The organism is Microcoleus sp. Pol12A5 (genome assembly GCF_036701435.1).
GTDB lineage: Bacteria > Cyanobacteriota > Cyanobacteriia > Cyanobacteriales > Microcoleaceae > Microcoleus.
Genome location: NZ_JAUBQU010000014.1, coordinates 1 through 57,671 on the forward strand (window position 1 = coordinate 1; position 57,671 = coordinate 57,671).

Consider the following 57,671-nt stretch of genomic DNA (forward strand, 5'->3'; position numbering starts at 1 on the left):
GATTCTGGCTGGTAAAGGGAATGAAAGAGAATGCCCTGCTGCGCTGGGGAGAGGGGATAAAAATCTTCGATATTGCCATTGATCATATTAAAGCTCTCCCAAAATTGCGGTAATGTTGTCTAAATCGTCCTGGCCCCACTGGCTCCACTTAAACTCTGCAAAGTCAGAAGGAGTGTAGCCGCCGGCGTCGGGGGACTGACAGTATTGAATTAGCGCTCGCAGCGATTCTATAAAGCTCGTTGCCAAATTTTCAATGCTTTCTTGTCGGTGAATGTTTTCGCTGTACGTCCAATCTAATTGCAGCTTGCTGCTGGCAATAAATCCGTTAATTTCCAGCAGGTAACGCCGATTTCCGCGCGGGCTGCGAAGGGGGCCACTAGGCTCGGAATACAGCATTAATAAAGAAGATTTTGGCAGCACTTGGTCAAACTGTCCGAGATAATTAAAGCTTACCTCAGCTTGCGGCAATTTGTGCATTTTTTTAGAAATTTCTGGGTTTAAATATCGTAGAACACCGCACCCTATACCGCGATTTGGTACTGCACGTAACTGCTCTTTCACTGATTTGAGGGCAGACCCAAAATCGGAATGTTTTTCTAAATTTAACAAAACGGGGAATACTGCTGTGAACCAGCCGATTGTGCGCGACAAATCTACTCCTTCAAATAGATCTTCGCGCCCGTGACCTTCTAAGTCCAGTAAAAGTGAGTTATTGCCAATCCAGCGTTCAAATGCTTGAGCTAAAGCAGTTAGCAACACATCATTAATTTGCGTGCGGTAAGCGGCAGGTACTTCTTGTAAGAGCAGTTTTGTTTCTTCAACACTCAAAGCAACCGATACTGTTTTTTCAGATGCAACTAAATTGGCTGCTGTGGGGAAATCTATTGGCAAGCGAGAAGTTGGTTGGTGAGAAAGGGCGAACCAGTAATCCAACTCTCCCTGCAATTCGGGCGATCGCGCCCACTCATGCAAGCGTTCTGCCCACTGCTTAAATGAGGTTGTTTTGGGTGGTAGCGCGACTGTTTCGCCGCGGCTAATCTGCTCATAAGCTGTCTGGAAATCCTCAATTAAAATTCGCCACGAAATCCCATCAACCGCTAAGTGATGAATGGCCAATAACAAGCGATTTGGGTGATGTTTGCCCAAGTCAAATAGGGCAGCGCGAAGCAATGGCCCCTCTGACAAATTCAAACTGGCTTGCAACTGAGTGGCGGCGGTTTGGAAAGCGGCTTCTCGCTCCTCTGGAGGTAGCGACGACAAATCAATGCAGGTAAAGGGAGCAACTTCGTCGGGATTGGCGATCTCCTGCTGCCAGCCAGATTCTCCTCGCGCAAAACGCAGGCGCAGCGCGTCGTGGTGCTTCAGCAATTCCTGCAAAACTGACTCAATTAATGCAGGTTCGAGAGGTTGCTGCAACTCTAAAAGCACCGCCTGATTCCAGTGGTGCGGATCGGAGAGATTTTGCTCGAAAAACCAGTGCTGAATCGGCGTCAGAGGAACTTCGCCAATGATTAATCCCTGTTCCGATTGTTGGGTTCCAACTGTATCGGCGATGGCAGCTAACTGTGCAATGGTTTGGTGTTGAAACAGTTGTTTAGGAGTGAGGCGCAACCCCGCTTGATTGGCTTGAGAAATTACTTGAATGCTGAGGATAGAATCGCCGCCCAATTCAAAGAAATTGTCGTCAATTCCCACTTGTTCTAACCCCAATACTTGCGCCCAAATTTCTGCCAGGATTTTCTCAATAGCCGTGCTTGGCGCGGCGAATGCCTCTTCGAGTTCTGGCCGATCGCGATCCGGTGCAGGTAGTGCCTTGCGATCGACTTTGCCGTTGTTTGTTAAAGGCAGCGCCTCCAGCGTCACGAAAGCAGCAGGCACCATGTATTCCGGCAATTTTTGTTTCAGAAAGCAGCGGAGTTCGTGAATCAGTATTGAATGCTTATTTTGTGCTGCTGAGTTAGCAATGATATAAGCTACCAAGCGCTTATCGCCCGGTACATCTTCTCGCACTACAACCACAGCCTGGGTGACATCTGGATGCTGTCCTAGCGCTGCTTCAATTTCTCCTAACTCGATGCGGAAACCGCGCACTTTTACTTGGTGGTCAATTCGTCCCAAGTATTCAATATCGCCATTTGGCAGATAGCGAGCTAAGTCTCCCGATTTGTACAAGCGCGCTTTCAAACTGTCATTAAAAGGGTTCGGAATAAACCGATCGACCGTTAATTCTGGCTGATTGAGATAGCCCCGCGCGATGCCAGCACCACCAACGTAAATTTCCCCAGGGATGCCGATCGGAACGGGTTGGGAGTTGCGATCGAGCAGGTAAACTTGCAAGTCAGGAATTGGACGGCCAATAAGGCTGGCATTTTTACTTAAATCAGCGGCAGTCAGCGGCTGATAAGTGACGTGGACAGTTGTTTCTGTAATGCCATACATATTGACAAGTTGAGGGTGCCGATCGCCGTGCCGATCGAACCAAGGTTTTAAGCTTTGCAAGTCTAAAGCTTCCCCGCCAAAAATTACTAAGCGCAGGCTTAAATCTTCGCCAATTCCGACAGATTCTTCTGTTTTTATCAACTGGTAAAATGCAGAAGGAGTTTGGTTGAGAACTGTGACCTTTTCTTGGCATAGCAAGCTGTAAAAATCTTGGGGCGATCGGCTGACTGAATAAGGCACGATCGCAAGTCGCCCGCCGTATAGCAAAGCGCCCCAAATTTCCCACACTGAGAAGTCAAAAGCATAAGAGTGAAACAGCGTCCACACATCTTGCTCGTTGAAGTTGTACCGCGACTGGGTAGCAGTAAACAGGCGGACGACGTTTGAGTGAGGAACTAAAACGCCTTTGGGGATGCCAGTTGAGCCAGAAGTGTAGATGATATAGGCGAGATTTTCGGCAGTGGTGCCGCTGGCGGGATTTTCTTTGCTGTGTTGGGAGAAAGCACTTTTATCCCCATCGAGGCAAAGGATTTGGGCGCTACATTTGGGAAGGGTTTGCAACAACTTTTCCTCAGTCAGCAGCACATTTACCTGCGCGTCTTCGAGTATAAAAACGAGGCGATCGCGCGGGTTGGCTGGATCGAGCGGAACGTAAGCGCCCCCGGCTTTGAGAATGCCGAGAATGCCGACAATTGTATCGAGCGATCGCTCGACACAAATTCCCACCAAAACTTCTGGCTTGACGCCGAGTTTTTGGAGGTAATGCGCGAGTTGGTTGGCTCGTTCATTCAGCTCGCGGTATGTGAGTTGTTTGTCTTCAAATACGACTGCAATGGCATCGGGAGTTCGCTCGACCTGCGCTTCAAATAATTGATGAATGCAGCGATCGCTCGAATAATCGGCGCGGGTATCATTCCACTCTACTAATAACTGATGCCGCTCTTTTTCCCCCAGCAACGGTAGCTCTTCAATCCGCCGCTCTAGGTTGGCAGCTATGCCCTCCAGCAAGGTGAGAAAATGCCCCGCCATCCGCCTAATAGTGACCGCATCAAATAAATCCGTACTGTATTCAAACTGACCGCTAATTTCTTCCTGCTTTTCTTCTAAATACAGCGTTAAGTCAACTTTTGCTGTCTGATTCTCAACATCTAAAAGAGTGAGATTTAGTCCGGCGATTGACTCGGCAGCAACAGGTGGAGTTTGCAAAACAAAAGCGACTTGGAACAGTGGATTGTAGCTCAAATTTCGCTCGGGTTGCAACTCTTCAACCAGTTTCTCAAACGGCAAATCCTGGTGAGCGTAAGCTTCTAAACTCACCTCCCGAATGCGATCGAGCAACTGCCGAAAAGTGCGATCGCCTGACAAATCAGTTCGCAATACCAAAGTATTGACAAAAAACCCGATTAGCCCTTGAATTTCCGCTCGGTTGCGGTTGGCGATGGGAGAGCCAACGGGGATATCTGCCTGTCCTGTATAGCGATAGAGCAACGTTTTAAAGGCTGCTAGCAGCGTCATAAACAGGGTGACATTTTCCTGGCGGCTGAGCTTTTTGAGGGCTTCCGTTAGCGTTTTCGGGATGAGGAATGATTCTTTCGCGCCCCGATAGGTTTGCACCGGGGGACGGGGGCGATCGGCTGGCAATTCCAGCAAGGGGGGAGCGCCACTAAGCTGTTTTTTCCAGTAGTTAAGTTGAGTTTGCAAGCGATCGCCCGCAAGCCATTCCCGCTGCCAAATAGCAAAATCGGCGTACTGTATGGAAAGTTCGGGAAGTGGGGATGGTTTGCCAATAGAAAACGCTTCGTAAAGTGCTGCTAATTCTTGCAGAAATACTCCGATTGACCAGCCATCAAAAATAATGTGGTGTAGCGTCAGCAGCAAGACATATTCCTCAGCATCTAACTGTAGCAAACTAGCTCGCAACAGCGGCCCTTTGGTTAAATCAAAAGGTTTGCTAGCTTCTTCTGCCGCCAGTTGTTTTACTTTTTCTTCTCGCTCAGTTTTCGCCAATTTTTGCAACTCTAAAACTTGCAGCCCGAAATTAAATTTCTGACCAACCACCTGCACAGGTTGACCGTCTACAGTGGCAAATGTCGTCCGCAAAGCTTCGTGACGGCGCACAATTTCCTTCAAACTTAGCTCTAGCACTACTACATTTAGCCTGCCTTTTAGTAACACAGCCGCCGGAAGGTTGTAAAAAGGGTTTCCCGGTTCAAATTGGTCAATAAACCACAGTCTTTGCTGGGCAAAAGAGGTGGGAAATGCAAATACTTCTTCTTCCGCAGTATTTGCCGAATCGCGAGTATCTGTTGGAGGTTTTTCGGAAAAATGCACCGTCATTGGATTAGTAACTGATAATTGGTAATTGGGATTGCAGCCGATATTTAGGGATTGGTTATGAGTTATTGGCTGCTAACCTATGACTAATCACTGATTTGTGGTTAGCGCAAAGATGACAGTTTCATGCGGTACGCCGATCGCGAAACGGGCGCGATCGCGGGTTCTTCAACTGTCGCGTTTTTGTTTTTGGCTGCAGAAATATTTTCTGCAAGTACGGCGAGCGAGCGTCCTGCAAAAATATCGCACAAAGGCAATTCTATCTGACAAGATTCTCGTATCTTTGCTGCTAATTGAATTGCCAGCAGGGAATTTCCTCCTAGTTCAAAAAAGTTCTCGGCAATGCTTAACTGTTCGATGCCGAGAACCTCACAGCAAATTCTCGCTAACATTGCCTCAATAGGCGTGCGCGGTGCGACAAAAATCTTTGCTTCTGGAATTGCGGCATCCGGTTCGGGCAGTGCCTTGCGGTTAACTTTGCCGTTCGCCGAAAGCGGCAGCGCGTCCAGAACTATAAATGCAGACGGCACCATATAATCTGGCAGTTTTTCGCTCAGAAATTGTCGCAATTCTTCAACCGCAGGGGCCGCGTTTTGTTGTGGAACGATATATGCTACTAAGCGCTTTTGACTGTGATTTTCTCCGAATGCGGTGACAATGGATGCTTTGACTGCTGGGTGCTCGTTCAAAGCAGCTTCAATTTCTCCTGCTTCGATGCGGAATCCTCGAATTTTAAGGCGGAAATCTTCTCGTCCTAAAAATTCGATGTTGCCGTCAGGGAGGAAGCGCCCTAAATCTCCCGTTCGGTACAAGCGATCGCCCGTGACGGGGTGCGTGAGGCAACTGGCGCGAGTTTTTTCTTCATTGCGCCAGTATCCTTTTGTCAGCCCAACTCCGGCACAGCACATCTCGCCGGCAACCCAGACGGGACAGTCTTCCAGCCTTTCATTCAAAATGTAATAGCGTGTATTGGCGATCGGCGATCCGTAGGGAATGCTCTTCCAAGAAGGGTCAACAGTTTCTACCGGATACCAGATGTTCCAAAGGGTAGTTTCGGTTGGCCCGCCGACACTGACAACGCGACATTCTGTGACCATCGCCCTTAACCTCTGGGGCAGGGTTATCGGTATCCAGTCACCGCCGAGAAACGCCCAGCGCAAGCACTCCGGCAACACCTCAGAACGTCCGCCAGCGTAATCGAGCAGCATTTCCATCATCGGCGGAACCGAGTTCCAAATGGTGACGCGCTCTTTTACCATCAATTGAGTCCAGTGAGCGGGGTCTAGCCGTTGTGCGGCATCGGGAATGACGATCGCTCCCCCGGCCGCTAGGATGCCGAAGATATCGTAAACCGACATATCGTGGTGCAGTGCGGTGACTGCGATCGCGCGATCGCACTCGGCCACATTAAACACTTGGTTGGTCTGAGCGATCGCATTGACTGCACCGCGGTGCGCGATCGCCACGCCTTTCGGCAAGCCAGTTGAGCCGGATGTGTAAATCACATACGCTAAATCTTCTGCTTCCTGCACTGATTCCAAAGCTTCGCCGCTTTCTGTTGCTAATTCCTCAGTATCAAGACAAATTCGCCGCACATTTTCCGGCCATTCCAAGCGTTGATTTAACTGAGATTGCGTCAAAACAATCTCAACTTCGCCATTTTCCAACAAATACCAAAGCCGCTCTTTTGGCAGCGCCGCATCGATAGGTAAATAAGCGGCTCCAGAGGCTAGAATTCCCAGGACAGCGACTATTTGCTCCCATCCTTTTTCCATGACGACGGCAACCAACTGGTTAGGGCGAGTTCCCAGCTTCCGCAATCGGTGAGCGACTTGATTCGATCGCCAATAGAGTTCCTCGTAAGTGAGGGTACGATCGCGCGTAATGACGGCTGGTTCGTGCGATCGCGAGGCGACTTTCTCTGCAAACAATTCGTGCAGCAATCCATCAGGAATCGGTGCTTCAATGCTGTTAGCAAAAGCTGGCTGAAACGACACGGTTTCTTGCCAAGTTTCCTCTTCGTTAGCGAGGCGCTGCAACAGGCTGCAGTAGGCGTCAAACATCTCGTCAATCATCCCTGGCGGGAAGAGTTCTTCCACTGCATCCCAGCTAAAAGACAGCCCCTGAGCGGTTTCGGTAAATTGCGCGTCAATCCAAACTTGCGGAGTTTGACCGATAATGTGAATCAGTTCTCCCAATTCTTGAATCAGAGAAAAGATAGAGGAATCTTCCCCTGGCGCGTTTTGCGGATCGATCGTAAACACGACCGGCATCAGCGCTGCGGTTGTACCTTGCGCTTGGGCGAGTTCTCGCAAAATGCGCACGCCGCTGACGTACTGGTGCTCTAAATCTTGCCAAAGCTGTTCTTGCAGTCGCTTAGCCCGTACTTCAAAACTCTCTCGCTTGGAGTTATCTATTTCTAGCAAAGTAAACGAGGCAAATTCTCCGATAATTTCCTCAACTTGAGAATGCAAAGGCAACCGATTAAAGCGCGGCACGTTGAGGGTAAACCGAGGCGTTTTGCTCCACAGAGACAGAACCTCCGCATAGGCGGCGAGCAATAAACCCGTAGGAGTGAGGCTGGCACGAGCTGTGCACGTTTTGAGGCGCTGCCAGGTTTGCAAGTCTAAGCGATCGCTCCAGCGTTTAAATCGCGGCTGCGTTAAGGAATTCGGCTGTTTGGCGAGGGGCAATTCCGGCGCTGGTGGCAGGGTTTTGAGGCGATTGCGCCAGTAATCTAAGGATTGCTGGTAAAATGGGGAGTTTTCTAAGGCGATCGCAGCTAACACGCAATCGCGGAAAGACAGTTGCAAGGGCGCGATCGCAGTATGGGGATTGCGGTAAAACTTGACCAAATCGCCAAACAAAATTTGAAAACTCCAGCCGTCTATGCACAAGGCGTCAATGCTGATGTGGAGGCGGATGCGGCGCTTATTAATTTTGGAAGCGCAAATCTCGAACAGCGGCCAGCGATCGAGCGGCAGCACTTGGTGGGAAAGGCGATCGCGAATTGCTGCGAGTTTTTCACCCGCAACCTCTGGAGCGAGCGATCGCAAATCCAAAACCTCAATTTTATAAGCGGGTAAGTTTTCCAGAATTTGCTGCTGTCCGTTCGGAAGTACGATCGCCCGCAGCATATCGTGACGCTCTACAACTCGCTGCCACGCGAGGCTAAACCGCTCTAAATCTAACTCGTCGCTCTCAATTTCTACATAGCCGTGAATGGCAACATTGCCCATTTCAAAGAAGCTATTTCTCCCGATCCAGTACGCCTGCTGCATTTCGTTGAGCGGAAATGGTTGGTAGCGATTTTGAGGATCGGGGACGATCGCGGGCAGTGAAATCAGGGGTTCGGGCGACTGCTGGCTCTTAGCTTGTGCGATCGCAACTGCCAGACTGGCGACACTAGGGGATTGAAACAAGCAGCGCAATGATAGCTCGACGTGAAAGCGGTCGCGCACCTTGGCAATCAGTTGAGTTGCCAGCAAAGAGTGACCTCCCAACTCGAAGAAATTGTCATTGATTCCCACCTGTTTTAAACCCAGAACCTCCGCCCAAATCTCCGCTAATACTTGTTCTTCTAAAGTTTGAGGTGCGATAAAATCGGCGTTTGAGTTGTTGGTTTCCGGTGCGGGAAGTGCCTTAAAATCTACCTTGCCGTTTGGCGTTAATGGCATCGCTTCTAAAAACATGAAACTGGCAGGAACCATATAATCTGGCAGTTGTTCCCGGAGAAAAGAGCGCAGATTTTTAATCAGTGCAGAGTGCGTAGGGGCGGTGCCTCCGTGCCCGCCCGCGACTGCTGAGTTTAAAACGAGGTAAGCAACTAAGCGCTTACTGCCTGAATCTTCCTCATGCGCCAGAATGACTGCTTCTTGCACGTCTGGATGTTGGCTGAGTGTGGATTCGATTTCTCCTAACTCTATGCGGAAACCGCGAATTTTCACTTGGCGATCTGTGCGATCGATAAATTCTAAATTCCCGTCGGGAAGATAGCGGACTAAATCGCCTGTTTTGTAAAGGCGAGCGCCTTGCACGTTGCTAAAAATATCGGGAATAAATTTTTCTCGATTCAGATCCGAACGGTTGATATATCCTCTGGAAATGCCGGCACCTCCGATATATAATTCGCCGGGAATTCCGATGGGAACGGGTTGCAAGTTAGCATCGAGTACATAGGTGCGGGCATTTGGAATTGGACGACCAATCGGCAAGGTTTTTGGGGAGTTTTTAACCGCAGAGGGCGCAGAGGGCGCAGAGGGGAGAGAAGAAGAGAGAAAGTCGCACCACGTGGCGACAATGGTTGTTTCTGTGGGGCCGTAAGTATTGACGAGCCGCACTTTTTCTGATACGCACTTTTGCCACTGATTCAGGGATGCTGAAAGTGCGGTTTCTCCGCCAATAATTGTCAAGCGCACTGATGGGGGAAATTCTGTTTTTTCGGTGCTGAGTCTGGCGGTTAATTCGCGCCAGTAAGCGGTTGGTAAATCTAAGACGGTGATTTGCCATTCCCGGCATTTTTGCAGGAAGGAAGAAATGCTGTCTAACATGGAATTTCCGCGCAGTACCAAAGTTGCGCCTCGCGTTAAACAGGGATAGATTTCTTCGGCGCTGGCGTCGAAGCTGAGAGAAGCAAATTGAAGAACGCGATCGCCTGCTTTAATGCCATATTCAACACTTGCAGCCTGCGTATAATTCGCCAAAGATTGATGCTGCACCATCACTCCTTTTGGCTTGCCGGTAGACCCGGATGTATAGATGATATAAGCGAGGTTTTCTGGTTCAACGGCGCTATCAGGATTTGACTTATTTTGTTGAGCGATCGTCTGCCAATCTGCATCCAAGCAAATCACAGAAATATTATTGTGGGCTGGCGTTTCTGCTTTTAATTCTGTTTGCGTTAGCAATACCCTAACTCCCGCGTCTTCTAACATGAAGGCGAGGCGTTCTTTAGCATAGATGGGGTCGAGGGGCAAATAAGCGCCGCCTGCTTTTAATATGCCTAAAATTCCGACGATCGCATCGAGCGATCGCTCCATATAAACGCCGACTATCCCATCTGGTTTTACGCCGAAAGAGTGCAAATAATAGGCAAGTTGATTCGCGCGACTATTTAATTCTTGGTATGTCAAAGTTTGGCATTCAAATTGCACCGCAACCGCATCAGGGGTTTTCGCCACTTGCGCTTCAAATAAGCGATGAATACAGGCATTTTGAAAGTTATTTGTTTGAGTGTTATTCCACTCAAATAGAATTTGCTGGCGTTCGGCTTCTGCAAGCATGGGCAAATCAGACAGTCGTGCGGAAGAATTAGCAACGATGCCTTCTAATAAGTTCTGAAAGTGTCCTGCCATTCGCGCGATCGTAGCCGATTCAAATAAGTCTAATCTGTATTCAAACCACCCTCTAATACCTGTTCCTGTGGCTTCTAATTCCAATGTTAAATCGAAATTTGCTGTCCCGCTGTGAATCTGTTGGCAGTTCAGGCTCAAATCCGGTAATTCTAAGGCGAATTCGGAGGCATTTTGAAATGCAAACATCACCTGAAATAAAGGCGAGTGACTTAAATCTCGGTTCGGCTGCAATTCTTCTACCAACTTCTCAAACGGTACATCTTGATGCGCGTAAGCGCCTAATGCAACCTCTCGCACTCGATTCAGCAACTCTCGAAAAGTGGGATTTCCGGTTAAGTCAGATCGCAGGACTAAAGTATTGACAAAAAATCCAATTAATGATTCGGTTTCGCTGCTGTTGCGGCTGGCAATTGGTGAACCGACGAGGATATCTTCTTGTCCCGTGTAGCGGTAAAGCAGTGTATTGAATGCGGCCAGCAATGTCATAAATACAGTGGTTTTTTCCCTGCGACTCAATTGCCTAATTGCCTCGGTTAAGCGCTCTGGCAATTCAAATAATTGCCGACCTCCCTTGTAACTTTGAACAGCGGGACGAGAAAAGTCTGTTGGTAAATTTAGAACCGCTGCGCGGCCACTTAACTGCTGCTTCCAGTAAGTAAGTTGAGTTTCTAATATTTCTCCCTGCATTTGTTGGCGCTGCCAAGTTGCAAAGTCTGCATACTGGATTGGCAGCGGTGGAAGCGAGGCTAAATTCTTATTAGTAAATACTTCATAAAATGCCGCTAGTTCCCGTAAAAATACGCCCAGAGACCAACCATCAAAAATGATATGATGGGCGGATAAAAGCAGGGTATGTTCTGTTGGTGATAGACGCAGAAGCTTGGCACGAAGCAGATTTGGTTGAGTTAAATCAAAGGGCAAATCGGCTTCTTCCGCAGACATTTTTTGCGCTTCTTTCTCGCGTTCCTCAGGGGAGCAGTGGCTCAAATCTATCAGCGGTAATGGAAAAATTTTCGCATCAAAAATAACTTGTATCTGTTCTTTTTCCCCACCAGCAAACGCAGTTCTCAAAACCTCGTGTCGCTCGATAATTTTCTCAATACTTTGCCTGAGTGCTTCTGCATTAAGTTGCCCCGTCACCCGAACCGCACCGCAGAGGTTGTAGAAGGGGTTTCCCGGTTCCAATTGGTCGAAGAACCACAAGCGCTCTTGGGCAAAAGACAGGGGGATGTTTGGCAAGCGAGAAACTGGCTGGATAGACGCAGTTTTAGGCGCTTCTGCCAATTTTTCTAAAATTTTTGCTGCCCGTTGAGCAAGGCTTAGTTCCTGGAATAAGTCTTCTATTGATAACGCTATTTTTAGAGCGGTTTCGATCTGATTTTTAAATTCAAATACCGCCAATGAATCGAAACCCAAATTACTAAAAGCCTGTGCCGATTGGATTTGGGAAAGGCTGACTTTCAGCACCCTCGCTACCTGCTGTCGCAAATAGGTTTCTAACTGTGCCTGCCGTTCTTCTAACTCGGCTGACAGCAGCATTTCTCGCGTCAGGCGATTCTCTATTTCAACAACATCAGATATCTGTAAAATGCTACTGGCGACAACTTCCAAATTGTCAGCTAGAAAGTCAGCACAGGCGGCGCGACGTTGAATTTTACCGCTAGTCGTTTTCGGAATGCTTCCGGGCTTAATCAGCACTACTCCATAAACTTGTACTTCATATTCGATCGCAATGCGTTCGCGGATGGCGCTGATAATTTCCTCGGCATGATCCGGCGCTTTGCGAGATTGTAATTCTGGCACGATAACGAGCTGTTCTTCGCCTGCGACTTCCACCGAGAATGCCGCGATCGCCCCTGGCCGCAAACTGGGATGGCTGCGCTCTGCCGTTCTTTCTATATCTTGGGGGTAAAGATTGCGACCTCGGATGATAATCAAATCTTTGAGTCGCCCTGTAACAAACAGTTCTCGATCGCGTAAAAAGCCTAAATCTCCAGTTCGCAAAAAGGGTCCTTCGCTGGTATCTGAAAGATATGCTTGGAAAGTTTTTTCTGTTTCTTCTGGGCGATTCCAATAGCCTCGCGCCACAGTTTCGCCAGCTACCCAAATTTCTCCGACTTCCTGCGGCTGGCATTGTGTCAGAGATTCGGGATTGACGATCGCAACTTTAGTGCCAAATTCAGGGAAACCGCAGCCGACTAAAGTTCTCGCGCCCCCCTCGCCTTCGGCAACTTCTACAATGCGATCGTTTTCCAGCGCCCCAGCGTCAACAGGTAAGAAAGTCGGTGTTGTTCCGCTGCGAACCGTGGCAATTTTTAGCGTAGTTTCTGCCATTCCGTAAGCAGGACAAAAGGCATCCGCATGAAAACCGCAGGGCTCAAAAGCTTTGGTAAATCGCTCTAGGGTTTCTTTGTGGATGGGTTCTGCGCCGTTATAGGCCACGCGCCAACTGCTCAAATCCATGGTTTTTTGACCGTCGCGCGAGATTTTGCTAGCACACAACTCGTAAGCAAAATTTGGCCCGCCGCTGTGGGTAGCTTTGTAGCGCGAAATCGCTTCCAACCAGCACATCGGGTTCTGAATAAACGCCGCTGGCGGCATGAAGTAAGAGGGAATTCCCAGATACAAAGGTTTGAGCAATCCGTCAATTAACCCCATGTCGTGAAACGGGGGAAGCCACGTTACCGCAACGCTTTCGGAATCGTGAGCAAAGCCTCGGTGAATGTATTCGATGTTGTACAAAACGTTGGCGTGGCTCACCATTACGCCTTTGGGGGTGGAGGTTGAGCCGGAAGTGTACTGAAGATAAGCCACTTCGTCGGGATGGATGGATGGCTGCTGCCACTTTTCGCCGTCACCGGAAAGCTCCTCTGCACTCAGCCAGCGCATCGCTTTGAGTTCCGGCACTTGCTGGCATAGCTGTTCTAAATTTTTCAAGTGTCGCGCGGGAGCGATCGCAACTTTTGCTCCTGCATCTTTGGCGATCGCGCTAATTTTCGCTAAATTCCGTTTCAGCTTCGGCGGATAGAGGGGAACCGCGATCGTTTTGGCGTACAAGCATCCAAAAAAGGCGGCGAGATAGTCCAATCCAGGCGGGAAAAGCAGTAAGGCTCGTTCGCCAGTGACTCCCAATGTCTGAAGTCGCGCGGCGTGCGATCGGGCGATCGCGTCTAACTCTCGATAAGTCAAACTGGCGGTTTCAGTTTTTCCGTCTAACAGAAATGTATATTTCTGCTCTGGTTGGTGTAGCGCTCTGTTTTGTAGGAGTTCTACTAAATTGGTACAACTTTCGGTGAGTTGGTTTCCGTTAATGTTTGCGTCACTCATCGATTCTTTTTACCTAATAAATCTTGTTTGCAGTACGCCAACCAGTTCCGCCAAATTCTTTCCACATAGACTTTCTGTGAACAGTTGTCGGGCGTTACGAGTCTCCCATCAGCGCCTTTTAGTCTTCAATCCGGGTATTAGCGCTTCTTTTCATGTTTTGTTGTCGATCGGGCTGTTCGGCAATGGCTCCGGGGCGATTTCAGTCCGAGCCAGCTTCGATATCAGCTTCAGGGGCTTTACGACTATCGACTTTTAGCATAGTAGGCTAGATGATATTTATTGTCAAGAGTAGTTGAGATAATTTATTGACTACTCTCCGTGCCTATATGACAATCTTTTCTAACTTTTGCCCTAGCATTTTAGGCGATCGTTTGTCTAGCCCTGACAAGGAACCATAATAGGCAAGTCGTCCCTAACTAGATAGAGGGGTGATACCCCCTATCTTAAACTGCAATAAGTTTTCATTAGTTAACTCTTGACAGATGCAAGTGCTCTGTTATCTAATTAAGCTACTTTCTCAATAAGCGCCCAGGAACTACTTCCTTTAACCGAGGAAAGAGCTACCCGTGGTCGATCGTCCAGAGCGCCACCTGACTCAGGCTTTCGCCCTCACGCGCCTCCTGTATTCCCAGACCAATGCCACTAGCGACGGGAGAATCGGATCGAACTGGGCCCGAAAACTGGGCCGGATCTTCCGCAGGTCAGTTTCAAGAGGCACACAAGAGCAGCAACGCTGCCACAAATCATGTTGTGCAAGCAACGCAAACCACATATCCGAAGTTCCATTAATTCTTGATTAAAGAGTAATGAATAGATCGCAGAAATTACTAAGCAGCCTTGGGCTGGCAGGAGTCGTGTCGGCGTTAGTCGCTGGGCCGGCGTGCGCTTCCAACATCGCGCAGGTGACGGGCGTTCGCCTCAATCCCACGTCAGAAGGCATTGAAATCATCCTAGACACTGAAGATGGAAGACCCCTGCAAGTCTTCAGCGCCAGCTTTGGCGAAACTTTACAAGCTGATGTCATCACCGCTCAACTGCGACTACCGGGGGGAAATGAGTTTCGTCAAGACAAGCCGGCTGCGGGAATTGCTTCTGTCACCGTTACTCCTTTAGATAACAACAGCATCCGAATCAAAGTCGTTGGCGAGAGGGGTCAACCAGTGGCACAGGTGATCCCTAACGCTGCGGGTCTGATTCTCAGCTTAAAACCCACCTCGGAGATGACTGCTCGCCCGCCTGCACCGGCTCCTACAACACAGCGGCCGGGGACACCCGCAGAACCTTTGCCACCGACAGGGCAGCCGGTAGAGATACCCGCAGAACCATTGCCGCCGACAGCACAGCCGCCAGGGACGCCCGGAGAACCCTTGCCGCCGACAGCACAGCCACCTGGGACACCCGGAGAACCCTTGCCGCCGACAGCACAGCCGCCAGGAACACCCGGAGAACCCTTACCGCCGACAACACAGCCACCAGGGACACCCGGAGAACCCTTGCCGCCGACAGCGCAGCCACCAGGGACGCCCGGAGAACCCTTGCCGCCGACAGCGCAGCCACCTGGGACGCCACCGGCGGGGAGATCCCCGATTGAAATCGTCGTCACTGCAACACGAACCTCAGAAAGAGTGACAAACGTGCCGCGCTCTATAACGGTGGTAGACTCAGAAGAAATTCAGCAGCAGACAGGGGCATCGAGAAATGTCGGGGAAGCTCTGGCGAATCAGGTTCCCGGTTTTGCGGCCCCGACTCAAACTACTGCAACTTATGGACAAACTTTGCGGGGTCGCGACGTTTCCGTTCTGATTGACGGTGTGCCACAAACGACCAATCTTCAATCTTTTGGCAGAGAATTTAGAAACATCGATCCCAGCGCGATCGAACGCATTGAAGTAGTGCGGGGGTCTACCGCAATCTACGGCGCTCAGGCTACAGGTGGCGTGATTAATATAATTACTCGCCGGCCAACTGAGGAAAGGCTAACTGCTGTTACTGAAGTGGGCGTCAGTAGCGCTTTAACAAACACAAGAGATGCTTTAGGCTTTAACGCTCAGCAGACGATTTCTGGCCGAACGGGCAATTTCGATCTGACGGGCACTGTCTCGCTCTCTAGAAGTGGAGCTTTTTACGATGCCAAAGGCGATCGTATTCCCTTTTTTGAACTCGGCGGAGATAGCAGCACGCTCTTCAACGTGATGGGCAAAGTCGGGGTAGATTTGGACAGCGAACAGCGGCTGCAACTAACTGTCAATCACTATCGGGAAACCCAAGATCCCAATGTGATTCCAGACTTTAGGGTTGACGACCAGGAAGGACGGCAAAAAGCCCGCGCCATCCGAACCGGAAATTTGGATATTGACGGGGAAACACCGGGAAATAAAAGTACACAGGTCAACCTAAGTTACACCAACCAAAACCTTTTTGGCAGCAGCCTTCAAAGTCAAATCTACTATCGAACAAATTCCAATTCAGGTGTTCCTTCAGATTACCGCACGTCCGAGTTCTTTGGTCCATTTCTCGGCGTTACTCGTTCGCGAGCCGAGAACGAACAGATAGGAGGTAGATTGGCGATTACCACTCCTTTATCCCGCGCCGAAAATCTTCGATTAACTTGGGGTTCTGACTATGTTACTGAAGATAGCAGACAGCGTTTCGACTTGTACGACACGGAGAGATTTGACGCAAGTGGCGGCCGGGTTTACCGGAAAATCTCCGAGCGTCCTTTCGTTCCTCCTTACACTTACAACAGCCTTGGCCTTTTCGGTCAATTGGAATGGAATATTGACGATATCGTCATTCTAAGTGGCGGGATACGTCACGAACGTATCGGGTTAGAAGTCAATGATTATACCACTTTTAACGATCGCCAGATCCAAGGAGGCGATCGCAAATTTAACGCCACCCTATTTAATACAGGGGCTGTCTATAAACTCAATGACAACTTCAACGTATTTGGCAACTTTTCTCAAGGTTTCTCAGTTCCAGATTTCGGCCGTATCCTCCGCGAACCTCCGGACAATTTTGTCGGAATAGAATCTTCGTTAGAAGTAACTCAACCGCAAAAAGTCAACAACTACGAAATTGGCATTCGAGGAGGGTGGCAATCCGTACAAATGTCGCTTGCCGCTTTTTACAATACCTCAGATCTAGGAGTTAATTTTCAACCGGTTGGCAACACGGGTCGCCTGGAACTAATCCGCGCCCCAGAACGCATTTACGGCTTAGAAGGGACTGTGGATTGGCAACCTGCACGAGCATGGTCACTCGGCGGGACGGCTACTTACATTCAAGGCGAATATGACGAAAATGGCCGTTACATCGCGCTTGATAGCAGCCGAATTCCACCGCTCAAGCTAACAGCTTATCTCCAAAACGAAACTTTGCAGGGATGGAACAATCGGTTACAGTTTTTATATTCTGGAAATCGCGATCGAGCCTTTAAAGACGGCTCAGATGGCGGTCCAATTAGCAGCTATCTCACAGTGGATTACATCAGCACAATTCAACTGGGAAAAGGGCTGCTACAAGTCAAAGTGGAGAATTTATTGAATAATCAATATTTTCCCGTGCTGTCGCAATACTTAGCTGGATTTGGCGCGGACAGCTCTAATTATGCAGGCAGAGGTTTGACTCTCAGTGTTAATTACCGCCTTAACTGGTAATTACAGCAGATTGCAGTTTTATGAGGTAGATTCAATATCCCTCGTAGGGACACTCCAAGAACCCATTGGTGTCAATTTAAGCTGTTAGTCTGCCACTCCTCGCGGCCACTCGCTAGTCCGCCAGTTCGCCAGGGGTTGAAACCCGGTCGGACTATCGGTTTTACCTTAATGAGAAAAGTTAACGGTTTCGAGGAAAATTTCGAGATGAATTTCCGTAAACTCGCATTCAAACTGCACTTGTATTTGGGGTTGGTGGTAGGAATATTTCTAGCAGTAATAGCTTTAACCGGCTGCTTGCTGGTTTTCAGCCCCGAAATCGAGCGACTCTTCAATCCCCAACTCCTGCAAGTCATTCCTCAATCCGAACAGATACCGCTGGAAAATGTCCTGCAAATTGTCGAAAAAGCTTATCCGCAAAATCAAGCTCTTAGTATCTTGCTGCCGCGCTCAGTGAAGGAAGTTTGCCAAGTTTGGATGCTGTCAAAGAGTGAGGAAATAGTTAGCGTTTTTGTCAATCCTTACAGTGGAAAAATTACGGGTACGCGGCTTGGGAAACAAACTTTTACAGGTTTTATTTTGACGTTGCACGCGGAATTAGCGGGAGGAGAATTCGGTCATCTTGTTGTCGGTACTTGCGGTCTAGTAATGCTAGGACTAACTTTTACGGGTTTGGTATTGTGGAGTGGTTGGCGCAATTTGGCTCGCGGATTTTCTATTAATTGGCAAGCGCACTGGCAGCGGACTGTATTTGATTTACATAACGTTTCTGGCATTGTATCGGTCGCTTTCCTCATACTAATCTCTGCTACAGGGACAGCGATAATTTTTTACACGCCGGTTGAAGCGGCTTTGTATTGGCTAACAAATGAAAAGCCGCAGCCAGCATTGACTTCTCATCCCCAATCTAGCAGTTCGAGGCAAAACCTTGACGAAATATTACAGCAAGCTAATACCGTTTGGACAGAAGCTAAAACCACTTTTATTTCTCTGCCTTTGACACCTGAAGAAACTTTTAAGGTACGGAAAAAATTTCTCGATGACCCGCACCCAAACGGGATTAGCACCATTTATCTCGACCAATACAGTGGCGAAATATTGCAGGCTGACAGTGTAAATTCAGCTTCTGTAGCAAATCGAATTCTCAACTCGCTTTATCCGCTACATATTGGCAGCTATGGCGGAATTTACTTGCGGCTGGCACACGCGATCGCAGGATTAGCAGCAATTGTACTGTTTGTTACGGGTGTAATGATGTCGCGGCAGCGGCATTTGGCGAAATTTTACCGCAAGGAGGCGAGACAGCAATATGAAGAATTATCTCCCCTTAGCCAGCAATGGCCTTGGTTTTAATGAGAGCTGCGAGCGGTTTGATGCGGGTGTCAATCGATTTTAGATTTTAGATTGAAGCATTGACCCCACGGATAAATTCGGGGGGCAAGTTTCTCGGATACACGTTTTTTATTTCTGGGTCCTGAGTCTGCTTTCAGAATGAATCCGGGGGCTTATATCCTGGATGATTTCGGTCATTCTCCTGCCTAAAAACTCCGATTCTCTGAATTTTAAATCCTATCGATCGCCTATTTAATGCAAAAATTTCTTCAACTATGGCTGGGACAAACGGCTTCGATGATTGGCAGCGCTATGTCCGCGTTTGCGCTGACTATTTGGATTTGGGAGTCCACCAGTCAAGCCACAGCTTTGGCTTTGTTGATGTTTTTTACTCAATTGCCGCGCATCTTTCTCGCTCCGGTTGCTGGCATTCTCGTCGATCGCTGGAATCGAAAATTTTTGATGGGAATCGGTGATGCAGTTTCAGCTTTGTTAACGCTCACTATCCTCTTACTTTATATCAGCCAAAACCTGCAAATATGGCATATATATGTAGCGGCTGCGATTAACGGAATTTTTGACCAAATTCAGCAGTTAGCTTACTCGGCAGCCATCGCCACAATGATGCCAGAAAAGCATTACAGCCGCGCTAGCAGTTTAAGTTTTTTGGCAAGTTACGGTGCGAGTATTATTGCTCCGACACTGGCGGGGATTCTCTATTCTGCGATCGGGTTGAGCGGGATTTTTACGATCGACCTGGCAACTTTTACAATAGCGATCGCCACGCTAGTATCTGTCAAAATACCCCAGCCCGCGATCGCGCCAGCGTTGCGGAGCAATATCGCCTCCAATCCCCAGCCGACTCGCTTTCACCTATTGCAAGAACTCAGCTTCGGATTCCGCTACATCGTGGAGCGTCCCAGCCTGCTTGCCTTGCTGGTATCGGTTTCGCTATTCTGGTTTGCTCACGACATCGGCGCGGCCCTCTACTCACCGATGATTCTGGCACGCACCGGGAATAATGCCAGAATCCTAGGTACTATCCTTTCAGCCGCCGGCGCAGGCGGCGTTTTAGGAGCATCGATCGTCAGTATTTGGGGCGGGCCCAAACGCCGAATCCAGGGCTTCCTGCTCGGCATGGCAGGCGCGGGCTTGAGTAAAATAGTCTTTGCTTTCGGTCAGGCGCTTTCCATCTGGATTCCCGCTCAATTTTGTTCGTCTTTCAATTTCCCCATCCTCGGCAGTTCCAACGAGGCGATCTGGTTGGCGAAAGTCCCACCAGAGGTACAGGGGCGCGTTTTTGCTACCAGAGCAGTTATCGTGCAATTAGCGTCAGCGATCGGTTTATTGATCGCAGGGCCACTTGCCGATCGCGTCTTTGAACCCGCCATGCAACCGTCCGGTTTTTTAGCAGCTATTTTTGGCCCAATTATCGGGACAGGTGCCGGTGCTGGCATGGCTTTGTTATACGCTATCTCCGCGCTAGGCTTATTGCTCGTAGCAGTCGGTGGGTATGCTTCCCGACTGCTGCGCGATGGCTAAAGCGGAAACGGAAAGAGGTCTTTTAACTTCTTCCCTCTTCCCTCTTCCCTCTTCCCTCTTCCTTCTTCCCTCTTCCTTCTTCCTTCTGCTATAGTTTCTGGCGCGAACTCAGGTGAGCTTCAATTTCCGATCGCGATCGCCATACAGGGCGCAATTCCTTGCGAGCAAATAGCTGCAACTGATCGCCTGCGTGGGGGGAACCAGGTTGAGTGGCGTTGCCGTAACTGTTTAGCGCCATCGCTTTCACAGGATTCGAGAACTCAATCGCAGCGACAAAAGAATCGCCTGCAACCGCTTGAAAGCGATTGTCTTTCCCAGGAGCGAACCATACTGAGCGAAATACACCCAAATCACCGTCAGCTCCATTTGCAGGCAGATTCGCCTCCCCAGGCAATCGGAAGACTTCCCCCCATGCCACATTTAACGCGCCATAAGTTACCTCAACTTTGGTTGCTGTCGCTTCCAGCACCCGCACCGCCTCCGCAGGATTTGCCAACCCGTCTGGCGTCGTTAGCGGCGCATCTTCGCTCCAAGGTTTAGCGAATAACCGATCGGCATCCATCGCTTGTTTCCACAAGGCAAACAGCACCGCACCGCGACTGTCAGCATCGACTTTGCGATCCCAAGTGGCGAGAACTTCCGCAGCGCGGCGCGCTTTTTCACTGCCTTGCCGTGCGGCGGGAATTAAATCATCCAGGAGGCGATCGGCGAGTTCTAACTGAGTGGAATGTTTGTATTGCATCAATTCATCGAAAGAGATTTTTTCATCTTCTAAGAGCATTTTTGCCGATCGCTGCGATCGCAAATCCATCGGGCCGCGCGGTGCCATGTAGGCGGGATAATTATCCGGTGCGATCGGGCTGGGAAACGTCGTCGTCCAAGGCGGATCGTTGGTATTTTGCAACCAACCGCTGGGCGGATCGACAACGCGCGGCAAATCCGCATAGGGATGATTTTTGCTCCACAAAGTCTCTGAAGTATTGCCTGCGATTGTGCCTGACCAGTATTTAAAATCTCCATTTTTGCGTATGGGAACTTGACCGTTAAACAAGTGCATGATATGCCCCTGACGATCGGCATACATGACGGTAAACATGGGAATTTCTAAGCGCTTTAAAGCGGTTTCAAATTCAGAAAAATTCTTTGAGAGGGCCATATCCCACCACTGCTGGAGGGCTGCTGGTTTATCCAGTCCGACAACGCGCAGGGCGATCGCTTTGCCCTGTTTTTCTGTGAGAATCGGCCCGTGAACAGAACGTCGCACTACTAGAGATTCCGAGCGCAAATTCCCATTCTTTTCTTTGACTTTTAAAACCTTCTCTTCCCTGTCAAAACTTCGGATTTTGCCATTGAAGCGATAGCCATCGTTAACGAGGGACAATTCGTAGGCATCCCAGCCATCGTGAGTGTTGACAGTATGAGTCCATCCCAAGTTGTCATTAAAGGCGATCGTTAATACAGGAAATCCGACGAGAGTCGCTCCGTAAGCGTTAATTTCTGGGGCAATCAGTTGCGCTTCGTACCATAAATATAAATCCGACCAAGGAAGGTGAGGATTTGCCAATAGCATAGCATTGCCGCTTTGAGAATGGGAAGGAGCGATCGCCCAACCATTAGAGCCTTTAGGGGTGTCATTTTCAGCGAGATTTTCAACGCTATCTGGCTCGACTATAAAAGTAAAATTGATTACACGTTGCTCGTGTGCCAATACATCTGCAGGTTTGAGCGGCAATGCTATCTTTAATTCTTCGGTGAGCGCCTCTGGGTGTTCTTTTGCATAGGCATTCATTCCGCCAACAAAAGCATCGAGATAGTTGCGAAAAATGGGACTTTGTGATTCATACCACGCATTGGCGCGATTAGGAATTCCCATAGTTTTCACCCAGCGATCGGATTCCAGATAATCTTCGCCCCAAAACTCGGCAGCTTGCCCGCGAGCTTGCCCGTAAAGACGCAAAATCAGATTACCGTGACTTTGCATCTGCGCCCACCCAAAAGCGTAGAAAAGGCTTTTACTATTCTCTCCGTAAATGTGTGGAATTCCATAGGTATCCCAAAGAATTTGATTGCCGATTTCAGGCGCGGAGCGAGTCCCATTATTGAGGAGCAAAACTAAAATAAAACTCATTAATAACGAGACAATCCGTCGGGTTTGTTTTTTTAGTTTTAGAAACACTGGAATTTAATTGGCTAGGGTTAAACTGATGAGACATAACGGCATTTTAAATAAGCTGCACGAACAAAACGCCGAGGATTTAAAGCCATTTTATGGAGAGATAGAAAACTATACCAAATCCGATGCCCAAAAAGCTAACCTATCTACGTCCATCTGCAGTTAAAAAAATAACACCTCTTTGAGAAATCCAGAAAATCAGAAAAAAGACCCTATGTAAATCAGATCTGGTATTGAAAAGCCTCACCTACGCTCACCAAATTGAAAAGCGCTATAAAACGCCGATGTGTCGGCTGTAAAGCGCATAATGTCATTGGTGAGGAGGGGGGTAAGCAAGTAGGGCGAGATAGGTTATAGGATTATTTTTTAAGCTGCCCCTGTTGCCAAGTTCCCTCAACTTTCGTTCCATCTGCATATAGATAAGAACCTTGACCGTGTTTTTGCCCGTTGAGGAATTCACCTTGATAGCGATCGCCATTGGCGTAAATGCAGGTACCTTTGCCGTTGAACTGACCATCGCTGAATTCGCCTTCGCAGCGATCGCCATTGGCAAAAATGAAAACTCCTTTCCCGCTCATCTTACCCTTGACAAAAGTGCCTTTATAGCTATTTCCATTGGCGAACTCACGGACACCTTCACCACTAAATTCTCCATTGTCAAAGAGCCCTTGATAACGTCCCCCTTCTTTAAAAGTAAATAACCCCTGACCTTGAAGGTTGCCCTTCACAAACTCTCCTTCATAGCGGTTGCCGTTCTGATATTCGCGAACCCCTTTACCGTGAAACTGCCCTTCACTAAATTGCCCCTCATAACGGCCTCCTTCAGCAAAGGTATAAATTCCCTGCCCGTGAGGCAGATTATTCAGCAACTCTCCTTCGTAGCGGTTCTTATTAGCATATTGACAGACGCCTTTGCCGTTAACTTTTCCTTCTTTAATATCTCCTTCGCAACGAGTGCCATTACTGAACGTAAAAACCCCTCGACCGCTGGGAGAACTATTAGTAAAAGAGCCTTCGTAACGAATGCCGTTAGTTGAGGTAAAAGTTCCTGTACCGTCGAACTCACCGTTTTTGAAAGTTCCTTCGTAGCGGTTGCCGTTAGCAAATTCGCGGACACCTTGACCGTTGAATTCACCATCGGCAAATTCTCCTTGGTATCGACCTTCTTCTTTAAAGGTATAGATGCCTTGACCGTGAGGTTTGCCGTTGAGAAATTGGCCTTCGTAGCGATCGCCGTTGGCATATTGACAGGTGCCGGGACCGCTGAGTTTTCCTTCACTCAATTCTCCCTCGCAACGTCCGCCATCGGGTAAAGTAATTACTCCTGCCATTGCGCTGTCAGGGTTGGCAAACAATAAAGCCATTCCCAAGTTTGAACCAAGTAAGATAGCAAGTCCAACTCGCGGAAGTTTACTTAATATTGCTGACGACATTCCCAAACTCATAATTCACAAAAAATTCAACTTTTAACTTTGCTATTCCTTGGACTGTGCTATAGAATTCCCAGCCAAATTGCTAGAGTTTCAAAATAATCCCTAGTCAGTGAGATCGAAGATAATGGATATTTTTTCTCCTTGAAAGCCACTCTCTGATGGGGCATATTTCCTTTCTTCTACTGTTTTCATCGCTGCCTTATTCAAGTCGTTGTATTTGCTAGGACTCAAGATCTTGATGTTGAATGTCTTACCGTTGGGGTCAACGTCACAAATGAGATCCACTCGGCCTTCGCGCCCTTCTTCTCTGGCTGCGATCGGATAGTTAGGTTTACCGCAGCCACTAATGCAAGTGGTCAGAGGCGCGCCGGGAGGGCGCGAAGGCCCCCCTCTTCCTGGATTTGTCGGTTTTTGCACTGGCCCCGAACCGCTTCCAGAGCCTCCGCCTCCACGACCTCCGCCTCCAGGACCTCCGCCTCCAGAACCTCCGCCTCCAGGACCTCCGCCGACCGAGCCTCCGTCGACCGGGCCTCCGCCTCCAGTGCCTGGTAAGCCAGCCGTCGCCGATCTTCCCAATCGCCCGGAACCATCGCCAAATGGCTCTGAGGAAGGTAGGTCCCCATTTGCGCTGGCGCCAGATAGTGAGTTCGACGCACTTCCTCCAGGGCTTCCACCGACCGGGCCTCCACCGACCGGGCCTCCAGAGGCAAGGTTTCCTAAACCTCCGATCGCATTTCCAGAATTGCCACCGCCTCCTGGCCTAGTAGCTGTGACTGGCGACCCAGCCCCGGGCGATCGCTGTATGGGTCCGGAAGAAGGATTTAATGGCTCTGAGGAAGGCTCTCCGCTACCCGCCGAAGCAGATGGCGACGAGAGCGGGTTATTTTTTTCAGGGCTGTCTGAGGAGTTAGGATTTCCAGCATCTTGTGTAAAGTCTCGGGGATTCCCAGCGCCCTTGGGGCGGGAGTCAGGAACGGGTGGTTCGCTTTTTGGAGGAGCGGGGGAGGGGGTTTCGGGTTCGTTGGCGATCGGCGTTTTAGGAGTTTCTGGGGAATTTAAATTTTGTTTAGGTAGAGGGGAAGGCTCCACTGGAGTTGGTGGCGGAGTTTCCGCTACGGGTGGCTCTTTCTTAATCTCTGGTGGTGGCGTTACCGCTGCGGGTGGCTCCTCTGGAATCGGCGGTGGCGTTACCGCTGCGGGTGGCTCCTCTGGAATCGGCGGTGGCGTTACCGCTACGGGTGGCTCCTCTGGAATCGGTGGTGGCGTTGCTGCTACGGGTGGCTCCTCTGCGGGAGTTGGCTCTGGTGGCGGTTCTGGTTTGAAGGTCTCAGGTGGGGGAGATACCTTTTCTGGAATAACTGGCTCTGGCTGGGTTTCTTCTACTTTGGGCTCATCAAGCACAACAACTTCAATGGGATCCTCTGCAAATTCAGCAGGTTTAACCAACTTGAGGCTCAACGGTAGGGCGACACCGTGCAGTAAGGCTGAGCCTAACAGACTGATCGCCAGAACTTTTTTGAGTGCTTCTTCTTGTTGTTGTCTGTGCGTCGCCGAAATATTTGAAAAACTCATGCCTTATCAATCTCCTTGATGGATGGGTTGGCAACGTCCTCGCTGGCTCCCCCACATAACCCGAAACAAGCTACCCACTTCCGGTTGAGCTTGCTATCAATTATGAACCTACCCATCCTATAAGAAGACTGTCACCCTTTTCAAGACTCTTGCAATTAATTTTCATTATTTTATTTTGATATAGCGAGTAGACGCTACCAATCAGCATTTCCTTTGGGTGCGCCTACGTCGCTCTCGTAGGTGCTGTTAATGTTCTCATTGTGGCAGGGCAACCTTCCACAATGCCTTAAATACTATACTTTAGCCCGGACTCTACCAACAAATTTCAAAATTTTCAAGCTTTTCAGAGAATACTTAAATATAAGTAGACTTAATATAGTAATATATTTTAATAATAAATATTTATTTTAAAGAGTGGACGATGGCTTGACAAAGGCTGAATTTTGTGGAAACCTAGTTGAGAATCTTTTAAGTTATTGAAGGTTTTTGTCAAGTTCTAACGCAAATCTTTAGCAAAAAAGGACTGGCAGAAAAATCGGTCGCGTTCTCGGTCGCGATCGCAGTAGAAGAATTTTGGGTAAAGACGAAGATAGTCACATACAGGTAGTGCGATCGTGCTTGAGTGAAACAATTCTCCGTCTAAATCACTTGTGCCGACTTGACGCAGAAACTTTACCAGCCTTAGATCATCGGGCTAATTGCAGCATTAGGCAGCTTGCGATCTTTCAACAGAGCTAGCGAGAGTACAAACCAATGGATAGTCTCATTTACATTTTTAAGGCCGCAGGCATTGTTGCTTGGCCGCTATTTGCCTCGTCTATCGCAGCAGTCGCCCTGATCATAGAGCGTCTTGCCTTTTGGTTTAGGGTAAATCGGCGGCAGCGGCGAGTTGTGCGAGAAGTGCTACAGGTCTACAGTCAACATCCCGATTCCGCCATCAAAAAGTTACAAGTAAACGGCGATTTGCCCCTAGCCCGGATTTTTTTAGAAGCTTTAGAATTAGACTCGCCCAACATCGAAGAATTTCGTTTGGCCCTAGAGAGTGGCGCTCAGGCAGAAATCCCTATCCTGAAGCGATTCAATACAATATTTGACACCATTATCAGCCTTTCCCCACTATTTGGGTTGCTCGGAACAGTTTTGGGGTTAATTACCACCTTTTCCTCGCTCAAACTGGGGGATGCCACGGGCACCAATGCTGCAGGCGTTACTTCTGGGATTAGTGAAGCCCTCGTCTCTACAGCAATAGGTTTAGTGGTGGCAATCTTTACACTCTTATTTGCCAATATGTTTCGCGGGTTTTACTTACAGCAGATAGCTTTTATTCAGGAAGCCTCCGGCCAGTTAGAGCTATTGTACCGTCACCGCTACGAACAACTACTAAGAGAATCTAATTATGCGCCTACCCGATGAACCTGATAATATTCCCCAAATTAACATCGTGCCAATGATTGATGTGGTCTTCGCCATATTGACATTTCTAATTGTTTCCTCTATGTCTTTATCCAAATCCGAGGGTCTGCCCGTAAATTTACCGAAAGCATCAACCTCTCAAGTTCAGGACTCGCCTGCTAAAATTACCGTCACTATTGATGCTCAAGGAAAATTAATGGTTGATAAAAAGTTAGTCAACTTAGACCAGATTGAGAGTACGGTGCGACAGGTGATGGGGTCAAATCAGAGTTCCTTAATTGTGTTGAATGCGGATAAAAGCGTCAATCACGGAAATGTGGTGGAAGTTATGGATAGATTACGCCGAATTAAGGGAGCTAAGTTAGGGATTGCTACCGCAAAGTAGAGAGATTCTATAATTACTAATTTGTAATTTACTCACGCCTTTAAACTGAAATTACCCTGTGCCGCTCTAGTAAAAAAACTGTAAACCTGATTGAGAGCTAGTCCTGAATAGTCAGTACAATTCAGGACTTTATTTGATAAAGCAGTTAAAAATTAAAGTCCTTACTGTCAATAAACAGCAAGGACTTTAATTATTTATTCCTGAGTTTTAAGAACGAACATCCTTACTACACACGTTAAATACTTGCCATCACTTCGCGCGCTGCTGCCAAAGTTCGATCGACATCTTCCTCAGTATGAGCCAAAGAAGTAAATCCAGCCTCAAACTGCGAAGGAGCCAGATAAATGCCGTGCTCCAACATTCCCCGGTGAAAGCGGCTGAACTTCGTCAAATCCGACTTCTTCGCATCCTCGTAATTGTGAACCGGGCCAGCCGCAAAAAACAAGCCAAACATCCCGCTAATTTGCCCGCCCCAAACCGCGTGTCCGGCTTCCTTAGCAATTTTTAGCAATCCATCAGACAGTTTTTTGGTAATCTTATCCAACTGTTCGTAAGTGCCGGGTTTTTGCAGCAATTCCAAAGTCTTAATCCCAGCAGTCATCGCCAAAGGATTTCCCGAAAGCGTACCCGCTTGATACATTGGGCCAGCAGGAGCAACCATCCCCATAATATCCCGCCTTCCCCCGTAAGCTCCCACCGGCAAACCGCCACCGATAACTTTACCCAAAGTAGTCAAATCCGGGGTGACACCGAATCTTTCCTGAGCTCCGCCGTAGGCGATGCGGAAACCGGTCATTACTTCATCAAAAACTAACAAAGCACCGTTATCTTTAGTAATTTCCCGCAAACCTTCGAGAAAACCTGCATCTGGGGTAATAAAACCGGCATTGCCCACCACTGGTTCGAGAATTACACCTGCTATCTCGCCGGGATTTTCGGCAAATAAAGCTTTGACTGCTTCTAAGTCATTGTAGGGAGCGTTGAGGGTATTAGCAGTAGCGGATTTCGGGACGCCCGGTGAGTCGGGAAGGCCGAGAGTTGCGACGCCGGAACCGGCTTTTACCAAGAACATATCGGCGTGCCCGTGATAGCAGCCTTCAAATTTAATCAGTTTATCGCGTCCGGTGAAAGCTCGCATCAGCCGCAAAACGGCCATACAGGCTTCGGTGCCGGAGTTGACAAATCGCACCATTTCAATGCTGGGAACGGCATCGATGACCATTTCGGCGAGTACGTTTTCCAACAGCGACGGTGCGCCGAAACTCGTACCTTTTTCTAAAGATTCGTGCAGGGCTTTGATGACTTCCGGGTGTGCGTGGCCGCAGATGGCTGGGCCCCAAGTGCCTACGTAGTCGATGTATTGGTTTTCGTCAACGTCCCAAATGTAGGCTCCTTTTACCCTGTCAAAGACGATGGGCTGTCCGCCTACGGATTTGAAGGCGCGGACGGGGGAACTGACGCCACCTGGCATCAACTTCTGGGCTGCTGCGAAAATTTCTTCTGATTTGGTCGTTTTCAAGGTTGTGGAAACCAATGTTTTCTCCTTAGTGAACGTCTGTTGTTGGTAGAATAATTTTATAACCAGTTCAACATAAAGGTTAGGTCGATTCAAGGAAACTATTCTAGTAAATTTTAGGGTACAAACCAATGAGTAGCAATACTAGCTTGGGTTTTTCAGGCTTTGTAGCACCCACATCGATCGCCCTAAAGTGTAATTTTTTGTAAAAGAGTTCTTGACAATTTACCCCTCCCTTGCTCAATCTTCTCTCTTCCTTTGCGTCCTCTGCGTTCTCTGCGGTTAATTAAAAAAAAATCTCCGACAGGAAAGCGTTAATCTATCTTACCAAGTTGAAATAAAATTATGTCTACTTCTGATTTATCAAGTTTGAGCCGATCGATCCCAATTGAAAAGATTCGTTACGACGATCGCGGTTTAGTTCCTGCGATCGTCCAAGATTATTTGGACGGTACGGTGTTAATGATGGCCTGGATGAACCGGGAGTCGCTGCAAAAAACGCTCTCTACCGGGCAAACTTGGTTCTGGAGTCGATCGCGCGCTGAATTATGGCCAAAAGGCGCGACTTCGGGACACGTTCAAAATGTCAAAGCGCTGCGTTACGACTGCGATAGTGATACTTTGCTAGTCACTGTCGAACAAGTCGGAGATATTGCTTGTCACACAGGAGAAAGAAGTTGTTTCCACCAAGTTGATGGGGAAATTTCACCGCCGCCAGGGGATATGTTATCTCAATTATTTGCCGTAATTTGCGATCGCCGCGACAATCCTAACGAAAGTTCTTATACTTGCAAGTTGTTCGAGGGTGGCGACAACAAGATTCTCAAGAAAATTGGCGAAGAATCGGCGGAAGTTGTAATGGCTTGTAAAGATGACGACAAAGAGGGGATTGCTGGGGAAGTTGCGGATTTATTTTATCATGCTTTGGTTGCTTTGGCTCACCATGAAGTTGATTTGAGAGAAGTTTACCGCAAATTAGGCGATCGACGAAAATAATCCTTTGTAGTAAAGACTTTAGTCCTTAAGTTGCCTAACTTTATCATAAAGGACTGAAGTCCTTACTACAAACAGATCGAGGACTGAAGTCCTTACTACAAACGGATAATAGTGTCGCGACTCCCTTTAGAAAGTAAAAGTTGTGCGGAGGACACCCACTCCTACTGTGTCATTATCCTTAGTTCCTTCAGGATTGAACAGCACAAAAGCTCCGGGTGTAATGCTGATATTATCGTTGACTTTGAAGCGGTAATAAGCTTCTAAATGGTAAGGAGTTGCTTTGTTTTGCTGAAAGCGAGCACCGCCACTTACGGAATCGCGATCCAGTGGCTGTCCAAACAGAATACCTGCATTATTGCCCTGTGCGAACAAATCTCGGAAATGCAAACCTACCATCCAACTGTTGAAAGTTGTAGAAGCATTGCTTCTTTCAGCGTCAGCAATTATCCAACCTCCATAGGTAGAAACAGCTAATTTCGGAGAAAGCCGCCAAGTTGCAGTACCGCCAAACGAATTCAGCCTCACGCCACCGCTAACAGGTTCTCTATCTGCTCCCAAAATAGAACCCAAATCGGCATCACCTAATCCTGTAGCAAGAATATTCAATTGGTGGCGACTGTAAGCGTAATTTAAACCTATGTCGATACTGCTGGTAGGTTTAATAGTTAACTGCGCTGCAGCAACAGTACTGCCATCAAATAAACCCGCCCCTAACGGAGTCGCTGGAAAGCCTAAATCAGTAGGCAAAGCTGCATTTACACTGCCGTACAAAGCTGTCAAATTGAGCTTTTTGGAAATGTTCCAAATAAACCCGCCTGCCGATGCCAAACCGCTGCCAGAAGTGCCACCGGATACGCGGACAACAGGGTTGTAGCCTGCAAATCTAGAGACGGCTTCTTGCCCTTCTCCAGCAAATGGAGTAATTGCTTGAAAAGCGTCGGAAGTTTCGGCTTTCGGGCCGGCAAATAAAGTGATGCTGTTAGAAACTGGAAAGACGTAAAGCAGCTTGTAAAGTTCAACAGCATTGGCGTCAATGCTAGATAGAGTCTGAGGATTAATTCCGGGAAATTGCGGTTCAAAACTCAGTTTTGCTTCACTATCAGACAAACCGCTAAATGCCCCTGTTGACAAACCTAAATTAGGTCCGAAGCTGCGAATGTTGTAAGCTTGCAAGCCAGTTATCAGCGTATCTTTACCTGTAAAACTGGTCAGCAGATTCAAGCGCAATCGGTAGTTTAAGACTGTTTCAGTCTCCCTGCTATTGTTTTTGGTAGTGTCGGCAACGCTAAAAATTGCTTCGCCGCTGAGTTTAGTGGTTGTCGAAAATTGATTGGCTTCTAGTTCGGCGGTACGGGATTCTAAAGCATCGACTCGACCCCGCAAAGTGGCTAATTCTGCTGCAAATTCTTCTTGCAATCTTTGCAATGTGGCTAAATCTTCTTTTGTCGCTAAGTTACCTGTACCTCCTCTAATTAGCTCGCTAACCTTATCCAAGCAAGCGTTTAAACCGGCGGCAAATTCGTAGCGAGTCATTGCCCGATTGCCTCGGAATGTGCCGTCAGGATATCCCGCTATGCAGCCGTATCTTTCGACTAAAGATTGCAGGGCTTGAAATGCCCAGTCTGTGGGGCGCACGTCGGAGAGTTGAGATACAGATGTTACTTGCTGGAGTTCGCTGGATTCAGAAGTTTCCCTGTTGGTTGCCGCGGGTTCTAAGGAAGTGCTGTTTTCGATTTCAGCTAACTTTTCGGAAGTAGAACTTTCTGTTTGGGCAATTACTGGCGCAGGGTTAGGGGTGGGAATAACAGATGTTTTTTCTGTGGCTTCTGCTGGTGTCTGGGAGTTTTGGGAAGGGGCAACAGATACTTGTCCTGTGCCTTCTGCTGGGGCTGGGTTTGCTGGTTTTTCGGCTAAGTTTAATGAGTTTTCCCCGGGATTTTCTGCGGTTAATGCTGCTGTTTCGGGCAGATTCAGGTGGGCAGTTTCTTGGGGGAGATTGGCAAGTTGATTGGTTGTTGAGACGGTGTTGTAAACTTGCAGCCCCTCAACTAATTTTAACTCGGATGTTTCAGGGGCTTTGACCTGATTTTCAACAGTTGTATTGAGGCTAATTTTAGCCTCTGACTCTTTTAACTCTTCAGTACCTAATGTCTTTTTTTCGGCGGGAGGCATGGCTGCCGATGGTAAAGAACTGGCAAGTATATACAGTAAACCTACTGCGCCAGCACTAAATAGTAGATGTGCTTTCACTAGAACTCCTCACAAATTTGATTGTAAAATTGCTATTAGCTTTCTAGGAATTGTAAAACTACTTGGTATCGCCAACCACAAAGTTTTGAGTTAATATTTTTTATAGGTCTAATAAAATAAGTAAAACAACCGCCTACTATAAGAGCTTAAGACCGCTAGGCATTTTTTGCGAGTTATTTATCTATCGGGTGGATTAGATTATCACAAAAGTTGTATTTTAGCAATTATTTTTTCAACATTCGATCGAGCTTTTGCAAAATAACCAGAGCCACAATCACACTCAAAGCCAAACCCAACCAAAAATTATCCGCCGCCCATTTACCTCTATCCAAAGCCAAACCGCCTAGCGGCGGCCCGATTAAATAGCCGATCGCCCAACACTGAGAATTAACCGCTAAATACACGCCGCGTAAAGAATCCGGCGCTAAATCCACGACCAAAGCAGAGGCAAAAGGCGTATAAGCAACAGTCGCAACCGACAAAAAGCTCAATCCTAAAACAGCTAAAAATAGATTGCCTGTTGCAGCCATTCCCGTCAAGCCGATCGCGATAAATCCCATTCCCCACAGCAGCGCCGAAATCATCAAAGCTTTCGCACAAGAAAACGGCCTCAAAGCTTTAACAACGGGCAGTTGCAAAGCCACAGTTAAAAACGTGCTAAAAGCAAATAAAACGGTAATTGTACCTGTTGAAAAGCCTTTTCCCGATGTCCCCACCGCGACAAACTTGCTAAAGTACAGCGGCATTGTGGTTTGGATTTGGGAAATATATAACGTGAACAGAGTATTTACTAAAGCATAAACTAGAAGACTTCGATCGCTCAGCGCCACCATCCAACCATTTTCCCGATTTTTTTTGCCTCTATCCGCTGGATTAGCTGGTTTGTAGGTTTCGGCGATCGCGATCGCCACCACCGCAAACAGCACTAAAAACGAGATACCATCAATAATAAAGAGCGATCGATAATTCCCCGTTACCTCAATCAACAAACCGCCCAAAATAATCCCAACTTGCAAACCCAAATTATCAGCAAGCCGCGTCAAAGCAAAAGCTTCCTGTCGCTGTTCGCCCTCCGTTAAATCCGCCACCATCGTCTCGGTTGGAGGCCAATACAAACCCACACCCAAACCCATCAGTAAATTGCCCGCAATTAAGCCAACGAAATCATTAGTCGCCGCCAGTACAAAAGAAGCCGCCGCCGAAATAACTGCCGCCAGCAGTAAAGTTCGCCGCCTTCCCCAAAATTTAGAATCACAAAAAGAACCGCCCAAAATTCTGCCGAATATTCCCGAAACTGAACCGCTACCCAAACCAATCCCAACAGCAGTAGCAGATAAACCGACGCCATCGACAAAAAATATCGGCGCGTAAAATAAAGTAAAACCGGTGCCGCTTTGGGAGAGGAATCTGCCGGCGGCAAGAATCCAGACTTGAGGGGGGAGACGGGGCAACCAAGAGGATAATTGAAATTTAGGCATATACAGTTAAATTAGCAGTTATTTCTGGACGCAGAAACGTGGTTTTTTATAAAAAATACGTTACCGTGTTTAATCAGAGTCAAAAACAGGTGTCTTTGGTCGCAGTGCATAAGTTTTGTGAGTAATTATTAATTTATTCCGTACTTTTTCCGAATTAGTATTAGTTAACCGATGTGATGACAAACATAAGTGAGCTTAACAATTCTTCAGGGTATGTTACACAAAAGTTACCATTAATTTAAAAATACTTAACAGAATTTTAGAAAAAAGTTAGTTAAACTCTAGAAAAGGCAGAAAAAAATTTTAGAGGGTCTAATTATATGACAGCTATTACAACATCAAGAGTGGAATCAATCAAACCGCGATGGCAAGCAATTGTCATGGTGGCCCTAATTTTCTGGCTCAGCGGTAGCCTGATTTTGGATTTAGTAATTATGCCCAGTCTCTACGTATCTGGCATGATGACATCTCCCGAGTTTGCAACAGCCGGAAATTTAATGTTCTGGGGATTCAACCGCGTTGAGTTAATCTGTTCAGGCCTGGTGGCAACGGGTTTGATGGTTTTGAGCAATTTAGTCAGTGACTTCGGCAAGCGCAGCCGCACAGCAATTTTATTATCATTGGTACTTCTAGCGATCGCCCTGATTGACACCTACGCCCTAACACCCCAAATGAGCGCCTTGGGAATGCAGCTAAATCTGTTCGATTCTGCAGCAGAAGTTCCCGCCGGGATGAATCTACTGCACCAAGGCTATTTTGCATTGGAAGCGCTAAAGTTGGCTGTCGCCGGTACCCTAATCGGCTGGTGCTACCAAAACCAAGCGTAATTGACACAATACTCAGAGCTTGAGTTGAGAAAAACTCAACCTTTAGCAGCGGGCATGAATTCACGCCCGCTGCTAATTTTTGAAATTTTGACGTGCTCGTAAACTATGCTGGAATTGCAGGCATTAGCTCTCTTACGGATTTAATACTCATCGGCGTTAATCTGTGTTTATCTGCCCTCATCTGCGGTTAAAAAAATAGAATGTATTAACTGCAGATGACAAGGGATTGACGCAGATTCACGCAGAGATATAGAAGAGAGATAGCAATAATTCCGATGCTAACAAATTTGAGATAACTATATTTGCGAGTTTTTTGACCGCTCCAAAACGGATAGTTGCGAACGACTCCTGTGTGGAGAAAGCAAAATTTTAGACTCTTGTTCAAACTCCCAGATTCATCTGTGGAGTAAATCTAAAATCTAAAATCGACTGACCGCACGCCCTACTCGGATGCTTCCGGTAAATCTGCTTTTGGCCACAGCAGGCGCAAACCCATTACCGCAAATCCGATCGCCGCGAGTCCCTTTACCAGTCGTTCCGGCAACACCTCTGCCGTGCTGAAGCCGATCGCCACGCCGATTAAACTCGCCAGCAGCAGCGCCGACGCCGTACCGAAAAATACAGCCCGCGGCGAGTTACAACTGCTGCCCAGGGCGATCGCAGCTAATTGACTTTTGTCTCCCAATTCTGACAAAAACACTGTAATAAAACTGATTCCCAAAAGTTGCCAGTCCATGTTTTTTTTGTTCTTAGTTAGCTATTGTAGAAATCTACGACTTACCGACAGGCAAACAATTAACCCAGCACTTCCCACAGCAGAACCGCCGAAATCGCCAGTAAAATCACTCCGGCTGCTCTCTCCAAAGTTCTCGGAGCAATCCGACTAGCCAGCCACCTTCCCAGCAACACCCCCAGCAAACTGGTTGCTATCAAAGCCGAACCCGCACCCGCAAAAACGATCCAAGGATTTCGAGATTCAGCCGTCATCAGCAAAATTGCGAGCTGAGTTTTGTCTCCAATTTCAGCTAAAAAAATAGTTGCAAAAGTCGAAGCAAAAATTGCCCAGTGCTTCGGCTTCAGTTTCTTTTGTTCCTGACAAATATCGGGATTTAGAGTCACTGAGAGTTCAGCGGGCTCCGGGGTTAAAGCAGCACAAATCTCAGTAACCTCTTTTATTTGTAGTTGTACCTGTTGTGGCAAATCATAATTGAGGTTTACTGAGTCAGAAGCAGACAAGCTTGGCGGAACAGAATCAAGTTTCACAGGCAATGAGTGCTAAAAGCTATTTATTTTTGACTTGTACTTTTGATTCTAACTTTCTCTGTGCCTGCTTTTACCAAACCAGGGTCATCTTTTTTGGCGCAGATTTCAGCAACTGATTCCTGGAACAACTCACCGCCCCCAAAAAGGGATACAAGCCCCCAGACCGATCTGTCGAGTCAATCTAAAATCTAAAATTGGCTGACGCCTACAAGCCCCCAGACTTATGTGTCGAGTCAATCTAAAATCTAAAAGCTAAAATCTAAAATTGACTGACTGACTGGTTTATGTGCCGTAAGTTCGATCGCCCGCATCTCCCAAACCAGGTACAATAAAGCCCTGTTCATTGACTATTTCGTCGATCGTTGCCGTGTAAATCATCAAACTCGGGTACTCTGCACTCAGCCTCTTCAAAGCCGGAGGAGCAGCCACCACAGAGATAATCCGAATCAAGCTTGGGTCAATTCCCCGCTTCGTCAATTCCTGCATTGTCGCTATAATCGTCCCGCCAGTCGCTAGCATCGGCTCGCTAATTATCACCCGCGTTGCCGGGTTAAACTGCGCCGGCAATTTATTCAAATAACAAGTCGGTTGCAGCGTCTCCTCATTTCTTGCCATGCCGAGGTGGTAAACCGAAGCCAGCGGTACAACCGTCTGAATTCCTTCGAGCAGTGCCAAACCCGCCCGCAAAATCGGTACCACAACTAACGGAGCTTCCGGGTTGATAAAAGCCGCCGGACATTCTGCCAAAGGTGTCTGCACTGTGGTTTCCACTGTCGGGAGCCATTCTCTAATCGCCTCGTAAGCCAGCCACCTTCCCAATTCTGTCATCGCAGAACGAAAAAGTACCGATGGGGTGGCGGCGTCGCGGGCAACAGCCAGCCAGTGTTTAATTAACGGATGTGGAGGAACGTAAACGCGCAGTTGCAGGGACATTAGGAAATTGGGGAGATTGCTAGGTTTGAGGGATTTTATGCGGTGCGATCAATCTTCTTCGAGCGCTTCGCCAACGATCGAGCCAGCGATCGCTCTGTGCAACTTATCACATCCTTGAGGGCGCATACAAGCCAGAGATTGAGTTAGAACCCATTCGCCGATCGACCTCCATCAGCTTATTGAAATATTTTTCTAATAGTATTGACATAAATTAGCAATAAGCTTATAGTGATTTTTAGTGTTCTCCTCTCAAAGGATCGGCAGACGGGGGCAGTCGGCAATGGTAGACTGTTCCCGCATTTTTTTTTGGAAAGCAGGGGCATCGGGCATCAGGCATTGGATATTGGGCATGGGGCATTGCCGAACTTCGGTCTCCCTGGCATCCCTTACATCCGCTACATAATCCGTTGCCGAACTTCTTGCTTCGGGAGCGATCGACTGTAAAATCATAGAAATATTAAGATTTTTAACCGAATGTCAGCTCCTACCCAATCCCAGTTATTTTCTCCCAACTCCCGCCCTACACAGCAAGACTTTGATGTAATTGTCATCGGTTCCGGCATTGGCGGACTCGTGACCGCCACCCAGCTAGCCGCTAAGAAAGCCAAAGTTTTAGTGCTCGAAAGCTATACAATTCCGGGGGGTAGCGCTGGATATTTCGATAGAGAAGGCTACAGATTTGATGTCGGGGCCTCCATGATTTTTGGGTTCGGACAGCGCGGCACCACCAACCTCCTCACCCGCGCCCTGAAAGCAGTCAACGTCACCCTAGAAACGATTCCCGACCCCGTACAGCTTCACTATCACTTACCCAGCGGCTTAGAACTTGAAGTTCCCCAGGCTTATGATAAATACTTGCAAGAATTAACAGACAGGTTCCCTCACGAACGCGAAGGAATCCACAAATTTTACGGTGAATGCTGGAACGTCTTCAACTGCCTCAACGGGATGGAATTGCTATCTCTAGAAGAACCCGGATATCTCGTCCGAGTCTTTTTTCAGAATCCTTTAGCCTGTTTGGGATTAGTAAAATATCTGCCTCAAAATACTGGCGACATTGCGCGGCGCTACATAAAAGATCCTACTTTGCTGAAATTTATCGACATGGAATGCTACTACTGGTCTGTAGTACCTGCAGACTTGACGCCAATGATTAACGCCGGAATGGTATTTTCCGACAGACATTACGGTGGCATCAACTATCCCAAAGGCGGAGTCGGTCAAATCGCCCAAAAATTAGTAGAAGGATTAGAAAAATGCGGCGGGAAAATTCAATACAAAGCTAAAGCAAAAAAAATTATTACAGAAAACGGCCGCGCTGTCGGAGTCGAGTTAGCCACCGGCGAAGTTTACCGGGCAAAGCGGATTGTTTCTAACGCCACGCGCTGGGATACTTTTGAGAAATTGCTGTCTGCCGAAGAGATGCCCGCTAGCGAGAAGAAATGGCAGCAGCGCTATCAAAAAGCCCCCAGTTTCTTGAGTTTGCATTTGGGAGTAGAAGCAAGCGTAATCCCTGCTGGTAGCGCCTGCCACCACATTTTGTTAGAAGAGTGGGATAAAATGGAAGCGCCAGAGGGAACTGTTTTGGTGTCAATTCCAACCGTGCTTGACGCAGATTTAGCTCCTGCAGGATATCACATAGTTCACGCTTTTACTTCGAGTTGGATAGAACAGTGGGAAGGACTTTCGCAGCAGGAATATGAGGATAAAAAAGAAGAGGCTGCAGGGAGAATTATTGAAAGATTAGAAAAGATTTTCCCCGGTTTAGATGCCGGTTTGGATTATATGGAAGTGGGGACAGCGCGTTCTCACCGGCGCTTTTTGGGGCGCGAAGACGGAACTTACGGGCCGATTCCGCGACAAAAGTTAATGGGTTTGCTGGGAATGCCGTTTAATCGAACTTCTATGCCTGGTTTGTATTGTGTGGGTGACAGTACGTTTCCCGGACAGGGTTTAAATGCGGTGGCGTTTTCTGGGTTTGCTTGCGCGCACCGCATTGCGGTTGATTTGGGTTTTTAGGGCTAGTAAATGATTAGACAGAATTAATTACCCACTGATTTTTGGCTAATTTTTTACTAAACAAAACTTGTAGCCGATAGTTTTGTGTAATTAATTGTGTCCTACTTCTTAGTAGGGTGCGTCAGACGGTTCGTTTGAAAGACGAGAGAAAATGCGAGGTTCCTGGCCACCCTACACAAAAACTAAAAACCCGGTTTTTGGGGAAAAACCGGGTTTTAAACTGAAAATTGGCAGTTTTCATTCTTTTACTGAGTTCACTGGTCGTAGCTACCGCCGACGCCGATTTGGGTATTGTAGATTTTGGCATCAGTTATGGTCATATCTTCCATTGATGCGCCGGATACGTCAGCGGTGTTAATGATGGCTGCAGTCAGATTCGCCCGATCGAGGTCTGCGTCATTTAAACTGGCATTAGTCAGGAAAACTGCGGTTAAGTTAGCACCCGTCAAGTTAGCACCCGTTAGGTCAGCACCTTCGAGGTTGGCCTTATATAGGTTTGCTCCTCGTAAATTTGCTTCTCTCAAATCAGCACCAATTAAATGGGCTCCCGTTAAATCTGCTCCTGATAAGTCGCACTTAAAACATTGCCCAGTTGACAGTAACTGTTTGACGTGAACGGGATTTTCAGCGCGAGCCGGCCCAGCCAACAGTAGGGGAGTAATTAAAAAAGTAGCGGCTAATAGATTGCGTTTCATAATCCTTTTTTCCTCACCAGACTCTGTATTTAACTTCTTGTGTTGATATCTACAATCTTACCACGGTTGTTTTCGCAAGTTGCGATCTAATTCACAGATGGGCTGTGATACCGATTGCTCTCAACAACACCTAGATGGTTTCGACCAGCTAGCAAAACATAATTTCGCAAAACTTAACACTGCCGAACTTCATACAGTGCACTTTTGTAGTAACCTCTTCTAGGTTAGTTAATATAGCCAACCGATGCGTCTTTCTGAAGATGGAGATAATTCTCAATACGAGGGAGGATTTTAGGGATAATCCTATCGCAAAAAGTTCACATAAAATACTGTGTTTTTAATAAAAGTGTCACGAGACTGAAAAATTAATTTAAAATAAAGATAAGCTTATAACTTTATAGGTAGAGGAAAAGCAGTGACTGGCTTGATCCCCAGCCCAAGCTCGGCTGCATTTTTAACAATAAATTTTAATTAGGTCTCAGCAGCCCCGTAAAAATCCACCTAGTGCTTGGAAAGCAGCACTTTTTTGGAATGTCGCAAATTCCACGCGATCGCAAAACTCAATTAAATATGCTCAAAAACGATTCCTCCAAGTATCTGCCAACGTTAGCTCAAGTAATAGACCGCTACCCCTTGACCGTTGCCCCCGATACCCCACTAGCAGAAGTAATTACCCTGATGGGCCAACGGCGCGGAAGTTGCTCTCTAAACGCAGCCATTCCACCAACCGATATCTATCAGCCACTAACAGACATCGCAAATTCCCCCACCTCAAGTGCATTCAGAGACGCGACAGGTATCTGCGTCTTTGTCGTGGAAAAATCCCTAGAAAAATTATCCTCGCACTCTGGTTCACATTCTCAATTGCAAGGAATTTTCACCGAAAGGGATCTTGTCGATTTGATTGCCTCGGGCAAAAACTTAAAAGGTGTCACCATCGCAGAAGTGATGAAGCAGCCTGCAGCAACTCTGACAAAATCCGAGACTCAAGATATTTTCAGCGCCCTAATTCTGCTGGGGCAACGAAGAACTAAGCATTTACCAATATTGGATAGTGAAGGTCAACTCTTAGGAGTAATTACCCCGGAAAGCATTCGCCAAGCCATGCTGAAACCGGCAAATATCTTAAAAATGCGCCGGGTGAAAGAAGTAATGACCGCACAAGTCATTCAAGCACCTCGCTCCGCGTCAGTTAGGAGTTTAGCCGAGTTGATGGCGCAGCACCGCGTTAGCTGCGTAGTAATTACCGAATCAACAGAATTATCGATTAATTTACCGTTCCCCATTCCAGTAGGTATAGTCACAGAACGGGATATTGTAGAATTTCAAGCTTTAGATATAGATTTGTCGAAAACGATCGCCCAAACTGTGATGAGTACCCCCTTATTTAGCCTCAAGCAAGAAGACTCGCTGTGGGTAGCTCATCAGGAAATGCACGAGCGTTTAGTCCGCAGGTTGGTAGTAACGGGAGAACAGGGAGAACTCCTGGGAATAGTTACTCAAACCAACATACTGCGCGTACTTGACCCGATGGAAATGTCCGGGGCGATCGATGTTCTGCACGATTCAGTGACAGAAAGAACTAGGGAATTGGAAAAAGCGATCGCATCCCTCAGCTTGACTAACGCCAGACTAGAAAGCGAAATTGCTACCCGCGTTAGGGCCGAGGCCAGACTCCACCTTTTAGAATCTGCTGTAGTGAACGCTAACGACGCAATCGTGATTATGGATGCAGGAGACAGCGATATCTCCGACCCCACCATCATCTATGCCAACGAAGCTTTTACCCAAATGACGGGCTACCTACCCGAAGAAATCATCGGACAAACCCCCAGTTGCTTGCGCGGCCCAGAAAGCGACCCCACCCAAGTCGATAAAATTCGCCGTACTTTCTCTCGCCAAGAACCCCTACGCCTAGAATTGATTAACTACCGCAAAGACGGTTCAACATATTGGGTGGAACTCAACAGCGTACCCATTGCCGACACCTCCGGGAACGTTACCCACTGGGTGTCGGTGCAGCGAGATATTACCGATCGCAAGCGCATGGAACAAGCATTTTTTGAAGAAAAAGAACTCGCTCAGGTAACACTACAATCGATCGGCGATGGCGTAATCACTACTGACGCCGACGGCTGCATTTCCACACTTAATCCAGTTGCCGAACAACTCACGGGTTGGTCTACCTCGGAAGCTAAGGGTTTGCCCCTCGCCAGCGTGCTGAGAATAGTTGACGAAACTACCAGGCGGCCGACCGAAAATATCGCCGAAATCGCTTTGTGCGAAGGTCGGATTGTTGACCAAGGACACAACAGCTTGCTGATTGACCGCAACAACACCGAATTTGCGATCGACCACTGCGTCGCCCCCATCCACGCTAGCAGCGGCGAAATTGTCGGGGCCGTCGTTGTGTTTCGAGATGTCACGCAAGTGCGAACTCAAGCGCGGCAACTCACCTGGCAGGCAACTCATGACCCCCTGACGCAATTAGTCAACCGCCGGGAATTTGAGTACCAGCTAGAGCACGCCCTACACGGCGCTCAAGGTTACGGGCAAGAACACGTGATGCTTTACCTGGATCTCGATCGCTTCAAAATAGTTAACGACACCTGCGGTCATGCTGCTGGGGACGAACTGCTGCGCCAAGTCAGCCAGCTATTTAAAAGCAATATCCGCAAAACAGATATTTTGGCACGTCTGGGTGGCGATGAATTTGCCGTACTCCTGTACCACTGTCCCGTCGAACGAGGATTAAACGTTGCTGAAACGCTGCTGCGAAGCATTCAGACATTCCGCTTTGCGTGGCAGGACAAAACTTTTTCGATCGGCGTCAGTATCGGTTTGGTAGCAATCAATCCCAAAACAGCCTCGACATCTGCGATTTTGAGCGCGGTCGATATGGCCTGCTACGCTGCTAAAAATAAAGGTCGCAACCGGGTACAGGTTTATCAAGCCGGCGATCAAGAATTAATCAAACAGCATGGCGAAACCGAGTGGGTGGTGCAAATTCATCAAGCTTTAGAAGAGAATCGGTTTTGCTTGTACTCTCAGCCGATCGTACCTTTGCTCAACTCTCCAACCACCGGAACCCACTGCGAAATCCTCCTGCGCCTCCAGTTGGAAACTGGTGAGTTGGTGTCGCCGATGGCGTTTATTCCGGCGGCCGAACGCTACAACTTGATGCACGCGATCGACCGCTGGGTAATTCGCACTTTATTTAGCAATTTATCTAAAATTTTCACGGCAAATTTGTTAGTCCAAAACCCCGGGGTAGGCAGCGATAAAATAGTTACCTTCCCTGCTTGCTCTCTTTCTGATCTGCAATCGTCATTTGGCAAATATCCCAACCTTTATTCAATCAACCTTTCTGGGGACAGCCTCAACGAAGAAAAGTTTATCGAGTTTATTCAAGAACAGTTTTCTATCCATCAAATACCGCCACAAATAATTTGTTTTGAAATTACCGAAACCGTTGCCATTGGTAATCTCAGTAAGGCCGCCAGCTTGATTTGGCAACTTAAGGAACTAGGCTGCCAGTTTGCCTTGGACGACTTCGGCAGCGGGATGTCTTCCTTTGCTTACCTGAAAAGCTTGCCAGTTGATTATCTCAAAATAGACGGCAATTTTATTAAGCATATTGTCGATAATCCTATTGATGTCGCAATGGTGGAAGCTATTACCAAAATCGCTCACGTTATGGGAATTAAAACTATTGCCGAGTATGTTGAAAATCAAACAATTATGGATAAACTCAATGAACTTGGGGTAGATTACGCTCAAGGTTATCATTTGGGCAAGCCTCAACCTTGTAACTTCACCTCTCCTATTTTAGAGGAATTTTTGGGGGAGTTTCCTGTTAATTCTTTGGCTTTTGAGGCTAAGCTAGCTTGTTGAAGAAGGAAGTTCGGCAACGAGCAAACAATGGGATTTAACCGATATCGTGCACCATTGTCAGCAACAGGCATCTTGCCTGTTCATAAAAGGCGTAATGGAGAATGGTGCAACATATGAGATTTAACGGATTTAAGGAAGGGATGTTGAGGGAATAAGGAAAAAAGAGATGTTAAGTTGCGATCTCACTTCCCCATTCCCCCTTTTCCATTACCCATTACCTTCTACAATTGTTTCCGCTGATTCAATGTACTGGCTGTCTAACAGAAAAGCACCTTTTTCAAAACGAATTCCCCAATAATTGCCGGGACGCCGATCGATCACCACGCCTTCAGCGCCGATAGCAATTAAATTCGCAGGCCGCAGCATCGGCATCGGTTCGGCAGTTTTGACGTAAGGCGGCATCGCCACAACTCGGACTTTTTGACCGATTGTAAATTCTTTTTCCATAATTTTTGTTCCTAAAAAAACACGGCGATAAAGGAATGTTTCTGTTTGATTGATTAATTAGGGATGATAATAAAATGGAGAACTATGAAGCGTAATTAAGGGAATTATCGGCAAAATTATTGATATTTTAGGGTTCCATCTTCGTTATATTCAAGTTCATAATATTTTCCACCTAACCCTAAGTCATGAATACATCGTTGGTAGTTTTTGGCTCCCATATCGAAAGGGTTTGTTCTGTTCAATCTTGCCCATTCAGCTATTTTTAGCTGGTTAGTTACCCCTGAAGCATCGGCTACGGTTTTGACAATCCAATCAAACATTTTTTTTCCTATAAGCTGTCTTTCACTGTACCTCTCTATATTAGCTATATATTCACCTATAGGCAATCAAACATTTTTTTCCTCTAAGCTGTATCTCACCCCTAACTCGGACGATCGCCCGTAACACCCCTGACCGATCGCGCTACAATTGTCAATCGGGATGAAAATGGCTGATTAGGAAACTAGAGGAGTAGGTGTTATGGCTACAAGTCGTCGCATTGAGCGTGTAGCTTCAATGATTAAACGGGAAGTCAGCCTGATGTTGCTGAATGGAATCAAGGACGACCGGGTAGGTGCCGGTATGGTTAGCGTTACCGATGTAATTGTTTCGGGAGACCTTCAGCATACAAAAATTTTTGTCAGCATCTACGGTACTGATGAGGCGAAGGCAGAGACTATGGAGGGTTTGAAATCTGCTACTAGCTACGTCCGCAGTCAGTTGGGCCAACGATTGCAACTGCGCCGGACGCCGGAAGTGATTTTTCTCGAAGACCGTTCTTTGGAACGGGGCGATAAAATGTTGATACTGCTGAATCAGCTTTCTGCCGATCGCAAACCAGGTATGTTTGATGACGAAGAATTGGCCGAAGGCAATGAAAATGATGATGATGATGATGATTTAGAAGCAGACGAGGATTAGTGTCTGAAGGTAGTCAACAGCTTTCCTGTCAACAGTCCACAGTCAACAGTCCACAGTCAACAGTCCACAATTCCTAATTTCCCATGATTGACAATCTTTCCTTACCAGAACTGGTGGCCCAGATGTTCGTGGTGCGCGCTTCTGGCTGCTTGTTCGACCACCAAATTCGCTATCCCGAATGGGAACCAACTGCTAGCAAACTCCGCTATTATCTGGAAAAGTTGGGCGTCGGCGGGGTGATTTTGGTCGGGGGAAGTGCTGCGGAGTTGGCAGTTCGATCGCACCAATTGCAGTCTTGGGCCAAGTTTCCGCTACTGCTGGCGGCTGATATTGAGGAAGGTGTCGGCCAGCGGTTCGCAGGGGCGACTTGGTTCGGGCCGCCGATGGCGATTGCTGAAGTGGCGCGACACGATGCAGGTAAAGCCGATCGATATGCTGAACAAATGGGCGCTGTTACTGCGATCGAAGCTAGGGCGATCGGTCTAAATTGGATTCTCGCACCGGTGGTTGATGTTAACAACAATCCCGACAATCCTGTGATTAATGTCCGCGCTTTTGGCGAGACACCGGAAATTGTCGGGAAATTAGCCGCTGCTTTTATTCGAGGCGCAGGTGAACACCCGGTTTTGACCACAGCTAAGCATTTTCCCGGCCACGGCGACACGGCGGTTGATTCTCACTTGGAATTGCCGGTTTTGCCACATTCGCCAGCGAGATTAGCCCAGGTTGAGTTACCTTCTTTTGTCGAGGCGATGGCTGCTGGGGTCGATGCTGTGATGAGTGCTCACTTGCTTATTCCGGCTTGGGATGCGGATTTTCCTGCTACTCTTTCTCGCAAAATTTTGATCGGAAAGCTGCGAGAAGAGTTGGGATTTGAAGGTTTGATTGTGACGGATGCTTTGGTGATGGGTGCGATCGCCAATAAATACGGCGCTAATGAAGCTGCTGTTTTGGCTGCTGAGGCTGGTGCGGATGTTTTGCTGATGCCGCTTGACCCGGAAGGGGCGATTCTCGCTGTCTGCGAAGCTGTCACTCAAGGGCGGCTTTCTATATCACAAATCAAGGAATCTGTCAAGCGTATTTGGAAAGCGAAAATAAAGGTGGGTATGTTGATTTCTGACCCCCTCCAACCTCCTCTTGCTAAGGGGGGGAGCAAGAATTTACAATCCATGGAGTCGATCGACTTAAGTTTGCTGGCAAATCCCCAGGCAAGGGCAACTGCTGCCGATATTTTGCGAGATTCTTTGAAATTTGGCGGCAATCTACCTTTGCAGGTTGCACAACCCCCAGAAAACCAGCTTTTGCGGAATTTGATTGTTGTAGATGATGTTTTGGGGTGCGAGTTTTTGGGCAACCACACTCCGGCTATCGCCCTTCCCGAACAGTTTGGTTACGAATTGCAACTAATTGACGATCGCACAGTTGCGATCGCTGAAAATACAAGTGCAGAGTATTTTTCTCCGACACTGCTGCAAATTTTCATTCGCGGCAATTGCTTCCGAGGCAGTGCTGGTTTGACCCAAGCAGCTCAAGATTGGTTTAAGAAATTATTAAAAACGGGAGAACTGCAAGCTGTGTTAATTTACGGCAGTCCCTACGTTTTAGAGCAATTTTTGCCACACTTGCCTCCGAGTATTCCTTATGTATTTTGTTTTGGGCAAATGCCGGCAGCGCAATCTCTCGTTCTAGAAGTGCTCTTCGGCATTGACGGAACTGCTAATGCTTGAGTTGCCGGACTCCTAAATCTTTCCTTTGCTGTTTCGGTCAAGACTTAAATTCATCAACCCGGTTTCTCGCAAGAAATGTTGCCGTTTGTGGCAAAGCATCCAGAAACCGGGAATCCGATGCGGGTTCCTTAGTTCTGAATTGAGCTTTCCTGCCGATCCGCTTGCTAGTCAGGAAAATGCGCTTTTTATCAATATCCTAAGACAGATCCCATCACTTACTGATGATTCGTATAATTTATTTTTATTTACAGCAGTGAATTGTATAGCTGGATACGGACAAAATTTAACTTCCATATTCGTAAGTTTGGACTATATTATTACCAGGGCCATAAAATTTTTTAGTAAAACATTGAGGGCGCATTATGATTCACTCCACTATTCCCCAAATCCAATACTCTTTAGATGTGATCCAAGATGAAGCGCGTCAGCTCGTGCATGAGGGTGTTCTCAGCCGCCAACAGCCGATCTACACCCTGTGCCAATTCATTCCTCCTCGGGAATGGGCTTGTGTAGAGTGCGAATTAGAAAAATGCGACTTCTTGCTGCGCGATCGCATCGCCGACCTGATCGGTTCTGAAAAATGGGACAATGACTAAAGTTGGGTTCTATTAAATTAAGTTGGCAAGTAAACTCCGGCTGTGTTAAAGACTCTTGATTCTTTAATACTGGGAATTTTCGGCGCGCAAATTTTCCAACTCGGCCCTCAGCGCTGCCATGTGTGCAGTTAATTCTTGAATCTCTAGCTTTACGTTAGGCTGTACAACCGAATCGGGAGGAGCATCAGTCGCTGCATCTGATTGCTTGGACGAGACAGGCTCACTGTCTGCATTCTCCCGATCGCCCGGTTGAGAGAAAATAGTATCTACAAAATTCCGGGCTTCTCGCTCAGTCGCTTCTCCTTTTTCCAGCAGCTCATCGGCTAGCTGGCCAAAATCTGACTTCAGTTTGTCAAGATTTTCTTCCCGCTTCAGAGGATCTTGCAATGTCTCAATTAAAAAGGAAGTTGCACCTAAAGTTAGGTGAAATCCTGTTTGCAGCATTTGAGGCAGGTTGTCGGGATTCATCTAAAAATGCCGCTAGAACGTTTTTCTGAGTTTTTGCTTCGCTAGTTGCTCCCAAGTCGGGGCGTAAAGCCGCTTCTTAGGGAGAAGATACTTGCCTTCTGGGTAGCGATCGCCCCGAGTCAGGAAATATCAGCTTTTGGGGACGTTTTGCCATTGTGCCAATACTAATCGTATCATTACTTCGGAAATTAATAAATGTCAAGTGTAAACTTTTGTAACTGCCAATCGAGACTTTCCCACTGGAAGGCTCAGTCTATTTGATATTTCAGATTAAACAGGACTTAGGCAGTGTGACTAAAAAAAGCTGGTTGCTCGGCCCCCGTGGGTAAGTCCTGTTCCATCCAGTTAAGGATACAGCGCCTCACCTGTGGATGGGTCAAATATAAATAGTCGATCGAAGTCAAGCTGTACCGTCAGTCGATCGCCCGATCGCAAGCGAACACTCGCAGGTATTTGTAACTGTACAGTAGTTTCAGCGCTCAATAACGGCAAACTCGCCCGAATTAAAGTTTCTCGCCCCAGAGGTTCCACTACTTTTACTTCTAGATCAAGAGGGACTTTTTCTAATGCCCAAACATCGGTTTTTAAATCATCTTCTTCTGCGGTTTGTTGCGTAAAGATTTCTATATTTTCTGGACGGATGCCCAAATCAAACCCTTGTCCTTCTCTCGCGTGCAATTTTTTCTGAATCGAGGGCGGACAGGGTAAATGTTGATTTCCTATTTGAAAGGATTCGTTAGTATATATTACAGGCAAAATGTTCATGGCGGGATTGCCTAAAAATGTGGCAACCATGCGGTTAGCTGGTTTGGCATAAATGCTTTGCGGGTCTCCAATTTGTTGAATTTTTCCCCCATTTAAGACGACAATCTTATCAGCTAAAGTCATCGCTTCCACTTGGTCGTGGGTGACGTAAATTGTGGTAATTCCCAGCCGTTGATGCAGTTGTTTGAGTTCTGCTCTAGTGTCATCTCGCAGTTGAGCATCAAGGTTAGAAAGCGGTTCATCTAAAAGAAATACTTTCGGTTCGCGGGCGATCGCCCTTCCGAGTGCTACACGCTGCTGCTGCCCGCCTGATAGCTGTTTGGGCTTACGCTTGAGAAGGTGGTCGATCGAGAGTGATCGGGCTACTGTTTCGATTCGTTCTTGAATTTTATTCGGGTCAACATTCCGCATCCGCAATCCAAATGCCAAGTTTTCTGCGACAGTCATGTGCGGATAAAGTGCGTAATTTTGAAACACCATTGCTACATCCCGCTGTCTAGCAGGAATGTTGTTAACTAAATTATCTCCTATGTAAAGATTGCCGGAAGTTGCGGTTTCTAAACCTGCAATTGTCCGCATAATTGTGGATTTCCCGCAGCCGGATGGCCCGACTAATACCCAAAATTCCCCGTCCGGGATTTTGAAGCTGATGTTTTCGATCGCGGTGACGTTTTGGTAGCGTCGGGTAATATTTTCTAAGCGAACATTTGCCATTTTGTGACTGTAATTGATAATTGATAATTAGTGATTTTTACCTTCAGTCTTCAGCCTTCAGAAAACTGTTCTCATTCTAAAACTGTGCGATCTAATTCTTCAACTATAGGCGTTAACTCAGCTTGGCGGAATGCTTCTACTAAAGAACGATAATACCAGAGAGAACCGTCTTTGCCACCTTTGAAGGGTTCCCAAACAACGTCACCCAATTGACGGTAATCTTTCAGGATCGATCGAACATTATAAAGTTTATCAGCAGCCGAGACTAATCTCACTGAGCCAGAAGCTGTAGAAATGCGATCGATATAGGCTTGTTTTCGCTGACGCCAAGGGGGTTTCGGCGTCTCGTCACTTTCGGTACAGCCGTCTACAATCGCTGTGACAGTATCCCCAAAGCGGCGGCGGATGGCTTCGCGGGTGGTGGCGCCGCCTCGATCTTCGATCGCATCGTGAAGCAAAGCCGCGATCGCCTCATCTTCATTTGCCCCATATTCTAAAGCTATACTAGCAGTGTCCAACAAATGGGCAATGTAGGGAACGCCGGAACCTTTGCGAAGTTGGGTAGCGTGCAATTCCGCTGCATAGGTGAGGGCTTCAGAAAAACGGTTTGAGAGAATCATGAAAGTCACCTTTCTGAATTGCTATGATATATAAATTGTCGGGCTAAGTTGAAAAGACCAAATCTACCAATTTCAATCTTGTCATTAAATGCGATCGAGAGCGATCGCTTGTAAACTTATAATAGTTAAACAGAGGTTTCGAGCATGACAGCTACTATAATTATACCCCAAAATGCAGACAACAACTCAGAGTTAGAATCACATCCTCAATTAGAAAATACACCAGAAATCTCCCACGAATCTGAGCCTAAGAAAGTCATATCTCTTGAAGATTTTTTAGTCAAACCTGCTTATAGAATGGAATGGGTTGACGGCAACTTAGTGGAGAAAACAGGAATGACATTCAAGCACAGTCTAGCTCAATCTAAATTAGCCCCTTTCTGGGGAAATTATAAAGACTCCAGCGGACAGGGAGGAGAAGTGCTTACAGAAATCCTTTGCCGCACTAGCAAGCGGGGCCGCCGTCCCGATGTTGCTTATATTACTCCTGAACTGCTGCCAGAATCAGGCAATTTTACAGCATTTTCCCAAAGTTTTCCTTTGATAGCGGAAGTTGCTTCCCCGGAAGATAGCGGCGAAGAGTTATTTGCCAAAGCTCAGGAATATTTGGAATCGGGATGTTTAGAAGTTTGGTTGCTATTTCCTGAAGCGAGATTAGTATTTGTGAATGCAGGGCAACACTGGCGGTTGTTTAATGCGGATGAAGTGGTTAACACTCAAAGTGTGCTTGCAGGTTTTAGCGTAGCCGTCAGTGAATTGTTGGCTTGAGTAATGTGTTCAACTAATTTATTATTAAAACCATAAAACTTAAAGTCAAAACTTAAATTCAAGGTAATTTTTTGTATATTAAGACTTGGTTTAATGAGTATGTGGCAGGGTTTAAATCGAGTTTAAGATAGCTCAAACTACAGGTAACGAAATAAGTATTGATACATTGGATCGCGACCTATATATAAAGTTACGCTTTTTCCAATCAACGTCAAAGAATTTTTTCGGGATTTTAAAGAGGGGGTGTAAAAATTTGCTAAACAATCTACGTTTAATTGTACAACAGGAGAGTGGCTTCTAAATTAATGCAATTTTGGCTCAAAGTATTTCTTCTTCCTGAGCTTTCTGTGGGCTTCCATCGCTTAATTACTCTTATTAATCGGTTTCCGGGAGTCATTCCTGTAATTGAAGATGATGCTGATTTCCAATTTTTCTCCGCTTAGAAAGATAAAAAAGCTATAGTTTTAATTATCGAGCTGCGTAAAATATTTAAATCTCAACTATCAATTAAAACAGGGCGGTGGCTAACAACAGCCACCGCCCTCAAGATAGTATTGCTCTATCTAAATCTGTGCTTACGCAGGAAGCAAGACTGAATCAATAATGTGGATGACGCCATTATCAGCAGCCACATCGGCTGTTGTAACGGTAGAATCATTGATTTTGACGCCATTGGAAGCATCAATTTTCACTTCTGAACCTTCAACTGTCTTGGCAGATTTCAGCTTGACCACATCAGCGGCCATAACTTTGCCGGAAACGACATGATAAGTCAAGATTTTTGTGAGCTTAGGAATATCCTTAAGCAGTGCTTCTACAGTACCTGCGGGAAGCTTAGCAAAAGCTTCGTCAGTAGGCGCAAAAACTGTGAAGGGGCCAGCGCCTTTGAGAGTATCTACTAAACCAGCAGCTTTGACAGCAGCAACTAGGGTTGTAAAAGATCCAGCCGAAACGGCGGTATCAACGATATCAGCCAAGTGAGTCACCTAGTTTTTGTAATCTATAAATCACTATAACGCTAAAAAGTTAATTTAGCTACATTAATTTTTTCTCTAGTTCTGTCTGGTTTTCTAATTATTTAAGATAACATTTTTTTATTTAACTCATTTCCTAAGATACCTATCTAAAGGTAGATATTCTTTTGGCTATTTTACTGTATTTTAATGTACTTATGTAATCCTAAATACATTAGTAAGACGATCGCCCCTGCACGCTTTTTAAACTAAACGCAGGGGGGAGACTGCATCGCCCCTGCTACGACATTCTGATTAACTTGGCAAAACATTCAACCTTCAGCACAGCGCTAAGGCCCAGTAAAACCCAACACCCCGACTGATAGCAACAGTTTGCGAAATCCCGATCTAAACTGTTAACAACCATTAACTAGCGGAAGGGTGACATGAGATACAAACTACTAGGTCACAGCGGACTTCGCGTTTCCGAAATCTGCCTAGGAACCATGACTTTTGGGGAAGATTGGGGTTGGGGGAGCTCCTACGACGAAAGCCGGAAAATGTTCGACGCCTTTGCAGAAGCGGGCGGCAATTTCATTGATACCGCGAATCTCTACACCAACGGTACTAGCGAAAAATATGTCGGTGAGTTCATCGCAGGCGATCGCGAAAAATGGGTAGTTGCCACTAAGTATAGCCTCAACATGAAGAATGGCGAAATCAACGGTTTCGGCAACCACCGCAAAAATATGGTGCAAGCAGTAGAAGCAAGTTTGAAGCGATTGCAAGTTGAATACATAGATTTGCTGTGGCTGCACGCTTGGGATTTTACTACACCAGTCGAAGAAGTGATGCGCGCTTTTGACGATTTGATACGCGCCGGCAAAGTTCTCTATATCGGCATTTCGGATACGCCGGCTTGGATTATTTCTCAAGCAAATACGATCGCCAATCTGCGCGGCTGGACACCATTTATCGGCTTGCAAATCGAGTATTCTTTAAAAGAGCGAACTCCAGAACGGGACTTGATCCCTATGGCAAAAGCCTTTGATATTGGCGTCACCGCTTGGAGCCCTTTAGCCGCCGGTTTGCTGACAGGAAAATACAACACTTCAGAAACAGCCAGCGAAGCTAAACGGCTGAATTCACCTGAATCGGGAAAAATTAACGAGCGAGACCTAAAAATTGCTGACGAAGTTAGCAAAATAGCATCCGAAATTGGCAAACCTGCTTCTCAAGTAGCCCTAAATTGGCTGATCCAACAGCCAGTCGAAGTTATTCCGATTGTAGGTTCGCGTAAACTCTCACAACTTCAGGAAAATCTCGCTTGTTTGGAGTTTAAATTAACTCCCGAACAAATGCAGCAGTTAGACAAAGTAAGTGCAATTGAATTGGGTTTTCCTCACGATTTCTTAAAGAGTTCGACGGTGCAAGATTTTGCCTTTGGAGGTGGAATCGCCAAGATTGACAGCCGCCGACTGTAAAGTTGCTGCTATTTTCTAGCCGCGGGTTTACGTTGATATTTTGCGTTTGATGTCAGATAGCGGCGAACCCGCCCTTAGAGGGATGATTGGCATTTGTGCTGTGGGGGCGAGGTTAAACTGACACCCACAGCGTAAATGTCGTCACCTTGGTTTCTTGCCACAGACTCGCGTAAAATCTTAGGTTTATCCTTGCGGTTACCTGTTTTCTTTGATATTGTTGAGATAGGTGATATTGTGTCCGTTTAACCCCACTGCATAAAGTGTTAATTGTTAATCTATCGGAAGTTAGAAATCTCTGGCGTCCTTTGGTATATTAAGATACAAATTTACCAAATTAGCTATCGGATGAGTTAAAAAAAAGCAAGGTTTGTCAAATCAAAAAGCAACATAGACTTGATGGCAAATTTTCTATCATCTCCAAATAAAGCAATAAAACTCGCTCTTTTTTCACCCCGTAGCTGCCAGTTAAGAGTCATTTTACAAGGTCGATCGGCATTTTAACGGCTTTTGAACCCAGCGTGCAAGCTAGGTGTCTCCTGAGATAAAAGTCATCCTTCAGATAGAAGTTAAGACCGAAAAACTGGGTTACATTTAACAACAATGGCAAGTCTAACAATATTAACTTATCTCTAAGTTTCAATTTTGTTTCAATTTTGAAAAAAGCAGATAAGCCTGTTTTTTCCGCAGCTAAACAGTCTCTTTGTTTGGCTCACTAAATGCGGCGCTTGCTCGTCAATAAAACTTCTCAGATTTATGCTTGCGACTTTCAGTAAGGCACTGCTGAGAAATATATTCTATTGACAACTTTTAACGGACAAATTTTCCTTGACAAATTCCAGAGGCTAATATGTCGCCCCCACAAAACTCAGTAAACAATAATTATAGCAATAAAGAGCGAGCATGGGAGATCCGATTTACCTCTATAGATCCAGCCAAATCGCCCTCTCAATTCGCTGCGTCGCCCGCATTGCGCGCCAACTTATCAACAACTGAGGCTGTAGATACACCAGATTTAGTTTGCCTCTCTCATCTGCGGTGGAATTTTGTCTATCAGCGTCCGCAACATCTCTTGAGTCGCTGTGCCAAAACTCGTCGCGTATTTTTTGTAGAAGAACCTGTGTTTAGCGTGGCTACAGACTGGTGGCTTGATGTCAGCATCCACGAAAGCGGAGTCTGGGTAATAGTACCGCACCTGAGCGAAGGAATCAGCGAAGCAACAGCACAAACTGCTCAGCAAGCCATGCTAGATGATTTGTTTCGAGCGGCGGAAATTAGTCAGTACATCCTCTGGTATTACACACCAATGGCTGTCAGTTTCACAAGCCACTTACAGCCGCTAGCTGTAGTCTACGATTGCATGGATGAACTGTCAGCATTCAAAGGCGCACACCCCGATTTAAAAGCCAACGAAAACCAACTATTAAAGCGCGCCAGCGTAGTATTTACCGGGGGACACAACCTTTACGAAGCCAAACAGAACCAGCACCCAAACATTCACCCCTTTCCCAGCAGCATCGAAAAAGAACACTTTGCGACAGCCAGGAATCTTTCAGAAGAACCTGCAGATCAAAAAGACATTCCTCACCCGCGTTTGGGATTTTATGGCGTCATAGACGAACGCATGGATCTCGAACTCCTAGCGGGCATGGCCCAAGCAAGGCCGGACTGGCATTTAGTCATCATTGGCCCGGTGGTGAAAATCGATCCGGCCACTCTGCCAACTCAGCCAAATATCCACTATCTTGGTGGCAAATCTTATCAAGAATTGCCAGCGTATCTTGGCGGATGGGATATCGCCATGCTGCCTTTTGCGATTAACGAATCGACTAAGTTTATTAGTCCCACGAAAACTCCAGAATACCTCGCTGCTGGCAAACCGGTGATTTCTACTCCTATCCGCGACGTGGTGCGGCCTTACGGAGAAAACGGCTTGGTTCGGATTGCTAGCAATTCTTCAGAATTCGTTGCTTGTGCTGAAGAAATCCTCAGCGAAAGTTCAGATGTTCGCACCAAGTGGCTGAGGGAAGTAGACGCCTTTTTAGCAGACAATTCTTGGGACAATACCTGGGGTGAAATGCTGGGGTTGATAGAAAGTGCGATCGATGATAAAAGGCAGAAAGCTGAAGGCAGGATGAAAGTTTTAAGTTAGGAATGTTGAGGTTGAAGTTAAACAGTTAGACTTTACGGATTCAAAAATTAACACTCAACTCTCCTCGCTTTATGTCCAATTACCAATTATTCCTTACCCTTACCCTTACCCACAATCAGAGGTGTTTCAATGTTTGACTATTTAATCGTCGGAGCCGGATTTGCAGGTAGCGTCATTGCCGAAAGACTAGCAAATGAGGCCGGAAAAACTGTCCTGATAATTGATACCCGCAACCACATCGGTGGCAACGCATACGATCACTACGACAATCACGGCATCCTCGTACACAAATACGGCCCCCACATTTTTCACACCAATTCGCGCCAAGTTTTCGAGTATCTTTCGCGGTTCACCGAGTGGCGGCCCTACGAACACCGCGTCCTCGCCAGCGTTGACGGTCAACTGCTGCCAATTCCCATCAATCTCAACACCGTAAACAAACTTTACGGACTGAATCTCACTTCATTTGAAGTAGAAGATTTCTTCGCGAAAGTGGCAGAACCAAAAGATTACATTCGCACTTCCGAAGATGTCGTTGTCAGCAAAGTCGGTCGCGAACTTTACGAGAAATTCTTCCGCAACTACACCCGCAAACAGTGGGGAATGGACCCCTCGGAACTCGACAAGTCAGTGATTGCCCGCGTTCCCACTCGGATTAACCGGGACGATCGCTATTTTACCGATACCTATCAAGCAATGCCCCTGCACGGCTATACTCGGATGTTTGAAAAGATGCTTTCTCACCCAAACATCAAAGTGATGCTGAATACCGACTACCGGGAGATTGAGGGTTTTATTCCTTACGGAGAAATGATTTACACCGGGCCTGTCGATTCCTATTTCAATTATTGCTACGGCAAACTGCCTTACCGTTCCTTGGAATTTAAGCACGAAACGCTGAACGTACCTGTACACCAAGAAGCACCGGTGGTAAATTACCCGAACGAGCATTTATATACTCGCTGCACCGAGTTTAAATATCTGACCGGACAAGAGCATCTAAAAACTAGCATTGTCTACGAATATCCCCAAGCTGAGGGAGACCCTTACTACCCGGTTCCACGTCCAGAAAATGCCGAAATTTACAAGAAATATAAGGCTTTGGCTGATGCAACTCCGGGAGTTTCTTTCGTGGGAAGGCTGGCGACTTACAGGTATTACAACATGGATCAAGTGGTCGCTCAAGCTTTGACAACCTACACACAAATTACTACCAAGCCGGTGATTGAATTGGTAGAAAATGTTAACGCTTCTGCCTCTAATGTCAGCTCCTCCAATGGAGTTGCCCCTCGCCCAGCCGCCGCAGCTTCTCTAGAAGTCGCTGTTGTCAACAACGGCAATGGCACCGGCAACGGCAACGGCAAATCTTCTACCAAGTAGCTGGAAGTTGCGAGTTACTGGTAAAAAGGTAAGGTGCTTCCGGAGCACCTTACTCGCTTTTCATCAAAAGTTATTTAATAATTCAAACAAGAATTGAGGTAAAAATGAACGTTCTAGTTAAAATTGTTTTGTCTCATGAGGTTTTGGAGAATTCTCAATTTGCTCAGTTTCAAAAAGAAATACAGCGTCTAATAGAAAGCGGTGGTAAAATTCTTATGCTGGATTTCTCAAAAATAAATTTCCTGAAAAATTCCGAGTTAATGGCTGTAGTCGCGATCGTGAAATTAGTTAGAGACAGCGAATGTATCCTTTTGATCTCTGCCATGAGCGAACAAGTTAGAATTCTATTTGAACTCACGGGATTACAGCAAATCTTTCATTGTTTGCCCTTTGCGGAAGAATTTTATCTTAAAAGTGAGCCAACTGAACCGTTAGGAGGTTTGCCAAGTCTTGCTAGCTAGAGGGAGAGGGGAGAGGGGGGATAGGAAAAATCTTCCTGGTTTTTTATTCCTGGTTTATTGTTCCTTCTCCTGACTAATGACTTCAGCACAAGAGAGCCTTCAGATGAGGCTGTTTTAATGGGCAGAACTTTTGCAAATTAATCAGCAAAAAACTTGTCAAAGTGGTGGTAATTGTAGCTAACCTATAAATATAACTTTGGGTAGATGTGCCGATGAGTTGGTTAGGTAGAGAACTAGAAAATTGCGAAATAGAAGAGTCTGCAACTCTTGATAGTAAGGTGACAGTTCAAGGACGGAAAACAGGTTATCCGCGCCCCCAACTGCGCCGGAGCAACTGGATTTGTCTCAATGGTCAGTGGAGATTTGCTTATGATGACGCGGGCCACTGCGTGCAGCCGATCGATATTTCTGAGTGGACTCACACTATAGAAGTGCCGTTTGCTCCCGAATCGGCAAAAAGCGGGATCGGCGACACGAATTTTCACGCCAACTGCTGGTATGAACGCGAATTTGACGTACCCCACACAGAAGGCAGAGTTCTCCTCCACTTTGGGGCCGTAGACTACCGCGCCCGCGTCTGGGTGAACGGTCAGTTTGTCATCGAACACGAAGGCGGACACACTCCTTTCACCGCAGACATTACAGCAGTTGTGAACCTCAACGGGCCGCAGCGGGTGACAGTCTGGGCCCAGGACGACCCGCAAGATTTGGAGCAACCGCGTGGCAAACAAGACTGGCAAATAGAGCCACATAGTATTTGGTATCCGCGCACGACCGGCATTTGGCAGACAGTTTGGGTAGAATTGGTGCCTCACACTTATATCGAGCGCATTCGCTGGACTCCCCAGTTTGAACGCTGGGAAATCGGTTTTGAAGCGTTTGTCGCGGGCGATCGCCAGTCGGGAATCCAGATTAAAGTTAAACTGTCGATCGGCTGTATGCTGCTGGTCAACGACACCTACGAAGTCATCAACGGCGAAATCCACCGCCGCATCGCCCTCTCAGACCCGGGTATCGACGATTACCGCAACGAATTGCTGTGGAGTCCCGAAAAACCGACATTAATCAACGCTCAAGTGCAGTTGTGGGCCGACGGCAAACTCCTCGACGAGGTTAAATCTTATACCGCCATGCGAACGGTCAGCATCCAGCGCGATCGCTTCATGCTCAACGGCCGCCCCTACTACCTGAGGCTGGTGCTCGACCAAGGTTATTGGCCGGACACCATGATGACTGCCCCCTCGGATGAAGCTTTGCGCCACGATGTCGAATTAGTCAAAGCAATGGGTTTCAACGGCGTCCGCAAGCACCAAAAAATCGAAGACCCCCGATTTTTGTACTGGGCTGA

The 57,671-nt window shown here is 47.1% G+C and carries 36 protein-coding genes (1 of these 36 running past the window's edge); 18 read left to right on the forward strand and 18 right to left on the reverse strand.

Annotation, left to right across the window (positions count from 1 at the left end):
• Nucleotides 1-87: 87 nt before the first annotated feature.
• Nucleotides 88-4,776, reverse strand: a complete 4,689-nt coding sequence (locus tag QUA45_RS05915) for an amino acid adenylation domain-containing protein (protein WP_333219924.1) — start codon at nt 4,774-4,776, stop codon at nt 88-90.
• A 101-nt stretch (nt 4,777-4,877) separates the two neighbouring features.
• Nucleotides 4,878-13,454 carry an amino acid adenylation domain-containing protein gene (locus QUA45_RS05920; RefSeq protein ID WP_333219926.1) on the reverse strand — a complete coding sequence of 2,859 codons (8,577 nt, stop codon included), beginning with the start codon at nt 13,452-13,454 and terminating at the stop codon, nt 4,878-4,880.
• A gap of 806 nt (nt 13,455-14,260) precedes the next feature.
• Here QUA45_RS05920 and QUA45_RS05925 point away from each other — a divergent pair.
• The 3 genes from QUA45_RS05925 (at nt 14,261) to QUA45_RS05935 (ending at nt 19,984) form a co-directional block, all read left to right on the forward strand.
• Nucleotides 14,261-17,113: a TonB-dependent receptor domain-containing protein gene (locus QUA45_RS05925; protein ID WP_333219928.1), complete on the forward strand. Its 2,853-nt coding sequence runs from the start codon at nt 14,261-14,263 to the stop codon at nt 17,111-17,113.
• Nucleotides 17,114-17,317: 204 nt separating this feature from the next.
• Nucleotides 17,318-18,463, forward strand: coding sequence for a PepSY-associated TM helix domain-containing protein (locus tag QUA45_RS05930; protein WP_333219930.1), 1,146 nt, complete (start codon nt 17,318-17,320; stop codon nt 18,461-18,463).
• A gap of 234 nt (nt 18,464-18,697) precedes the next feature.
• Complete coding sequence (locus tag QUA45_RS05935; protein ID WP_333097001.1) at nt 18,698-19,984, forward strand: MFS transporter; 1,287 nt, start codon at nt 18,698-18,700, stop codon at nt 19,982-19,984.
• 88 nt (nt 19,985-20,072) lie between these two features.
• Here QUA45_RS05935 and QUA45_RS05940 read toward each other — a convergent pair whose 3' ends face one another.
• From QUA45_RS05940 to QUA45_RS05950, 3 genes are all read right to left on the reverse strand, one after another.
• The gene (locus tag QUA45_RS05940; RefSeq protein ID WP_333219932.1) at nt 20,073-22,112 is read right to left on the reverse strand and encodes an acylase; all 2,040 of its coding nucleotides are present in this window, start codon (nt 22,110-22,112) and stop codon (nt 20,073-20,075) included.
• A gap of 404 nt (nt 22,113-22,516) precedes the next feature.
• Nucleotides 22,517-23,521 (reverse strand): hypothetical protein, encoded by a 1,005-nt coding sequence (locus QUA45_RS05945; protein ID WP_333097006.1) that lies wholly within the window; start codon nt 23,519-23,521, stop codon nt 22,517-22,519.
• Between the two features lie 171 nt (nt 23,522-23,692).
• Nucleotides 23,693-25,162: an energy transducer TonB gene (locus QUA45_RS05950; protein ID WP_333097009.1), complete on the reverse strand. Its 1,470-nt coding sequence runs from the start codon at nt 25,160-25,162 to the stop codon at nt 23,693-23,695.
• A 753-nt stretch (nt 25,163-25,915) separates the two neighbouring features.
• On the opposite strand from QUA45_RS05950, the gene QUA45_RS05955 reads away from it, so the two are divergent.
• The gene (locus QUA45_RS05955) at nt 25,916-26,575 is read left to right on the forward strand and encodes a MotA/TolQ/ExbB proton channel family protein (RefSeq protein ID WP_333097012.1); all 660 of its coding nucleotides are present in this window, start codon (nt 25,916-25,918) and stop codon (nt 26,573-26,575) included.
• Nucleotides 26,559-26,960 (forward strand): biopolymer transporter ExbD, encoded by a 402-nt coding sequence (locus tag QUA45_RS05960; RefSeq protein WP_333097014.1) that lies wholly within the window; start codon nt 26,559-26,561, stop codon nt 26,958-26,960. Before QUA45_RS05955 ends, QUA45_RS05960 begins: the two co-directional genes overlap by 17 nt.
• A 235-nt stretch (nt 26,961-27,195) precedes the next feature.
• On the opposite strand, the gene hemL is transcribed toward QUA45_RS05960, so the two are convergent.
• On the reverse strand, nt 27,196-28,494 hold the full coding sequence (gene hemL, locus QUA45_RS05965) for a glutamate-1-semialdehyde 2,1-aminomutase (RefSeq protein ID WP_333097016.1): 1,299 nt from the start codon (nt 28,492-28,494) through the stop codon (nt 27,196-27,198).
• A gap of 327 nt (nt 28,495-28,821) precedes the next feature.
• On the opposite strand from hemL, the gene hisIE reads away from it, so the two are divergent.
• Nucleotides 28,822-29,472: a bifunctional phosphoribosyl-AMP cyclohydrolase/phosphoribosyl-ATP diphosphatase HisIE gene (gene hisIE / locus QUA45_RS05970; RefSeq protein ID WP_333219934.1), complete on the forward strand. Its 651-nt coding sequence runs from the start codon at nt 28,822-28,824 to the stop codon at nt 29,470-29,472.
• Nucleotides 29,473-29,598: 126 nt separating this feature from the next.
• Here the strand turns inward: hisIE and QUA45_RS05975 are convergent, their stop codons facing one another.
• Both QUA45_RS05975 and QUA45_RS05980 read right to left on the reverse strand, forming a co-directional pair.
• Nucleotides 29,599-31,722: an iron uptake porin gene (locus QUA45_RS05975; RefSeq protein WP_333219936.1), complete on the reverse strand. Its 2,124-nt coding sequence runs from the start codon at nt 31,720-31,722 to the stop codon at nt 29,599-29,601.
• 224 nt (nt 31,723-31,946) lie between these two features.
• Nucleotides 31,947-33,200: an MFS transporter gene (locus tag QUA45_RS05980; RefSeq protein WP_333097020.1), complete on the reverse strand. Its 1,254-nt coding sequence runs from the start codon at nt 33,198-33,200 to the stop codon at nt 31,947-31,949.
• Nucleotides 33,201-33,520: 320 nt separating this feature from the next.
• Between QUA45_RS05980 and QUA45_RS05985 the strand changes: the two genes are divergently transcribed.
• The gene (locus tag QUA45_RS05985; RefSeq protein ID WP_333074814.1) at nt 33,521-34,027 is read left to right on the forward strand and encodes a hypothetical protein; all 507 of its coding nucleotides are present in this window, start codon (nt 33,521-33,523) and stop codon (nt 34,025-34,027) included.
• 442 nt (nt 34,028-34,469) lie between these two features.
• Here the strand turns inward: QUA45_RS05985 and QUA45_RS05990 are convergent, their stop codons facing one another.
• The 3 genes from QUA45_RS05990 to upp form a co-directional block, all read right to left on the reverse strand.
• A complete protein-coding gene (locus tag QUA45_RS05990; RefSeq protein ID WP_190658036.1) occupies nt 34,470-34,763 on the reverse strand; it encodes a TMEM165/GDT1 family protein in 294 nt (97 codons plus the stop codon).
• Nucleotides 34,764-34,822: 59 nt separating this feature from the next.
• Complete coding sequence (locus QUA45_RS05995; protein ID WP_333067921.1) at nt 34,823-35,290, reverse strand: TMEM165/GDT1 family protein; 468 nt, start codon at nt 35,288-35,290, stop codon at nt 34,823-34,825.
• Between the two features lie 282 nt (nt 35,291-35,572).
• Entirely contained in the window at nt 35,573-36,223 is a 651-nt protein-coding gene (upp, locus tag QUA45_RS06000) for a uracil phosphoribosyltransferase (protein ID WP_333097023.1), read from the reverse strand.
• Nucleotides 36,224-36,697: 474 nt separating this feature from the next.
• Between upp and crtH the strand changes: the two genes are divergently transcribed.
• The gene (gene crtH / locus QUA45_RS06005) at nt 36,698-38,242 is read left to right on the forward strand and encodes a carotenoid isomerase (protein ID WP_333219938.1); all 1,545 of its coding nucleotides are present in this window, start codon (nt 36,698-36,700) and stop codon (nt 38,240-38,242) included.
• A gap of 254 nt (nt 38,243-38,496) precedes the next feature.
• On the opposite strand, the gene QUA45_RS06010 is transcribed toward crtH, so the two are convergent.
• Nucleotides 38,497-38,937, reverse strand: a complete 441-nt coding sequence (locus QUA45_RS06010) for a pentapeptide repeat-containing protein (protein WP_333067914.1) — start codon at nt 38,935-38,937, stop codon at nt 38,497-38,499.
• 531 nt (nt 38,938-39,468) lie between these two features.
• Here QUA45_RS06010 and QUA45_RS06015 point away from each other — a divergent pair.
• On the forward strand, nt 39,469-42,831 hold the full coding sequence (locus QUA45_RS06015) for an EAL domain-containing protein (protein WP_333097028.1): 3,363 nt from the start codon (nt 39,469-39,471) through the stop codon (nt 42,829-42,831).
• 207 nt (nt 42,832-43,038) lie between these two features.
• Here the strand turns inward: QUA45_RS06015 and sipA are convergent, their stop codons facing one another.
• Together sipA and QUA45_RS06025 are read right to left on the reverse strand one after the other, a co-directional pair.
• A complete protein-coding gene (gene sipA / locus QUA45_RS06020) occupies nt 43,039-43,278 on the reverse strand; it encodes a regulatory protein SipA (protein WP_333219940.1) in 240 nt (79 codons plus the stop codon).
• 116 nt (nt 43,279-43,394) lie between these two features.
• Nucleotides 43,395-43,664, reverse strand: coding sequence for a hypothetical protein (locus QUA45_RS06025; RefSeq protein ID WP_333097031.1), 270 nt, complete (start codon nt 43,662-43,664; stop codon nt 43,395-43,397).
• Nucleotides 43,665-43,797: 133 nt separating this feature from the next.
• Here QUA45_RS06025 and rbfA point away from each other — a divergent pair, with 133 nt between their 5' ends.
• From rbfA to QUA45_RS06040, 3 genes are all read left to right on the forward strand, one after another.
• Entirely contained in the window at nt 43,798-44,238 is a 441-nt protein-coding gene (rbfA, locus tag QUA45_RS06030; protein ID WP_333219942.1) for a 30S ribosome-binding factor RbfA, read from the forward strand.
• An 83-nt stretch (nt 44,239-44,321) separates the two neighbouring features.
• The gene (locus QUA45_RS06035) at nt 44,322-45,965 is read left to right on the forward strand and encodes a glycoside hydrolase family 3 N-terminal domain-containing protein (protein WP_333219944.1); all 1,644 of its coding nucleotides are present in this window, start codon (nt 44,322-44,324) and stop codon (nt 45,963-45,965) included.
• Between the two features lie 362 nt (nt 45,966-46,327).
• Nucleotides 46,328-46,561 carry a DUF4327 family protein gene (locus tag QUA45_RS06040; RefSeq protein WP_333035426.1) on the forward strand — a complete coding sequence of 78 codons (234 nt, stop codon included), beginning with the start codon at nt 46,328-46,330 and terminating at the stop codon, nt 46,559-46,561.
• 63 nt (nt 46,562-46,624) lie between these two features.
• Here QUA45_RS06040 and QUA45_RS06045 read toward each other — a convergent pair whose 3' ends face one another.
• The 3 genes from QUA45_RS06045 to QUA45_RS06055 form a co-directional block, all read right to left on the reverse strand.
• Complete coding sequence (locus QUA45_RS06045; RefSeq protein ID WP_333097036.1) at nt 46,625-47,029, reverse strand: hypothetical protein; 405 nt, start codon at nt 47,027-47,029, stop codon at nt 46,625-46,627.
• 345 nt (nt 47,030-47,374) lie between these two features.
• Entirely contained in the window at nt 47,375-48,508 is a 1,134-nt protein-coding gene (locus tag QUA45_RS06050; protein WP_333097038.1) for an ABC transporter ATP-binding protein, read from the reverse strand.
• Nucleotides 48,509-48,579: 71 nt separating this feature from the next.
• Nucleotides 48,580-49,128: an HD domain-containing protein gene (locus tag QUA45_RS06055; protein ID WP_333097040.1), complete on the reverse strand. Its 549-nt coding sequence runs from the start codon at nt 49,126-49,128 to the stop codon at nt 48,580-48,582.
• 144 nt (nt 49,129-49,272) lie between these two features.
• On the opposite strand from QUA45_RS06055, the gene QUA45_RS06060 reads away from it, so the two are divergent.
• On the forward strand, nt 49,273-49,896 hold the full coding sequence (locus QUA45_RS06060; RefSeq protein ID WP_333097041.1) for a Uma2 family endonuclease: 624 nt from the start codon (nt 49,273-49,275) through the stop codon (nt 49,894-49,896).
• A 575-nt stretch (nt 49,897-50,471) separates the two neighbouring features.
• On the opposite strand, the gene QUA45_RS06065 is transcribed toward QUA45_RS06060, so the two are convergent.
• Entirely contained in the window at nt 50,472-50,873 is a 402-nt protein-coding gene (locus tag QUA45_RS06065; RefSeq protein WP_333067889.1) for a fasciclin domain-containing protein, read from the reverse strand.
• Nucleotides 50,874-51,295: 422 nt separating this feature from the next.
• On the opposite strand from QUA45_RS06065, the gene QUA45_RS06070 reads away from it, so the two are divergent.
• From QUA45_RS06070 to QUA45_RS06090, 5 genes are all read left to right on the forward strand, one after another.
• Nucleotides 51,296-52,333, forward strand: coding sequence for an aldo/keto reductase (locus tag QUA45_RS06070; RefSeq protein WP_333097043.1), 1,038 nt, complete (start codon nt 51,296-51,298; stop codon nt 52,331-52,333).
• Between the two features lie 847 nt (nt 52,334-53,180).
• Nucleotides 53,181-54,482: a glycosyltransferase family 1 protein gene (locus QUA45_RS06075; protein WP_333219946.1), complete on the forward strand. Its 1,302-nt coding sequence runs from the start codon at nt 53,181-53,183 to the stop codon at nt 54,480-54,482.
• 129 nt (nt 54,483-54,611) lie between these two features.
• Complete coding sequence (glf, locus tag QUA45_RS06080) at nt 54,612-55,862, forward strand: UDP-galactopyranose mutase (RefSeq protein ID WP_333097045.1); 1,251 nt, start codon at nt 54,612-54,614, stop codon at nt 55,860-55,862.
• Between the two features lie 104 nt (nt 55,863-55,966).
• A complete protein-coding gene (locus QUA45_RS06085) occupies nt 55,967-56,323 on the forward strand; it encodes an STAS domain-containing protein (RefSeq protein WP_333097047.1) in 357 nt (118 codons plus the stop codon).
• Nucleotides 56,324-56,535: 212 nt separating this feature from the next.
• Nucleotides 56,536-57,671, forward strand: partial view of a glycoside hydrolase family 2 TIM barrel-domain containing protein gene (locus tag QUA45_RS06090; RefSeq protein WP_333097049.1) — the 5' portion only. Its footprint extends 748 nt past the window's final position; the window shows 1,136 of its 1,884 coding nt (coding positions 1-1,136); the start codon lies at nt 56,536-56,538; its stop codon lies off the right edge, out of view.

Excerpts from the sequence above, each read along its gene's own strand:
- QUA45_RS05915 (WP_333219924.1), bottom strand. The coding sequence starts at position 4,776 with ATGACGGTGCATTTTTCCGAAAAACCTCCAACAGATACTCGCGATTCG.
- QUA45_RS05920 (WP_333219926.1), bottom strand. The coding sequence starts at position 13,454 with ATGAGTGACGCAAACATTAACGGAAACCAACTCACCGAAAGTTGTACC.
- QUA45_RS05925 (WP_333219928.1), top strand. The coding sequence starts at position 14,261 with ATGAATAGATCGCAGAAATTACTAAGCAGCCTTGGGCTGGCAGGAGTC.
- QUA45_RS05930 (WP_333219930.1), top strand. The coding sequence starts at position 17,318 with ATGAATTTCCGTAAACTCGCATTCAAACTGCACTTGTATTTGGGGTTG.
- QUA45_RS05935 (WP_333097001.1), top strand. The coding sequence starts at position 18,698 with ATGCAAAAATTTCTTCAACTATGGCTGGGACAAACGGCTTCGATGATT.
- QUA45_RS05940 (WP_333219932.1), bottom strand. The coding sequence starts at position 22,112 with ATGAGTTTTATTTTAGTTTTGCTCCTCAATAATGGGACTCGCTCCGCG.
- QUA45_RS05945 (WP_333097006.1), bottom strand. The coding sequence starts at position 23,521 with ATGGCTTTATTGTTTGCCAACCCTGACAGCGCAATGGCAGGAGTAATT.
- QUA45_RS05950 (WP_333097009.1), bottom strand. The coding sequence starts at position 25,162 with ATGAGTTTTTCAAATATTTCGGCGACGCACAGACAACAACAAGAAGAA.
- QUA45_RS05955 (WP_333097012.1), top strand. The coding sequence starts at position 25,916 with ATGGATAGTCTCATTTACATTTTTAAGGCCGCAGGCATTGTTGCTTGG.
- QUA45_RS05960 (WP_333097014.1), top strand. The coding sequence starts at position 26,559 with ATGCGCCTACCCGATGAACCTGATAATATTCCCCAAATTAACATCGTG.
- hisIE (WP_333219934.1), top strand. The coding sequence starts at position 28,822 with ATGTCTACTTCTGATTTATCAAGTTTGAGCCGATCGATCCCAATTGAA.
- QUA45_RS05980 (WP_333097020.1), bottom strand. The coding sequence starts at position 33,200 with ATGCCTAAATTTCAATTATCCTCTTGGTTGCCCCGTCTCCCCCCTCAA.
- QUA45_RS05985 (WP_333074814.1), top strand. The coding sequence starts at position 33,521 with ATGACAGCTATTACAACATCAAGAGTGGAATCAATCAAACCGCGATGG.
- QUA45_RS05990 (WP_190658036.1), bottom strand. The coding sequence starts at position 34,763 with ATGGACTGGCAACTTTTGGGAATCAGTTTTATTACAGTGTTTTTGTCA.
- upp (WP_333097023.1), bottom strand. The coding sequence starts at position 36,223 with ATGTCCCTGCAACTGCGCGTTTACGTTCCTCCACATCCGTTAATTAAA.
- crtH (WP_333219938.1), top strand. The coding sequence starts at position 36,698 with ATGTCAGCTCCTACCCAATCCCAGTTATTTTCTCCCAACTCCCGCCCT.
- QUA45_RS06010 (WP_333067914.1), bottom strand. The coding sequence starts at position 38,937 with ATGAAACGCAATCTATTAGCCGCTACTTTTTTAATTACTCCCCTACTG.
- QUA45_RS06015 (WP_333097028.1), top strand. The coding sequence starts at position 39,469 with ATGTCGCAAATTCCACGCGATCGCAAAACTCAATTAAATATGCTCAAA.
- sipA (WP_333219940.1), bottom strand. The coding sequence starts at position 43,278 with ATGGAAAAAGAATTTACAATCGGTCAAAAAGTCCGAGTTGTGGCGATG.
- rbfA (WP_333219942.1), top strand. The coding sequence starts at position 43,798 with ATGGCTACAAGTCGTCGCATTGAGCGTGTAGCTTCAATGATTAAACGG.
- QUA45_RS06035 (WP_333219944.1), top strand. The coding sequence starts at position 44,322 with ATGATTGACAATCTTTCCTTACCAGAACTGGTGGCCCAGATGTTCGTG.
- QUA45_RS06040 (WP_333035426.1), top strand. The coding sequence starts at position 46,328 with ATGATTCACTCCACTATTCCCCAAATCCAATACTCTTTAGATGTGATC.
- QUA45_RS06045 (WP_333097036.1), bottom strand. The coding sequence starts at position 47,029 with ATGAATCCCGACAACCTGCCTCAAATGCTGCAAACAGGATTTCACCTA.
- QUA45_RS06050 (WP_333097038.1), bottom strand. The coding sequence starts at position 48,508 with ATGGCAAATGTTCGCTTAGAAAATATTACCCGACGCTACCAAAACGTC.
- QUA45_RS06055 (WP_333097040.1), bottom strand. The coding sequence starts at position 49,128 with ATGATTCTCTCAAACCGTTTTTCTGAAGCCCTCACCTATGCAGCGGAA.
- QUA45_RS06060 (WP_333097041.1), top strand. The coding sequence starts at position 49,273 with ATGACAGCTACTATAATTATACCCCAAAATGCAGACAACAACTCAGAG.
- QUA45_RS06070 (WP_333097043.1), top strand. The coding sequence starts at position 51,296 with ATGAGATACAAACTACTAGGTCACAGCGGACTTCGCGTTTCCGAAATC.
- QUA45_RS06075 (WP_333219946.1), top strand. The coding sequence starts at position 53,181 with ATGTCGCCCCCACAAAACTCAGTAAACAATAATTATAGCAATAAAGAG.
- glf (WP_333097045.1), top strand. The coding sequence starts at position 54,612 with ATGTTTGACTATTTAATCGTCGGAGCCGGATTTGCAGGTAGCGTCATT.
- QUA45_RS06085 (WP_333097047.1), top strand. The coding sequence starts at position 55,967 with ATGAACGTTCTAGTTAAAATTGTTTTGTCTCATGAGGTTTTGGAGAAT.